The following is a 57,360-nucleotide window of genomic DNA, read 5'->3' on the forward strand; positions in this document are numbered from 1 at the left end:
AGGCATTGGAAATGCCATGGCGGCCCGGCCCGCGTTCGATATGATCGACATAGCCTGTGGTTGCCATCAGATCGAGCAGATCAATGATATTCAGCGGCGTCGGCACCCAGAAGGCCACATGATGCAGGCGCGGACCTGTGCCATTGGTGAAGGCCATATCATGCACGCCGCCCTTGCGATGCAGCCATGCCGCCCAGAGTTTCCCGCTCTCTTCATCTTCGGTATATTCCGTCACGCGGAAGCCGAAGTCAGAGTAGAAAGCAACGGACGCGTCGACATCATGACTAAAGCAATTGAAGTGATCGATCCGCAGCGGTTTGACCCCGCGATAGAGCGCATATTTCTGATGGATTGGCGCGAGGCGATCCATCTTGTGGTAGAATTCCAGCGGGATGCCCATGTTGTCTGACGTCAGCAGCGTCCGGCCCTGATAGGGCCGTTCGACCCATTGAGTGGGGCGTCCCTTGGCCCGGAAATAATTCTCTGCGCGGTCCAGATCTTCTTCGTCAAACGTCTTGAATCCGAGCACCTCAACGCTGGCCGGATGGTCGGATTTTTGCAGGATCAGGCAATGATGCCCGCGCTCTTCCATCGCGCGCAGGTAGATATGGCTGTCGCTTTCATCGGCGATCTGCAGGCCCAGGATTTCGGTGTAGAACTTCCGCGAGGCCGCGAGGTCTGTCACGTTAAGGCACACGTGGCTGAGGCGGATCGTGTTGAAATCGGGGTAGAGGTTTGGCGCAGGCACGGGCATCAGGATGCTCCCAGTTTTGGTATCTTGTGCTGGCCAGTCGCAAAACCGATGTGCTTTTGCTCCATGTAAAACTCGAAGGACCAGTCCCCCCCATCGCGGCCGATGCCGCTGGCTTTGACGCCGCCAAAGGGCGTGGGCAGGTGGCGCACGTTTTCCGAGTTTACCCAGATCATGCCGGCCTCCAGCCTGTCGGTAAAACGCAAAGCCCGGGTCAGATCGTTGGTCCAGACATACCCCGTGAGGCCGTAGTCCGTGTCATTGGCGATTTCCAACGCCTCTTCCTCCGACGAGAAGGGGATGGATGTCAGGACCGGGCCAAAGATTTCCTCCCGCGCGATGCGCATCTTGTTGTGGGCCTGCGTGAAAAGCGTCGGGCGCACGAAATAGCCCGAACGCTCCAGCGCCTCGCCGCCTGCAGCGATCACCGCCCCATCCTGTTTGGCGATGTCAAAATAGCCGGTGACCTTATCGAAATGTTCCTGCGACACCAGCGGGCCCACTTCGGTCTCAGGATCCAGCGGATGGCCCACGCGAATGTTGTTGACGCGCGCCACGAGCTTGGCCTCAAATGCCTCCCGGATCGTGTCTTGCACCAACAGACGAGACGAGGACGTGCAGCGCTCTCCGTTGATCGAGTAGATCATGAAGATCGCCGCATCGAGGGCGCGTTCCAGATCGGCATCCTCAAAGACGATGACGGGGTTCTTGCCACCAAGTTCCAGATGGTTCCGCTTGAGCGTGTCGGCGCCTTGCTTGGTGATCAAACTGCCCGTGCGGCTTTCGCCAACAAAGGCAATCGCCTTGATTTTCGGATGCTCGCAAAGTGCCTTGCCTGCGCCTTCGCCAAAACCGTTGACCGTATTGAGAACGCCGGGCGGCAGGCCTGCTTCCTCGGCGATCTCAACAAGGAGGCGGGCCGTGAGCGGTGAGGCCTCCGCGGGTTTGTGGACCACCGTGCAGCCCGCGGCGAGCGCCGGTGCGATCTTCCATGTCGAGAGCATGAAGGGCGTGTTCCACGGTGTGATCACCCCGACCGGGCCAATCGGAACCCGCGTCGTGATGTTCATCAAGGTGGGCGACTTCAAATGCTGCCCGTCGCGCGCCTGGACGACCTGATCCGCGAAGTAGCGGAAGTTTTCCGCTCCGCGCAGGGCTGCCTTGGACATGAACCGATAGGCCTGACCGGTATCCCAGCATTCGCACAGCGCGATTTCTTCCGCGCGCGCTTCAATCCCCTCCGCAATGCGGAGGATGATTTTCTTGCGCTCCATGGCGGGCATATCGCGCCATGCGGGAAAGGCCTCATGGGCGGCTGTGGCGGCGGCGTCAATATCAGTGGCAGCGCCATGGGCCACATCGCAAATCACCGAGGCATCAACCGGCGAAAGCGTTTGAAACACGCCCTCTGAGCCCGCAACATCCTTGCCCGCGATCCGGTTTTGAATGCCCGTTTCGCGGAAGCGTTTCAGGAAACCGCCAAGCTTGGCGATATTGTCGTCCAGTATGCTCATGGGCTGCTCTCCAGATGATCACGGACATTGCCAAATTTGGGAGACAGAGCCGCATCAATGTCGCGCATCTCAGCCGAAAGGGCGACGGAATGCGTCTCCATCACGGGCGCCATCGCCTCCTTCAAAGCGGCAAAGATTTTTGTGATGGCGTCTTTCTTCACGTCCTCGGGCCGGCCTTCACGTAGCCGCACAGAGAGATCGATGAACCCATGCTTTGGATCACCATCCGCCATCGCAACATGATCGACGCGGATCGCACGGACACGGATGCCGGGCGTTGGAAATGTCTCGATGCTTGCCGCCGCCGCGCGAATGGCCTCACACAGCGCCTGCATATCCACAACCTCTTCGAGATTGGCAGAATACTCGATATGGAAATGCGGCATGTGATTTCCTTAACATGTTAATTGTTGTCAAGTTAAGTAACCTGTGAGAGACTTGTCAATAGCGCATCCCGCGGGCCATTGAGGTTTCATGTCCAAATCGCTTCCCACGACTGCCAGATCTCTGCCCATCGCCCTGATCCGCGCGCGAGAGGGTGTCATGGCGCCGATCCGCGAAATGCTGTCGGAGACCGGGATCACGGAGCAACAATGGCGTGTTCTGCGAGTGCTTGCGGAGTTTGGCCCCATGGACACAAAGACGCTTGCCGACCGATCGAGCCTGCTGTTCCCCAGCCTCACCCGCATTGCCGCCACACTGCGCGACAAGGGGCTCGTCACGCAAACCCGCGACGAAAATGATCGCCGCCGTCAATTCGTCGAGATCACGCAGGCGGGGCAGCGGATCATTGAGGATTATGGCCCGCAGGCAGCCCTCATTGTCGCAAGCTTCAAGGACACGCTGGGCGCGGAGGACTACGAAACCCTCCTCGATCTGCTCGCCCGGCTGGACCCCGGCGCCCACGACTAGACTGTGATCGTGCCATCGGCCCGCCAGGTGTCAAAAATCTCCAACGCCTTTTCGGCAAAGGCGGCATCATTGATGTGGCACGGCAGGCGATAGCCCGCGACGTTGTCGGGCATATGCGCATCGACCTCTGAGAGAAACGCCGCGAGGCCATCGGGATTGTGCAAATCCGCACCTTCCCGATCCCATTCTCCGAGGCCCCGCTCGGGCAGGATCAAGGCGGTCGGGCTTTTGGCCATGGCCAGTTGCTGACAATGCGCGCGCGCGACCTGCTTGGTTTCTTCCGCTTCGAGCACGATGGAGGTGATCAGCCGGTTATGCGCATGTTTCAGATGTGCGTCCCATTTGGGATCAATGTCCTGCCAACCGACGACATCCACCAGATCATAGCAGCCCGGCGCCACGATCTGCGGCGTCCCTGCAGCCCCGGCGTTGGTCAAGCGGTCCGCTCCTGCGGAGACGTTTGAGCCATGCACATGGTTGCCGAGCTCTTGCGTGCAAAAATCGAACACGCAGGCAAAGGCCCCCTGCCCGGCAAGGCTTTCAAAGGCGCGCCCGCCCATGCCCGTTGCGTGAAACACCGCCACCTCAAAGCCCCGCGCCTCCAGCGCAGGCTTGAGCGGCACGACATATTTCAACGCAGAGGTGCCCAGCGAGGTCATCCCGATCAAAGGCTTGTCGGGATTGGGGGCCTGCACGGCCCGCGCCGCCCCCAAGACCGCGCCCGCCGCCTGAGACAGTGAGGCCTTGCAGACGGAGTTCAGGCCATAGAGCCCGCCCGCCCACAGGATCATCTGCGTATCCGCCGCCAGCCGCTCCGCCGGGATCAGCGGCGAGAATGACACCGTCGAGACGATGTATTTCGGCACGCCCAAAGGCAGCGCGGCGGCGACATCCAGCGCAAGATCGGTGCCCATGGAGCCCCCGAGCGCGATCATCCCATCAAAAGCGCCCTCTTTGTACAAACGCGCGGCCAAAAGGCTCGCACCATTGGCCATGATCTGCATGGCATGGTTTTCATCGCCCGCGTCGATGGCCGCCTGAATGCTGCTGCCTCCCGCCTCAGCAACATCATGTTTGGAGTAATCTGTAGGATTTGAGGGATCGCCCAGAACGGACACATCCATCGTGACCACACAGCCCCCCTGCTCGCGGATGACATCCGTCAGAAAGCCCAGCTCATCATCCTTGGTGTCATATGTGCCGATAACCAGAATGGTTTTTTCAGGTGTCATAGCTTGATCCACGCGGTTTTGAGGTTCACGTATTTGTCGATGGCGTGCAGCGATTTGTCGGACCCGTTGCCAGACTGGCCAACGCCGCCCAAAGGCACGGTGCCGTCGGCGCCGCCATAGGTGTTGATATGCATGACACCGGTACGCACGGCGCGCACCATGCGATGCGCGCGGCTGAGGTTGGCGGTCCATGCCGCGCCCGCGAGACCATAAACGGTCGCATTGGCGAGGGAGATTGCCTCTTCTTCGCTCTCAAAAGGTGTCACGGCAAGGACCGGCCCGAAAACCTCCTTTTGCGCCAGCGTCGCATCGCGGGTCACACCCGTGACGATCGTCGGCTCCATGTAATAGCCGCCGGTGTCCTCAAAGATGCGCCCGCCGCCTGTCACAAGCCCGCCACCTTCGGAAATGGCCGTCTCGACAAAGCCAAGGTTCGCGTTGAGCTGGGCCTCAGAATTGACCGCGCCTATCTGCGTCTCAAGCTGCAAGGGATCGCCCACGCGCATGGCCTCCGCTGCTTGTGCGACGGCGGCCACGAAATCATCGTGGATGGACGCCTCCACCAAGAGCCGTGAGCCTGCGACGCAGACTTGCCCCGCATTGCGGAAGATACCGCTGGCCGCGACCTTTGCGGCCTCACCCAGATCGGGCGCGTCTGCAAAGACAATGTTGGGAGATTTGCCGCCCAGTTCGAGATAGACACGCTTCATGTTGGAGCGCGCCGCATATTCCATCAGGCGCCGCCCTGTCGCACCTGACCCCGTGAAAGCCAGAACATCGACATCCATCGAGAGGCCCATGGCTTCGCCCACGACGCGGCCCTCTCCGGTCACGGCATTCAAGACCCCCGGCGGCAGGCCCGCCTCAAGCGCCAGCTCAGCCATGCGCATGAGCGCAAGAGAGCCTGTCTCTGAAGGTTTCAGCACAACCGAATTGCCCATCGCCAAAGCGGGCCCCAGCTTCCAGGCGCCGATCATCAGCGGGAAATTCCAGGGGATGATCGCCCCCACAACGCCCACAGGCTCTTTGTGGATCATCCCCAGGATGTTGCCCGGTGTCGGAGCGATCTCACCGTAGATCTTGTCCAGCGCTTCGGCGTAATATCGGATGGTGCCTGCTGCAGAGCCTGGTTCCGCTTTGAACGCCATGCCGATCTCGGTGCCATTGTCGCGGACACCCAGAACAGCCAGTTCCAGCGCATGGCTCTCAATCAAATCCGCCCATTTCAAAAGCACTTTCTTGCGCGCGGCGGGCGGTTGGCCCGACCAGCGCCCATCCTCGAAAGCGCCACGGGCCGAGGCAATCGCCGCGTTCATATCCGCCACGGTTCCCTTTGCCGTGGTCGTCAGAACCCGGCCATCAATGGGTGAGATGATCTCCATGCGCCCGCCATCCGAGGCTGGCACAGGCTGGCCCTCTATCAGATGATCAAAACCCGGCACGGGCAAGGCGCGCAGCACATCGATTTTCGTTTGATCCATTGCGCTACCTCATCTGACTGTCGTGCATGTCATGGTCTTCTTCCGGCTCATGCGCCCGCCATTCCTTGATCAAAGCGCGCAGATGCAGCGCGAGAACGATTACGATCATGGCAAAAATGATAGCGGCGATTGGCCGGTCGATCATGTCGAGCGGCGTTTTCAAACGCGGCATCGCCGAGCGCAGTTTGACCTCCATGATCCCGCCCAGGACCATACCCAGAATGATCGGCACGATGGGCAGGTTCAGCCGTTTGAGGATCAAACCCAGCACGCCAAAGCCCGCAGCAATCATGCAATCCGTCAGCGAGTTCCGGAGGCTGTAGACCCCCACGAAGGACAACAACAGGATCAAGACGCCAAGAAACCGCGTCGGAACACGGATGATTTTCGTCAGCAGGTTCGTCGAGAACATCAGAAACACAACCACGATGACATTCAACGCAATGAGCGCGAAATAGAGGCCGTAGACGAGATCGATGTTGTTCTGGAACAGTTGCGGGCCGGGAATGACATTGTGCACGTAAAAGACCGAGAGCATCATGGCCGTGAGCGCCTCGCCCGGGATGCCCAGCGCCAGAAGCGGGATCATCGCCGCAGCGGGCACGGCGTTATTGGCGGCCTCCGATGCGATCAAACCCTCGGGTGAGCCTTTGCCGAAGGCGTCGGGATCTTTCGAGGTTTTCTGGGCGTAGGTATAGGACATGAATTGCGCGGTGAACTCGCCCGTGCCCGGGATCATGCCGAGGATCACACCAAATCCCGAGGCCACGGTGGCCACCCGTTTGTGTCCCAGCAATTCCTTGATACCCACACCCATCCGACCGCGGATCGGCTTGGCGTCAGGGCTGTTGTCCGGCGCAGTGAGCAGGACGAAAGCCTGACTGAGCGCGAAGAGCCCCAGCACGACGACGATCAAGTTCACCCCTGAGGAGAGGAACGCGTACCCGAAGGTGTAGCGCTGCGTGTAGGTCACCGCGTCAAGGCCCACTGTTTGCAGGAATATCCCGAACATGGCGAGCATGCCTGCGGCGAAGATTTGCCCACGATGCGCAAGGATCACGAGGATGATCCCCAGAAGCGCGGCGAGGAAAATCTCCCGGCTGCCAAACATCGGCGCGATCCAGGCCAGCAAGGGCGAGAGCAGGATCAGACACAGGATGCCAAATATGCCGCCCCAGAAGGAGGCTGAATAGGCCAGCGAGACCGCGCGGTGCGCCTCGCCCTTCTGGGTCATGGGGTAGCCGTCATAAGAGGTCAGCGCGTTTACCGCCGTTCCCGGCGTATTGATCAAAACTGCGGGGATCGCACCGCCGTACATGGACGACCCGTAAATCCCCAGAAGCATGGTCAGCCCCACGATTGGGTCGAGGGAGAATGTCGCAGGCAGTAGAATTGCAATGGCCACCGCAGGTCCGACGCCCGGGATCGCGCCGATGATCACGCCGCCCACCGAGCCCACCAACAGCGCCAGCATGACGTCCCAACGGGCCAGCAACTCCAGTCCGGCGATCAGGTTCTCCATCAAACGCGGCCTTTCAGAAGTAGGTCAGCATGATCTGGCGCAGCCCATCGGGCAAGCGCTCATAGATCAGACCAGAGGGGAGATTTACTTTCAAAAACGTCTTGAAGAGCAAGACGATGACAAACGCCGATACGGCTGCTGCGACCAGCGACGTCACTCTGCGGTAGCCTGTGCGCAGCGTCAGAGCGACCGCAAAGACAACCGTCGTCGGCAGATAGCCTGCATATGGCACGGCAATCGCATAGACGATGAACCACCCCGCATATTCAAGCGACGCAATCCAGAGCCAGACTTCTTGCCAGCGCCCGCTGATCCGCTCCGACACAGCCGATCCAATCAGATGGAAGGCGGCAAAGCAGGACATGGCACCCAAGGAGACTGCGGGCCAGAAACGGGGCTGCGCAAAAAGCTTGCCGCCATTGCGCCACGCTGTTTGATCGGCCAGTTGCGACAACAGAAACAGCGATACCGCAAGAGCCATCCAAGCGAAGACAATGTCGCCGGGACGCCGGTAGCGCTTGAACAGAGTTTGAAGCGTCTTCACGCGCGACATGTGAGCAAACCGCCTATGGAAAAAGGGCGACCGGGCGCAGCTGTGGCGCCCGGTTGCACGACGTCAGGCGTTATTCGGCCAACATCTTTTCGATGGCAGACAATGTCTCAATGTCTTTCGCGATCTGGTCGACCACGTCTGCGGCGGGCTGCCAGTAGACCAGCGCCCCTGTGTCGGCGGCCAGCTGCTGCGCACGTTCGGACATCACGGTCTTTTCCGCGACAGCGATGATCTTGTCCCGCACGTCCTGCGGCGTATCCTTATGCACAAACAGGCCATTCCACAGCGCCACATCCAGCGCAGGCGCCAGTTCAGCAACCGTCGGCGTATCCGGCGTCAAGGAGATCCGCTCAGATCCGATGGAGGCGAGTACGTTCACGTCATCAAGACAGGGCAAGATCAACTGAAGCGTCGTGTTGATCACATCGACATCGCCTGAGGCGAGTGTGTTGCAATCCAGCGCATCAAATGCCGCGTCGGAGGCATAGGAGAAGCCCAGTTCCTTGGCCAACCCGAACGTCACCTGCGTTGGCACCAACGGCGCCCCGAAATGACCCAGCACGACATCGTTATCCTGCGCATGCGCGGCCAGCTCCTGCATGGTGCTGTAGGGCGCATTGCCGCCTGCCGCGATCACAAAGGGATACGTCAGGAAATTGCCAAGGGGCACGAAGGGATCGGGGTTGAGATCCGGGATACCGATCTGCGGCCCGACAACGGGAATGGCGATGATGAACGAGCCAATGGTGTAGCCATCCGCCGGAGCGTTAGCGACCTCGATTGCGCCGGGGAACGGACCACCGCCACCGCCCGGCTTGTTCACGACAGCCGTCGGCACGCCGTAGGCTTCCGAGAAATCCTCTGCAATCATCCGCGTCAGGACATCCTCCAGATCGCCCGGAGGCCATGGGACGACAAATTCAACCGGCTTTTCCGGATACTCGGCCTGCGCGGCCCCTGCGACAGCCGTCAAAGCCAAGGCCATCGCCGTCACTGTTTTTGTGAACATGGACATTTTATTCTCCCTGAAATTGGTTCGCATATTGAACCAATGTTGCAGAAAAAAGGTTGCCTTGTTAAATATCTTCTGTCAAACTTTTTTTGAAACGCGCACAGGGAAGGCTCCGAATGTCGTCGACTGCGAAGGCTCTGACATTGCTGTCCCACTTTTCGGCCACGCGGCCGGAGATCGGGCTCTCGCAGCTGTGTCGGATCGCGGGGCGCGACAAGGCAACGACCTACCGGCACCTGCAAGCGCTTGAAGCGGCAGGATTTGTCGAGCAGAATCCAGCTACAAAACACTATCGCATTGGCCCGGTTGTGATGCAGCTTGCGCAAGTGCGAGAGGCGACAGTGCCGCGCAAGGAAGGCGCAATTCCCGTTCTGACGGCACTTGCAGACGCGACAGGAGAAACCGCGCATGTCACGGTCCTGTCCGGCGCGACGCTCTACGGCCTGTGCGAACGCGAATCTCCCTTGCATGGGATACGGGCGGTTGTTGACCTGAACGTCTTTCCCCTGCATGCCACGGCATCGGGTCTGTGCGCCCTGGCGTTTGGCCCTCCGAACCTGTTGGAAGAGGCCATGGGCAATCCGGTGCGATTTACCGAGCAGACCCCGACAACCCGATCCGATCTGGCCACACGCGTCGAGCATATCCGCAAGACGGGGTTCGGATGTGCCAGTGGGACTTACGAAGATGAAATTCACGGGCTGGCCACACCTGTCTTTGACCACAGCGGGCAGCTGGCCGGAGCAGTGGCCGTCGCTTGTGTGGCATCGCGCCTGAGCGCTGATCTCGAACAGCTGATAAAATCAGAACTGATACGCGCCGCGCGCGACATCACGCGCAATTGGGGCGGCGCAATCCCGGCAGCGCTCGAAGCGACCTGGGCCCGCACCATGACATCCCCGAACGCAATGGAACCCGCATCATGAAAGATTCGAACTTCCTGAAAGAAAACAACGCACGCCTGATGTGGCACCCAATGACATCGCCACAAGACAGCGCCGCCCATCCCCCCAAGATCATCACCGGCGCCGATGGCGTATCCATCACAGACATCGACGGGCACCGCGTCGTGGACGGTGTGGGCGGTCTGTGGAATGTGAACCTTGGGTATTCCTGCCAACCTGTGAAAGACGCCATTGCGCAACAGCTGGAGACATTGCCCTACTACTCGACCTTCCGCGGCACGACGAATGACGTTTCCATCGAACTGTCCTACGAGTTGAGTGAGTTTTTCGCCCCCGACGGCCTGAGCCGCGCTTTCTTCACATCCGGGGGGTCGGACAGTGTCGAGACATCGCTGAGGCTTGCGCGGCAATACCACAAGCTGCGCGGCGAGGCCGGGCGGACCAAGTTTCTGAGCCTCAAGAAAGGCTATCACGGCACGCATATCGGCGGCGCATCTGTCAACGGCAATGCCAATTTCCGCAACGCCTACGAGCCGCTCCTGCCGGGCTGTTACCACATCCCCGCGCCCTACACCTATCGCAACCCGTTCAACGAGACCGATCCGGAAACGCTGGCGCAGCTATGCTTGCAGGCGTTGGAAGATGAGATTGCGTTTCAGGGCGCGAACACCATTGCCGCGATGATCATGGAGCCGATCCTCGGCGCGGGCGGGGTGATCCCGCCGCATCACTCTTTCGTGCCTGCTGTGCAGGAGATCTGCAATCGGCACGGAATTTTGCTCATAACCGATGAGGTCATCACGGCCTATGGGCGCACGGGGGCGTGGTCGGGCGCGCGGCTCTGGGGCATCCAGCCTGATATGATGGCCACGGCCAAAGCGATCACCAATGGCTATTTCCCCTTCGGCGCGGTCATGATTGGCGAGCGGATGATCGAGGTTTTTGAGAACAACCCGGATGCCAAGATCGGCCACGGCTACACTTATTCCGGCCACCCAGTTGGCGCGGCAGCGGCAATTGCCTGCCTTGCGGAGACGCGGCGGCTCAACGTCATCGACAATGCCGCGGCCCGAGGCACGCAGCTTTACGAAGGCTGCAAGGCGCTCATGGAGAAATATGAGATTATTGGCGACGTGCGGGGAGGCCATGGTCTGATGACGGCCATCGAAATGGTCAGCGACCGCGCGACCAAGGCCCCCATTGATGCGGCGAGGGCCACAAAAGTTCAGGAGGTCGCGTATCAAAACGGGGCCATGGTGCGGGTGTCTGGTCCAAACCTGATCCTGTCTCCCGCGCTGATCCTGTCCGAGGCGGATGCCACTGCCATTCTGACTGCGCTTGACGCCGGTTTCGCCGCTGCCTGAAAGGTCTCGCCATGACACAAGACCATGTTGTGCTTCTCGGCACGAAAGGCGGGCCTGCCATCCGGCCGGGTTCTTCTCTGCCCACCTCAAGCCTCTATTGCCTGAACGGCCATCAGATCGTCGTGGATTGCGGGCTCGGCGTCACCAAGGGATTGGTGGATCAGGGCATGCAGCTGCGGGATCTCTCGCTGATCTTCATCACCCATCTGCATTCCGACCACTATCTCGAACTCGGCCCCCTGCTGCACACCGCCTGGACGGCAGGGCTGAAAACCAAAGTCGACATCTATGGGCCGCAAGGCCTTGATGCCTATTGGGACGCCTTCCTCGCCTCGATGAAGGCCGATATTGACTTGCGGATTGACGACGAAGGCCGCCCGGACCTGCGCGATCTCGTGACCATCCATGTCATCGACGCCGGTCCCGTCATGGAACGTAACGGCATGTCAGTTGAGGCGATCCGGACCGAGCACCCGCCCCTCATTGATACCTTCGCGCTGTCTTTCAGGACCGCGGACACGCATGTCGTCTTCTCAGGCGATACGGCACGGCTGGAGGCCCTGGAAGACTTCGCGCGGGGCGCGGAACTGTTGATCCATGAGGCGATGCTCAAAGCTGCCTTGCCCGCGCTGATGGCCCGGATCGGAAATGGCTCTGACAAGCTCATGGAGCATTGGTTGCGCGCGCATACTTTTGCCCATGATGCAGCGATCACAGCGGCCAATGCCGGGGTCAAACGCCTCGCACTGTCGCACCTGATCCCGTCGGACGATCCCGACTATGGGCCAAAGGATTGGCAAGACGCCTGTGCCGGGCACTTCGGGGGCGAACTGATCATTGGCCATGATGGCATCAGGATTGACCTGTGAGCCGCACGACGGATCAGCTTCTCGCGGATCGCGCGCGCCTGCTCGGGCCGAATGTCTCCACCTTCTATGACGCGCCGGTCCATTTTGTCCGCGGTGAAGGTGTCTGGCTTTGGGATGCGGATGGTCGCAGATATCTAGATTGCTACAACAACGTGCCTCATGTCGGCCATTGCAACCCTCGCGTGGTTCAAGCGATCTACGCACAGGCCAGCACGCTGAACACTCACTCGCGGTATCTTCACGATGGGATTCTCGACTACGTTGAAAAACTGACGGGGACCATGGCTCCGCCCCTCGATACCGCAATCATGACCTGCACGGGATCAGAGGCGAACGACATAGCACTGCGCATGGCCGAAGGTGTAACAGGCAAGCGCGGCATTATCGCGACCGACGCCACCTATCACGGCAACACCGCGTTGGTCAGCCAGCTGAGCGTCTCCAATCGTCCCCAAGAGGGCTTTGGTCTGGATCAATATGTGCGCTTTGTGCAGGCTCCCGACAGCTATCGCGCGCCCGATCCGCAAGGGGCGCGGTTTGCCACCGCCGTTGCAGATCAGATTGCCGCGCATGAAGAAGACGGCACCGGCTTTGCCGCGCTGATCATCTGCCCGTCTTTTCTGAATGAGGGGTTTCCCGATCACGCCGATGGCTGGCTCAAAGCCACCGCCGAGGTGGTGCGTAAAGCAGGCGGCCTTTTGATCTGCGATGAGGTGCAGTCGGGATTTGGGCGCGCTGGCACGCATATGTGGGCCCACGACAAGATGGGCGTCGTGCCTGACATCGTCGTTCTCGGCAAACCCATGGCCAATGGCCATCCTGTGGGCTGCGTTGTGGCAAACGGGGATGTGCTCAGAACGTTCCGTGAAGGCTATCGGTACTTCAATACCTTCGGGGGAAATCCTGTCTCCTGTGCTGCGGCGATGGCGGTGCTGCAAGAGATCGAAGAGCGGGATTTGATCGCAAACGCGCACCATGTCGGCGCATATGCCCTCGCCCGCATGCGCAAGCTCCAGCAGAAACACGATGTCATCGGGGATGTGCGTGGCTCCGGGCTGATCTTTGGCGCGGAATTCGTGCTGGACCGGTCCAAAAAGACGCCGGCCAGCGCCTTCGCGGACCGTGTCGTCAACGAGATGCGCCAGCGCGGGGTTATCCTGTCCAAGCTTGGGCGACACAAGAACACGCTGAAGATCCGCCCCCCGATGCCATTTTCCCAAGAGAATGCAGATCAGCTCTTTGACACTTTGGATGACGTCTTGACCAGCCTCGCGCCGTGCCCATGAAGATTGTTCGAAAGGCGCTTGCGCTTTGGGGCATGGCGGAGGCCTCCGCGAGGCTTGTGGCTGCCCGGGAAAACGCGGTTTACCGCATCGCACATGCCTCTGGGCTTTTCGCCTTGCGGCTGCACCGCCAGGGCTATCGCACAGACGCGCAGCTGACGGCTGAGCTTGACTGGATGGCGATGTTGACCAGGGCGGGCCTGTCCGTGCCCGCGCCGATCCGCAGCCTTGCGGGGCCGCATTTGCAATCGGTGGAGGGCATCCAGGTGGATGTTTTGACGTGGATGGATGGCGAAACGCTGGATCGCGCTCTTCCCAAGCAGGATGCATGCATCCGCCGCGCGGTGTTTGAGCGTCTCGGCCAGACCATGGCTCGGATGCATGAAGCCTGCGACACATGGCCGGATGCCGCGACCTGCGATCGCCCCGCCTGGGACAGTACGGGGCTGCTCGGCGAGGCACCGCTTTGGGACAGGTTCTGGGACAATCCCGCGTTGTCCGCACCGCAAAAAACACTGATGCAGACCTTCCGCGCCCGCGCGCTTGAAACCCTGTCACGTCTCGGTCCATCGCTTGACTATGGTTTGATCCACGCAGATCTCGTGCCCGCCAATGTCATGTGGACGGGAGCGGACCTGCACCTGATCGACTTTGACGATGGCGGCTTTGGCTTTCGCCTCTTCGATATCGCAACGGCCCTGTTCAAACACCGGAATGCGCCGGATTACGACGATTTGCACAGCGCCCTGCTGCGCGGCTACGCAAGTGTTCGGCCCATCGATCTGGATCTTTTGCCATTGTTTCTTGCGCTCAGGGCCGTGACCTACGTGGGCTGGAACATCACGCGCGAGCCCGACGCTGAACACAGCGGGCGAAACGCGCGGTTCATTGCACAGGCAGAAGAGGTCGTGAGCGCCTATCTTGACGCGTAGGCGCACAGAGCCGTGCGCGCCAGCTATTCCGCGGCTGCGCGCAAACTCGCCATCAAATGGTGAAACTTCTCACCCTGCACGGCCACATGGGCGCGGATGGCTGCCGCTGCACCCTCGCCATCGCCTTTCTCCAAAGCCGCCACGATAGCTTTGTGCTCCGACATGGATTGGCGCAATCGTCCGCGCACGCGCAATTGCACCCGACGGAAAGGTTGCAGCCGTCGTTGCAGGCGCAAGCATTCCTGCTCGAGAAATCCGTTCCCGGATTGACGGTAGAGGATCCCGTGGAACAACTCGTTCTCCCGGTAATAGCCATCGGTATCCGCCGCTTCGACCGCCGCATCACATCTTGCATTGGCTTCATGCAGGTCGCTGAGCGCGGTATCGGTGATCCTTGAGGCCGCGAGGCGCGCGCAAACCGCTTCCATCTCGGCCATGACTTCAAACATCTCAATAAGCTCGACCGGGCCGGGCTGGCGGACAAACACACCTCGGCGCGGGATTTGATCGACCAGACCGGATTGCGCCAGCCGCAAAAGCGCCTCGCGCACCGGTGTCCGCGAGACGGAAAAGCGCTTTGACAGCTGAACTTCGTCCAGACGCTCGCCATCTTTGAAACTGCCCTCAAAGATCAGTCCTTCGAGCTGGTCAGCAATAATATCAGAGCGCTTGCGATCCATGCCATGTATGTAGGACGGCCGCCTACAGAACGCAAGAGAGTGCATCTTGTATACAAAAATATTGACTCAGAACACAACCGGGATACGTTGCCATCCAGCCCGACTTGGAATCGGGGTTGTATTGGGAGGAAAACATGACACTGAAATTCTCGGCCGCCGTGGCCGCAGCAGCACTTTTCGCCGGGACACTCGGCGCGCAGGCCACAGAGCTGCGCCTGTCCCATCAATGGTCCGACAAGGATGTGCGCCATCAGGTGGCTCAGATCATCGCAGACGATGTAGCGGCAGCAAATGTCGACCTCGACATCAAGATTTTCCCCACACAATCGCTCTTCAAAGCGCGCGAGCAGTATAAGCCGCTGTCGCGGGGGCAGCTGGACATGACCGTTCTGCCTTTGAGCTATGCAGGCGGTCAGCAACCGGCCTTTAACCTGACGCTAATGCCGGGCCTTGTGAAAAATCATGACCACGCAGCGCGTCTCTCGGAAAGCCCCTTCATGGCTGCGCTGGAAGAGAAGATGGCCGATGATGATGTGATGGTGATTGTGCACGGCTACCTGGCTGGTGGATTTGCCGGTAAGGACAAGTGCATCACCAAACCGGAGGACATTGCCGGTCTCCAGACACGCGCCGCCGGCAAGGCGTTTGAGCAGATGCTGGCGGGTGCGGGCGCATCCATCGCGTCGATGTCTTCCTCGGAAATCTACAACGCCATGCAAACAGGCGTTCTGGACGCGGCCAATACGTCCTCGTCTTCGTTCGTTTCCTTCCGGATCTACGAGCAGGTTGCATGTTACACGCCTGCTTCCGATGTGGCGCTGTGGTTCATGTATCAGCCGCTCCTGATGAACAAATCAGCCTTCGATGGCTTGAACGAAGCGCAGCAGACAGCGCTGCTCGCGGCGGCCGAGAAGGCTGAGGCGCATTACCTGGCGGAAGCGAAAAAGCAGGACGCGGCTTCCGTCGAAGTCTTCCGTGAGGCTGGTGTGGAAATCGCCGAGATGACGCCGGAGGATTTTGAAGCCTGGCGCGCCATTGCGCAGGAAACGGCCTACAAAGCCTTTGTCGAAGACGTCTCTGACGGGCAGGAACTGCTCGATATGGCCCTTGCCGTAGAGTGATCAGAGCGGGGGGCGGTGCTCAGCCGCCCCTCCACGCAGTCCCACGCAAACGATGATGGAGGGCCCCATGGCGGTCCAGAGCTCCGGGGCAGTGGCCCAAACCGGAAACAACCCCTTCTTGCGCGTCGTCGCGGCCATCTCGACCGTCGCGGGGTGGTTCTCGGCGGGAATGATCCTCTCTGCCGTGCTGATCACCTGCCAGATGATCTACATCCGCTTCGTGCTCAATGGCTCGACCGTGTGGCAGACAGAAGCGGTGGTCTACCTCGTTATCGGCGCCACGCTCATCGGTCTGCCTTATGTCCAGAGGTTGCGCGGGCATGTGAATGTCGATCTGATCCCGCTCGCCCTGCCGCCGCGGGCGCGCTTCGTGATGTGTCTCGTGACCTTGAGCCTGTCGATCCTGATCGTCGGTGTGATGCTCCTTTATGGCTACGAATACTGGCATTTTGCCTGGGATCGCGGTTGGCGGTCAGACACGGTCTGGGGCGTCAAGCTCTGGATCCCCTATCTCGCGCTGCCCGTAGGGTTTGGTTTGCTGTTGCTGCAACTTGTGGCTGATCTCGTGGCGGTGTTGACCGGCGTCGACAAGCCCTTTGGCCTGGAGGATTCCTGATGGACCCGCTGCTGCTTGGTGCTTTCGTCGCGATTGGCACGATCCTCGTGCTCTTCTCGGGCGTCTCGGTTGCCCTTGGCCTGCTCATTGTCTCGGCCGGATTTTTGATTGTCTTTGACGGGATGCGCTCACTTGAGCTGTTGCCCGAAATCATGTTCGGCAAGCTCGACAATTTCGCGCTGCTCTCCATTCCGATGTTCATCATTATGGGGGCCGCCATTGCCTCAACACGAGCGGGCGCGGATCTGTATGAAGCTCTGGAGCGGTGGCTCACCCGTGTGCCCGGCGGGCTTGTGGTCTCAAACCTGGGGGCCTGTGCGCTCTTCTCTGCCATGTCCGGATCATCGCCCGCGACATGCGCCGCGATTGGCAAAATGGGTATTCCGGAGATGCGCAAGCGGGGCTACCCCGACGCGGTGGCCGCAGGCTCCATCGCCGCAGGCGGCACGTTGGGCATTCTGATCCCCCCATCGGTGACCATGATCGTTTACGGCATTGCAACCGAGACATCGATCGGGCGGCTCTTTCTTGCGGGCGTGATCCCCGGGCTGCTGCTCGTAGGCCTCTTCATGGCGTGGTCACTCTACTCGACCTGGCGCTCGGGCGATGCGGCTGTGCTGTCAGCGGGCAGCTACACATGGCGCGAGAAGTTCGAGATCTTGCCCCGCGTCCTGCCCTTTATCGGCATCATCATCGGCGTGCTCTACGCCATGTATGGCGGTATCGCGACACCGTCGGAAACAGCGGCGGTCGGCGCGTTGCTTTGCCTGCTCATTGCGATGATCATCTATCGGCTGTGGAACCCCAAGGACCTTTGGGTTGTCCTGCGCGACAGCACCAAGGAATCCGTGATGATCCTGTTCATCATCGGTGCGGCAGGCGTGTTCAGCTACATGTTGTCATCGCTCTTCATCACGCAATCCATTGCGGAATGGATCGGGACGCTCGACGTAAACCGCTGGGTGCTCATGGGCGCGATCAACGTCTTCCTGCTCGTCGCAGGCTTCTTTCTGCCCCCCGTCGCCGTGATCCTGATGGCAGCGCCGATCTTGCTGCCGATCATTGTGGCCGCGGACTTCGATCCGATCTGGTTTGCCGTTATCTTGACGATCAACATGGAAATCGGCCTGATCTCACCGCCTGTGGGCCTCAACCTCTATGTCATCAACGGCATCGCACCGGAGATTTCGCTCAAGACAATTCTCAAGGGCTCGCTGCCCTTTGTCGCCTGCATGGTGATTGCGATTGTCCTGCTGTGCTTCTTCCCGGGGCTTGCGACATGGCTGCCTGATACCGTCATGGGCCCCTCGCTATGACAATGTTTGGCGATCTTCTGTCGACCGTCTTTGATCGGCGGGTCATCTTCATGGGCCCTTCGGGAGAGGACGCGCGCTCGACAGAAGAACTGGCCGATGCGCTGGTGAGCGCGGCGGACGAGGTTTCCGGTCAAGCCCTGGCGGGTCGCATTCTGGATCGCTTCGATGCGATGGATGATGCTGCAAAGCTCACCTTCTTCCAGCATCTTGCCGAGGCCATGGACATCCAGCCCGCAGCCGTGCGCCAATGGTTGGAGGCCTATGAGGCCGACCCGTCAAAGAAGACCTACCGGGCTTTCATGGCGGTGGCGGAACCGCGCCGTCAGGAGTTGATCCGACGTCTGAACGGCGTGCCCGGTGCGACAGGGCGATTGGTGCAGATGCGCGCGGATCTCCTGCGCCTGACCCGCAAAGATCCGCGCCTCGAAGCGCTTGATCTGGATTTTCGCCATCTCTTTGCATCATGGTTCAACCGGGGATTTCTGGTCTTGCGCCCGATCAGCTGGGAGAGCCCGGCCCATATTCTCGAGAAGATCATCGCCTATGAGGCTGTCCATGCCATCGACAGCTGGGACGATCTGAGGCGGCGGCTGGAACCAACGGACCGGCGGTGTTTCGCGTTCTTTCATCCCGCGATGCCCGATGAGCCGCTGATCTTTGTCGAGGTGGCGTTGACCATCGGTGGCGCGGGATCCGTTCAGGCGCTGCTTTTGGAAAGCCGTGAGACCCTGCAAGCCCATGACGCGGACACGGCGGTCTTCTATTCGATCTCGAATTGCCAAGCCGGGCTTGCGGGGATTTCCTTTGGCAATTCTCTCATCAAACAGGTGGCCGCAGATCTCTCCGCAGAACTGCCCGATCTCAAAACCTTCATTACACTCTCGCCGCTTCCGGGCTTTGCCGCTTGGCTCAAAACGCAAGCGCCCGCTGGCTTGGTGGAGAACGATACAGCCTACCGCGCATTGGCGGCTCACTACCTGACAGAAGCCAAACGCGCCGACGGGATGCCGCTCGATCCTGTGGCACGGTTTCATCTGGGCAACGGCGCACAGGTCCATGATGTGCATGAGAATGCAGATACATCTGCCAAAGGGCAGGCCCAATCCCTTGGCGTCATGGTCAACTACCACTACGATCTTGCGAAAGTCTCCGAGAACCATGAGCGCTTCTCAAATACCCGAAGTGTTGCCATGTCCTCCACGATCCGTACGCTCTCGAACAACGCAGCGAAACTCTTGTCCGAGGAGGTGGAGAGATGACAAACCCGCTCTTTGATACGCTTTTTGGTGTGCACGCCGGGAAAGAAACGCCTTTCCTGCACTTGTACGATGGGACGGTCATCACCCATGCAGGCTTTATCGCAATGGCCGCCCGGATGGCCCATGTTCTCACCGATGCAGGTTTGGCCCCCGGGGATCGTTTGGCGGCCCAGGTTCAGAAGTCGCCGGAAGCGCTCGCGCTATACGCGGCCTGCGTGCAGGCGGGGCTTGTCTTTTTGCCGCTGAACACCGGCTACACGACCGACGAGCTCACGTATTTCATTGAAAACAGCGGTGCGTCCTGTGTGGTTTGCGATGCCAAGGCGAAGAATGCGCTTGCACCAATCGCGGAGCGGCTGGGCGCGCGCCTCGAGACGCTGAACGCCGACGGCAGCGGCACGCTCAGCGATCAGGCTGCCGACAGGCCCGACAGCATCCCCACAGTGGCGCGCAGTGAAGACGATCTGGCGGCCTTTCTGTATACCTCGGGCACGACGGGCCGCTCAAAAGGGGCCATGCTGACGCAGGCCAATCTGCTCTCCAACGCGCTGACCTTGCGGGAATACTGGCGCTTCACAGCGGATGACGTGCTCCTGCATGCGCTCCCCATTTTTCATACCCATGGCCTCTTTGTGGCCACGAATGTGACCCTCGTGGCTGGCGGTTCGATGATCTTTCTGCCGAAATTCGAACTCGATCAAATGATCGATCTCATGCCCAAGGCCACGACGATGATGGGCGTGCCGACCTTCTACACAAGGCTTCTGGATGATCCCCGGCTCACCAAGGCGCGCGCTGCTCATATGCGCCTGTTCATCTCGGGCAGCGCCCCGCTTTTGGCGGAGACCCATATGCAATTCGAGCGGCGCACGGGCCACCGGATCCTTGAGCGCTACGGCATGACCGAAACAAACATGAACACATCCAACCCCTGTGACGGCGACAGGCGCGCGGGCACGGTCGGCTTCCCGCTGCCCGGTGTGGAGCTCAAGATCACGGATCCCGCCAGCGGCGAGGAGCTTGCGCCGGGCGAGGTCGGCCAGATCGAGGTGCGCGGCGCCAATGTCTTCAAGGGCTATTGGCAGATGCCCAAAAAGACAGCCGAAGAACTGCGGTCGGACGGGTTTTTCATCACGGGGGATCTGGGCTGCGTTGATGAGGATGGCTATGTCCATATCGTGGGGCGAAACAAGGACCTGATCATCTCGGGCGGCTACAACATCTACCCCAAAGAAATTGAGCTGGTTCTGGATGACCAGCCGGGCGTGCTCGAAAGCGCGGTCATCGGCGTGCCGCATGCGGATTTTGGAGAGACCGTCCTTGGATTGATCGTCCCCGAACCCGGCGCGCACCCTGACCTGGATGTCATTGCCGAGGCGGCCAAGGGCTCCCTTGCGCGGTTCAAGCATCCCCGGAAGCTCATCGTGATCGACGCGCTACCACGAAACACCATGGGCAAGGTTCAGAAAAACGCATTGCGTGAGGCATACCGCGACATCTTCTCGCCTGCCGAGGGCTGATCCGCACCACGCCAATGCCTCCTGTCTGCGCGTGCTGCGGGAGAGGGTTGGTTTTTGGCCCGCCGCTTTCGGGCGGGGTTGGCCCACCTTCGAGGGCGCCGTACACTACTCAGGCAGGCAGCAGGACAGCTCCGGTCGGCGATAGACCAAAGGCTACAGGATTTGCCCGAGGAATTCCTGCGTGCGCGGATCACTGGCCTCGTCGAAGAAGGTCGTCGGAGGGCCATGCTCCACGATGACACCACGATCCGTAAAGTAGATATGATCCGCCACTTCGCGCGCGAAGCCCATCTCATGGGTCACCAGAATACAGGTCATGCCTTCTGCCGCGAGATCCTTGATCGTCACAAGCACCTCTTTGACCGTTTCGGGATCCAGCGCCGCCGTAACTTCATCAAACAGCATGACATCGGGGTTCATCGCGAGCGATCTTGCAATGGCCACGCGCTGTTGCTGGCCGCCTGAGAGCTCTCCGGGATAGCTGTCTTCCTTGCCTTGCAAACGCACCTTGGCCATCAGGCGGCGCGCGCGTTCTTCAACGCCTGCCTTGTCCTGCTTGAGCACTTTGACCGGCGCCATCATGACGTTTTCCAAGGCCGTCTTGTGCGGAAACAGGTTGTATTGCTGAAAGACCATCCCGACCTTCTTGCGCAGCTCGAGCTTGTCCAGATCGGGATCATGGACCTGTTGTCCCTCGACGGTGATGGAGCCACCCTGAATGTCGTTGAGCGCATTGATGCAACGGATCAACGTCGACTTCCCTGAACCGGACGGGCCAATGATGCAAATCACCTCGCCCTTCATGACATCGAAGGACACGCCCTTGAGCACTTCCAGCGCGCCAAAACTCTTTCGCACGTCCTTGAGAGAAACGATGGGTTGATCAGGCGTCCAGGTCATAGTTTCACCGCGAATTTACGCTCGAGCCGCATGGTGAGGCGAGCAATGGGGTAGCAATAGATAAAGAACATCACCAAGGCGAAGCCGAAGAAGGGCACCAGCAGTTCGGGGTGATTGTCCTCGGCTTCCATGGCCTGACGGCTCAGCGTGATGATCTCTTCAATGCCCAGCAAACTGCACAGGGGCGTTGCCATTGTCAGTATCGCATACCAATTCATCCAGGGCGGCAGCATGCGCTTGTAGCATTGCGGCAAGATGATCTGCCAAAGGATCTGACGGCGGTTGAAGGCGAGGCTCTCCGCTGCCTCCCATTGCGCGGTAGGGACCGATTGCACCGCGCCGCGCACCACTTCCGAAATATTGGCCATGACCGGGAGCGACAGCCCAAAGACACCTTTCATCCAGTCGGGTATGCGGATTGTCGTGCCGAAGATGGTGACTTCGAAGGGCAAGGCCAGCAACACGATAAAGAGCAGGACAAGCCAGGGCGAGTTACGAAAGAGCTGCGTGATGAACCACGCGGCATACCGCAGCGGCTTGAGCGGCGAGATTTGTGCGAGCCCCAGCGCCGCGCCTGCAACAGTGCCGATCGCCATGGCGAGCACCGATATCAGCACGTTGAACAAAAATCCTGACCACAACAGGAAGGGCATCCAGCGCCACAGCGCGCCGAAGGCCTCGCCGGTCGAGTAATTGGATTGCGCATAAGCCAGCGTCGGCCAGATCACCATCAGCGCCATGAGCGCAAACGGGCTCCACCATGGCAAACTCGCGAGCCAACGGGTGGCGAGATAGCTGTCGGGGGAATGCGCCGCAACATTGAACGGTTTGAGAACCGCCATGCCTTGCGCGGGCGCATTGAGACCGGGAATGCGCTTCATGTGCCGTACCCCGGGATCCGCATGGCTTTTTCCCACTTGTGCATGCCAAAGACCAAAATCGCCACGAGCCCCACGTAGGAGACAAAGACGAGCAGCATCGTGGGATATTGCGCCGATGGATAATCGTTCCAGATCGTGACTGAATGGTAGAGCAACTCGGGCACCGCGATGGCGAAGGCCTGCGTTGTCGTTTTGACCAGATTGACGAGGTTGTTGTTCAGCGCGGGCAAACAAACCCGGAAGGCCAGAGGCAGCGTCACATAGATGTAGGTTTGCAAGCGGCTGAAGCCTAAGGATTCCGAGGCTTCAATTGTGCTGTTGGGCACGGCTTCTATGCCAGCGCGGAAAATCTCGACATTGAAGGCGCCTGCAAAAAAGCTCAGCGATATGATCGCCCATCCAACATTTGAGATGATGGGCTCCACGGTCCAGCCATCTTCGCCGGGCACCACCGGTGTGAACTGGCCCAGCGCGAAGTAGAAAAACAACAGCTGCACCATGGGCGGCGTATTGCGAAAAAACTGGATGTAGCCCTGCACCACAGCGCGCGTAATGACCGAGCGCGCGCCTTGCATCCACGCCCCGACCAACCCGATCACAACCGAAAAGATAAGGCACATGACGCTGAGCTTTATGGTCATCCAGAGGCCGGCCAGAATCTTGTTCTGTTGGCGCTCTTCATACATCCAGATGAAATTCCAGCGCGGGGCATCCGCCGCCAGCTCTCGGAAGAACTCTTCCATTCAAGACCTGTTTTCGTAAAAGGGGGCCTCCCCCGAACGCATATGGCTCGGGGAAGGCTTATACTATGGAAAGCGCAGCGGGCTTATTCCGCCAGCCAATCGCTGTAGCGCTCGGCTTTGTCGGCAAGATAGGCCGTGGGCTTGATGCCCCATTTTTCTTCCAGCGCAATCAAGGTACCGCTCTGGTGCCAGTTGAACTGCATCCCGGACATGAAATTGCCAAAGACGCAGTTTTTCTCCTCGAGAGGAACGGCGAGGGCCCATGGGTTGTCGTCTTCTGAGGCCAGAGGCATTTCGAACTCATCCCAATTGCCGGACGCCAGATCGGAGCCGATGGAGCTGTCATCATAGACCCAGGCCACGCACTTGCGATCCCGCAGGGCCTGCTTGGCTTCTGCGTTGCCGGTAAAAGCCATAACCTCTACGTCATAGCGCTCTTCAACGATTTGATTGTAAAACGCGCCCTGCTTGCCGCAGACGGTTTTGCCCGTCAGGTCTGTCCACTCGGTGAACCCGAGCGCTTTTGGTGACATGACGTTTGTGCCCGAGGTGTAGTAATTCGGGCCGACAATACCCACGATCTCGCGGCGGTCTGCCCGGTCGGACATGGTGGCGATCATCAGGTCGATCTTGCCTTGCTCGAGAAACTGCATCCGGTTGGACGATTGCACGGCGACCAATTCAAGCTCGACACCCATGGCGCGCGCCACATCGGCGGCCATATCGACCTCCATACCAACAATGTTGCCGCTCTCATCGCGGAAACCCCATGGCTTGTAATCGGCCTTGACCCCCACCACGATCTTGCCGCGCTCCATGACCGCATTCCAGCGATCGTTCGTGCATGCAGCCGCAAGTGAGCTGGCGGTGACGGCCGTCATGGCCAGCGCGCTGACCGCCGTTGTCAGTGTCTTTTTCATCTTTGTTCTCCCATGTTGTTGGCCGGTTATCCCCGGTCCAATGTACCGAATATCGGATGTCGCCCTTCATGCGTGGCGCTTCTTGTCTGAGCCTTTGGCCCGTTGATGAGACCCACCATACCGACAATCGCCTCAAAACAAATACTCACGTCGGCATGTGAGGAAAAAAACTCCACCTCATGCGCAATTCAGCGGAAAAATTGGCGTCAATTCAGACACTTCCTTTGGGATGGCTTGCGCGCACAACGACGGCCCGCTGCACAAACTCAATGCGATCTGAGGCCTGCATCAGCCATCTCACAGGCTGCAATGGCCCCTTGCAACTTGTCTCTCGGCGCGGAAACATCGTCTGATTATCCGCGTTTTGCATTGGGGTCATCATATGTGCGCTCTTCCAAATCATGCCTCCGTTGTTGTGATTGGTGGCGGCATCATGGGCTGTTCGACCCTGTATCATCTGGCCAAGATGGGTGTCGCAGATGCCATCCTTCTCGAGCACAACCGACTAACCTCCGGGACAACCTGGCACTCTGCCGCGCAAGTCAGGGCCCTGCGCCATTCACGCAATCTGACCCGGATGATCCAGTATTCCGTCGATCTCTACAGCCAGCTGGAGAAGGAGACCGGGCAATCCGTGGGGTGGATCCAGAAAGGATCGCTGTCCATTGCCACGACGCCCGACCGGCTCACACACATCAAGCGGCAAGAAGCGTTGGCCCATGCCTATGGCATTGACGCGCGCTCCATCAGCGCAGGCGAGGCCCAGGAGCGCTGGCCCTTGATGAATGCTGCTGATGTCCTGGGCGCGGTCTGGTCGCCGGATGACGGGCGCGTGTCTCCGTCTGACGTGTGTGCGGCTTTGGTCAAATCCGCCAGGGGCCTTGGCGCGCGGATTTTCGAGCATACAGGTGTGACAGGCATTTTGACGAAGAACGGCCGTGTCACCGGCGTCGAGACTAATCAGGGCACGGTCATGTGCGACGCGATTGCGCTTTGTGCCGGCCTATGGTCGCGCGCGCTGGGAGCAATGGCCGGCGCTCGGGTTCCTGCGCTGGCCTGTGAACATTTCTACCTGTTGACCAAACCCATCGATGGCATTTCCGGCAATATGCCCACGCTCAGCGACCACGACAGCCATCTCTACATCCGCGATGACAGTGGCGGGCTATTGGTGGGTTGTTTTGAGCCCATGGGCAAACCCATTGCTCCGGAGGTTTTGGGCGAGAATTTCGAGTTTGGTCTGTTGCCGGAGGATTGGGATCATTTCGAGCCCATGATGCGCCTCGCCCTGCACCGCTTGCCCGCGCTGGAGACCGCCGAGGTCAAGATGCTGTTGAACGGGCCCGAGAGTTTTACGCCCGATGGCAGCTTCATGTTGGGCGAAACGGCAGAAACGCGCGGACTTTTTCTTGGGTGCGGGATGAACTCGGTTGGCATGGCCTCGGGCGGCGGCGCGGGAATGAACCTGGCGCATTGTATTGTGCACGGGCACACAGCCTATGACCTGACCGAGGCTGACGCCAAGAGATTTGCCCCGATCTACAATTCACTTGAGCACCTGATGGCCCGGGCGCCTGAAATCCTCGGCACACACTACGACATTGCCTACCCCGGCAAACAACTGCGCACTGCACGTCATCTGCGGCAGCTGCCGCTGCACGCGGAACATGAAAACGCAGGCGCGCATTTCGGACCGACATATGGTTGGGAGCGCCCCCTTTATTTTGGCAAGGCCGCAGAACCAAAGCTGAGGTTTGATCGCCCGGACTGGTTTGAAAACGTCGCAAGCGAAGTGCGCGCTGCACATGAACGGGCCGCGATCTTTGACGCGTCCAGCTTTGGAAAAATCGAGGTGTCAGGCCCCGATGCGGAGGCCTTCCTGCTGCAGAGCTGTGCGGGCCATATGGGCCGCAAACCGGGCTCTGTGATCTACAGCGCGGTATTGAATGACCGCGGCACTTACGAGAGCGACATCACCGCGCAGCGCATCGCGCAAGACCATTACCGCCTCTTTGTCGGCACCAATGCCATCGCCCGCGATCTGGCGTGGTTCGCCCGTGCCTCCGAAGGGTTTGACGTCGCTTTGGAAGACAGTACCGAGAAATATGCCGTCTTGGCGCTGATGGGCCCGCACGCCGCGCACATTGTTGCGGAATGTGGTGCGCCGGAGCTGAGTGAGCTGCGGTATTTCGAAGTAGGTCCCGCCCATATCGCGGGAAAACATGTGCGCGCTGCGCGGATGTCCTACGTGGGCGAAGCCGGGTGGGAAATCACTTGCTTGAGTGAGAACGCTCCCGCGATCTACGCCGCCTTGAGCACGGCGGGCGCTCAGCCTGCAGGTCTTTTTGCACAAACCTCCATGCGGATCGAAAAGGGCTTTTGCGCCATGGGCCATGAGCTCGATGGCGATGTCAGCCCCATTGAGGCAGGCCTCGACTTTGCCACGCGCAAGACCGGCGCGTTCACAGGCTATGAGGCCCTAAAAGAACGGTATGCGGCGGGCGCGCGCTGTCAGGTCCTCTCATTGATATTGGACGACGAAAGCGCCAACCCTTTGGGCCATGAGCCGATCTATCAAGGCTCACACCTGATCGGGCAGACATCGTCCTGCGCCTTTGGTCACCGCATTGGCAAACCAATCGCCCTTGGTCATTGCACCGTTCCCCTTGAGACAGGCGCACGCGTCCAGATTGATATCGCGCGGCAACTCCATGAAGCGACGGTAACGCGTGGCCCGGTGTTTGACCCAGCCGGCCTGCGCATGCGCGAACGCTGACAAATGTCGTCTCGCAGGGTCTTGGGGCTCAGGTTTCGGACACTGTCGCGATCGACGTCTCGGACAGTTTTTGAACGAGGCTCTCCTCGATCTCCTCCAGAACATGGGCTACACGTCGTTGCAACGCAAGTTCGACAGAACACGAGGGAGGATCCGTTTCCTCAGACGTGGCGATCATGCGTTCATCCAGCGCGAGGTAAACATCCGCCAACGTGATGTCCCTTGCATCGCGCGCCAACCGCCAACCACCGGCATGCCCTTTTTCCGAGCTGAGCATCCCCGCCTCACGCAAACGGCCCAGAACCCTGCGCACCACGACAGGGTTGGTCCCCGCGTGTTCGGCGATTTCGGCGGAGGTGCGCATGCGATCGGGGTCGCTTGCCATGTGGCTGAGCGTATGCAGGGCGAGGAACAGGCGACTATTGCGCTTCATCTGCGACATTTCTCCGCGAGGCCATCATATGTAACAATTTGTGTTGCATTCATCTAGTAACTGCGCAAGTTGCGTGACATATAGACTACCTTCGGACATTACCCATGCCAGATATACGCCTCCCCGTCACGGCCCTTTCCGGGCTGCTCGGGCCCGGAACCACGACAGGACGACACCACACAACGCCCTCACATATTCCTCTGCCCTATTCGTCTGCAAAACGCCGCAGCATCAGGCCTGCGACAACGAAACCCAGCACATCGGTTGCCCCGACATGGGCCACGTGAACCGGAACCTCGGGCAATCCACTCTGCGCCGCACCCGTCGCGCAGGCGATCCAATGGCCACCTATGATCGGCTACCCCGCCCCCTGCGCGTTTGGCTGTCACACGCCGCCCTGCCCTGGTCTCCCGCATCTGCGCAGCGCATCTGGACGAAGTCCCGCGCCAAAGGCTTGTCACCCGAAGAGGCTCTTGCCTCGCTTAACAAAGCCGAAACCCGCATGCTTTCGCGGGATCAGCACGCCACCTGTTTCAAACTCAACGCGTCGACCTGAAGGAAACCCCATGTCGTTCATTTCACGGCTTGCCCTGACCGCTACATTTTCCGCTGCTCTGAGCCTGAGCACTGCACTTCCCGCTGCGGCACAGGAGGGCAGTTTGACCATCGCCGTTGGCTTTGGTCCAACCGCCGAAATCCCCGACCCGTGGGCGGGCTATAACGGCTGGATGTCGAACCAGACCGGCGTCACAGAGACATTGATGGGCATCGATTATGATCTCAATCTCTACCCACGTCTGGCCGAGAGCATCGATCAAACCGCGCCCATGACATGGCGCGTGACCTTGCGCTCTGGCCTGACCTTTCACGATGGCTCACCTGTCACTGCACAGGCCGTGATCAATGCGATCTCGGCCATCTCCGATGAGGCGCATCCGGGCCACAATACGCGCATCGCAAAGCTTCTGGATCTCGCCGGCATGTCCGCCGACGGGGAGCAGGCAGTGATCTTTGAGACGAATACGCCAAACGCGGCCTTCCCATGGTCCCTGTCTGAGCCCGGCATCGCGATCCTTGGGCAACCGTCTGAGGCCTATCCCATCAATGCCACCGGGCCTTATGTCTTCAAGGAAGCCGTGCCCGAGCAATTGTACCGCGCAGAAGCCAACCCCGACTATCGCCTTGGAACACCTGGGCTCGAGGAAGTTCGCGTTGTTGTCGCTGGCGACCCCGCCACGGCCGCGCTGGCCTTTGAGGCTGGTGAAGTCGATATGGTAATCAATTACCCCGAGACGGACTTCGCCCGCATACAGGAAACCGGCGCACAGGGCTTTGTCGCCCCCACGGCGCGGCTCTATTTCTTCACGGTGAATGCAGCCAGCGGTCCGATGGCCAATCCGCTCATCCGCAAGGCTGTATCCATGGCGATTGACCGTCAGGGCGTGGTGGACGCTGTCCTCTCGGGCGTGGGCGGCGTTCCGGCCGAGACGATCTTTCCCGAAGGCAAAGGCTGGGCCGCAGATATCTCCATCCCCTACGATCCCGCACAGGCTGAGGCCTTGCTCACAGAGGCAGGCGCGGTCAAGCAAAGCGGGCGTTGGATGCTCGACGGAGAACCGCTGGAGATCAATATCGTGAGCTATTCCTCGCGCGCCGCGCTCCCGCCCACAGCCGAGCTGACGCAGGCCTTTCTGTCGGCCATCGGGATCACGGCCAATGTGCGGCTAGGTGAATGGGGCGCCAGCAATGATGCCATCGCCGCAGGCGAAGCCGATATGTTTCTGCAAGCCTGGGTGACGACTCCTCAAGGGGACCCGGGCGCTGTTCTGGAAACGTTGCTGAAGTCCGATGGCAGCTCAAATTCCGGTCGCTATGCAAATCCTGAACTGGATGCACTGCTGGATCAAGGGCGGTTGACCTTCGAGCAATCCAAGCGCGAAGCAATCTATGATGAGGTGCAAGCACTTATCGCAGAGGATGCCGCTTTGATCCCGGTGTTCCATGTCGCGCAGACCAACGTCGCAAAAGCAGGATTGACAGGCTACGCAGTCCATCCGACGGAAACCTACTGGATCACACACGAGACGAAATTCACTGAATGACACTGAAACTTTCCGGCTTGAGCGCTGTGCGCGCGGGCCGGACCATCCTTCACCCCACGTCTCTTGAAATCGAGCCAGGTGCACGCATCGGGCTCGTTGGGTGTTCCGGATCCGGCAAGTCGACCTTGAGCCACGCATTGGTCGACGCCCTTCGCGATCAGGGGCGCAAAGTGGCGCTGGTCCCGCAGAGCCCGGACGAAGCCCTGGACTCATTGCGCAGCATGGCGTTTCACTGGCGCGAAGCCGAACGCGGGCTGGGCCTGCAACCCGGCGCCGCGGATCAGGGCGCGCTCTTTGAAGCACTGAAAATACGCGGCGGCGATCTGCGCAGCCGCCCCTGGGGCTGGAGCCGCGGGATGCAGCAGCGCTTTGTCATCGCCATGGCATTGATCGGCAAGCCTGATCTGATTGTCCTCGATGAACCCACATCCGCGCTGGATCCCATTGTGGCTGCCGCCACGATGGATTTGCTCGACGCGCATCTCGCGGCAACCCGTGTTGCCATGGTGCTGGTCACCCATGATCTGGGCCTCGCGGCCCGGCGGGTCTCGCGGCTCATGGTGATGCACGAGGGCCGCATCGTGGAAGACGCCGCGACCTTAGACATCCTTGAACGTCCGCAAACCGAGGCCGCCCAAGCCCTGTCGGCCCATCGCAACTGGATGTCCTTGCCATGTTGAGGTTGGACAAGGTGGCCGTCAATCGGGGCGCGTCGCGCGCGCTGGAGGACATCTCGCTGACGCTGGAGCGCCCGCAGACTCTGGCCGTCGTGGGCGAAAGCGGTGCCGGCAAATCAACGCTCATTGTCACGATCCTCGGTCTGTTGCGCCCTGCCGCGGGCACCATAACCTGGAATGATAGCCCGGTGCGCGCCTGCCGTCCCGCCCTTGTCATGCAAGAGCCCCGTGCGGCCTTCAATCCTTACCTCTCTTTGCGGCGCTCCGTTCTGGAGCCCATCCTGGCGCAAAAGCAACCCGTCCCCGAGGCGCGGATCAAACGCCTGTGCGACGGGCTTGAGCTTTCTCAAGGCCTGCTGGACCGACGGCCCGGCGAAGTGTCCATCGGGCAAGCGCAACGGGCCGGAATTCTCAGAGCCCTCATCGCAGCGCCGCCGCTGGTTTTATTTGACGAACCGCTCTCGGCCCTCGATGCCGTCACACAAAAACACACCGCTCGGCTGATTGCTCAGCTGCAAAGAGAAGAGCGCTTTGCCGCCCTCATTGTGACCCATGATCTGGGCTATGCCATGGCCTACGCCGATGAAATCGCCGTCCTCAAGGCCGGCCGGATCGAACAGATCGCTGACCCACAGAGTTTCCTGAGCGCGCCGCGCACGCCCTATTGCGCGGCGCTACGGGATGCCGCGATTGCTCTGGGCGCTTTGGAGGTCGGGCCATGATTGCGGATGTGCTTGGTCTTGTGTCGCGCGCCCTTGTGGTCCTGACGGGAACCGCGCTCGTGACCTTTGCGCTTTTGTGGCACGCGCCCGGCGATCCAGCGCAAGCGATTGCCATGGCGCGCTTTGATGCCCTTCTGACCGAAGAGGTTATTGAGCAAGTGCGTGCAGAGGCCGGGCTGGATCAGAGCTTCTGGGCCGCTTTCCTGCATTGGGTCGGACCTTTGCTCGTGTTGGACTTCGGCAATTCAGCCGTGACGGGGCGGCCCGTTTGGCCTGATCTCCGGGCTGCAATGGGTTATACGGTTCCGCTGGCGCTGGCGGGCCTTGCGATTGGTCTGGCCATCGCACTGCCACTGGCCATCCTCGCGACCCGGAAACCCGGCGGGCTGCTGGACCGTCTTGCCGTCGGGGCCGCATCGCTGGGGGCGGCCATTCCCGCCTATTGGCTGGGGTTGCTCCTGATCTTGCTCTTCGCGGTTCAGCTGGCCTGGCTGCCCGCGATGGGCGCGCGCACGCCGGCCCATGCGATCCTGCCCGCTTTGACCCTTGGCCTGGGTGTCGCAGCCTCGCTGACGCGGATTATCCGCTCCGGCATTCTGGAAGCACGGGGGCAGGCGTTCCTGCCAGCGCTGAGGCGGCGCGGTGTCTCCCCCCGCGCCATGGGGCGTGACCACGTCGCCCCCCATGCGGCCATTCCGGTCGTAACCGTTTTTGGGCTGGAACTGGCCTTCCTGCTGGAAGGCGCCGTGATTGTGGAGATCATCTTCGGGCGGCCCGGTTTGGGGACCTTCCTCGTGACCGCCATCGAAGCGCGGGACTTCCCGCATGTTCAAGCCGTTGTCGTGCTGACCGCATTGTTGTTTGTCATCGTCAACATGTTGCTTGATCTCATCTACAGACTGATCGACCCACGGATTGGAACGCGCGATGCGTAGCGTTGCTGTGTTGGCCTGTGTGCTCCTGCTGCTCGCCGCCTTCGGGCCGATGCTGGCGCCTTATGATCCCACGGCGATCAATATCTCCAACAGGCTCTCTGCACCAAGCGATGCACATCTGCTGGGCACAGATGCGTTTGGGCGCGATATCCTCTCGCGTTTGCTGCACGGGGCGCGATGGTCGCTTGGCCTGGCGTTTCTTGTGTCGATCATTGGCCTGTGTCTTGGTACGCTTGTTGGCCTCCTTGCGGCGCTCGGGGGTAAGGCTGCGGATTGGGCACTGATGCGGATCACGGACACTTTTCTGGCCTTCCCGGACCTCGTGGCTGCGGTGGTCATTGCCGGGCTGCTCGGTGCCGGAACCGGGAGCCTTATCTTCGCACTCAGCGTCACGGGGTGGATGCGATATGCCCGCGTCGCACGCGGGGTTGGCCTGTCCGTGCAATCGCGCGGCTACGTGGTGCAGGCGCATCTAGCCGGGCTTTCGCGATTGTCCATCGCGCGGTGGCACTATCTGCCCGCGATCCTGCCCTCTCTGACCGTCGTCTGGACCGGGATGTTTGCCCGCGCGATCCTTGGAATATCGGCTTTGGGATTCTTGGGATTTGGCGTCCAACCCCCGATGCCCGAATGGGGCACGATGCTGCTTGATGCGCGCATTCACATGCGCTCGACCCCATTGCAAATGATCTGGCCCGGAATGGCCGTTGTGATCAGCGTATTGGCTATCAACCTGACGGGAGATGCATTGCGCGATGCACTGGCACGAGACAGCGCGCGCGGCGAGGCTGCATGACGCAAGGGGACCGTGCGAGTTGGGGGATCGGCCTGCGTATTCTCTCCGGCGTTTTGGGCGCGGGCATGTTCATCTGCGTGAAAGCCGTCAGCGATGAAGTGCCTTTGGGAGAAATCGTTTTCTTCCGCTCGTTCTTCGCCTTTATCCCGCTGATCGTCTTTTTATGGCTCCGCAACGAATTCCCTGGCGGTTTGCGCACCAAGCGGCCCTGGGCCCATGTGACGCGCTCTGCGTTTGGCGCACTCGCGCTTTTTACTTCCTTCGCGGCCATCGCGCGGCTCAATGTGGCTGAGGCCATTCTGATCGCCCAGCTCTCACCGGTGCTCATGGCTATCGCGGCAGTCTTTTTGCTCTCTGAGCGCCTGACGATCTGGCGGGTGCTGGGCCTTGCGCTGGGGTTTGCGGGAGTTGTTGTTTTGGTCTGGCCGGAACTTGGCGGCACCTCCGGAAGCCCGGAGCGGTTGATCGGGTATCTCATTGGATTGGTCTCTGCCGTTTTGTCTGCCTTGGCGCTGATCATGGTCCGAAATCTCAACCAGACGGAAAGCCCCGGGGCTATTGCGTTCTACTTCGTGCTCGCCTCCCTGATCGGCGCTCTGCTCACTTTGCCTTTGGGTTGGGTGATCCCTGATCCACAGACACTTGTCTTGCTCATGGCCTCCGGTCTTTTCGGCGGTTTTGCCCATATCACAATGACGTTGGCCTTCCGATACGCGCAGGCCTCGCGCCTTGCGCCATTTGAATACCTCGCGCTATTCTGGCCGCTGCTGGCAGATCTGTTTATCTTCCAGCTGCCGCTCAGCTCGGCTTTCCTGCTGGCCGCACCGCTTATCCTGGCGGGGGCAATCGTTGCAGCTGCGGAAGGAGGACGGCGCGCGGGGCAAAGGAGGACAACGGGATGAGCGACAAGATCCCTCCATTGATTTCCACTGTCTCCAGCGCCTTCATCGCGGATTGGCTGGTGGCTCTGCGGGCGCTGTGTGCGCCGGATCACTACGCCTCCCTCCTGAAGAGATCGCATCTCGAGTATGATGCGACGACCCCTCAAAGCCGGGTCAACCTCGATCAGATCGTATCGCTGTACCAACTGGCGGCGGTAGAAACCGGAGACGAAATGATGGGGCTCTGGTCGCGCCCGATCCGCCCGCGCGCGTTGCAACATCTGCTGACGTCGGTGCGCGAGGCGACCTCCCTCACATCCGCGCTCTACCGGTTTTCGACGTTCTGGAACCTTTTGCTCGATGATTATCAATTCGAGCTCGTGGAGCTTGCGGCCGAGCGCAGGTTTGCTTTGCGATTGGTGGCGCAGGGCGACGATCCGGTTCAGCGCTTCGGACACATGCTGATCCTGAAGCTGGCGCATGGCCTGCTGTCCTGGCTTGCGCGCGCGGAGGTCGCTGTTGCGGGGGTGGAGTTTGCCTTTGCCAGACCGGACTTCGACGACGACTACGCGCTGATTTTCCCCGCGCCCCTGACATTCGATTGCCCCCAAACAGCGATCCTGTTCGATGCGGATGTTCTGGGCCCGGTACAAGTGCGCAGCTCTGCTGATCTGGACCGGTTTCTGGAAAATGCACCCCGCGACTGGATATTCACGAAATCCCAGCAGCATACGCAATCGCTTCGGGTGCGCGCCTATCTCGCACAGGTTGGTTGGGAAGAGGCCCATCTGCGCCATGCGGCGGACGCGCTGCACATGACACCGCGCACGCTGATCCGGAAACTGGAAGCGCAGGGAACATCCTTTCAAGCCATCAAAGACGGCCTGCGACGCGACATTGCCATCCGGCAGTTGCAAGTGGGCGAAGTCAGTATCGAGGCCATCGCACAGGATGTAGGCTTTGCCTCTGCTGCGAGTTTTCACAAGGCCTTTCTCAGATGGACAGGCACGACACCGAGCACCTATCGCAGATCCAACCAGATTGCGAGATAACGCGCCCGCTCAATTTGTCACTTTTGGACAATTTCCTGTCACCACACGCAATGGCGCTCTTCACTTGCGGTGCCTAGGTACGTTTTCAAACAAGAAACACAACATAGCCGCCATCTGCGCTCACGCATTGCCGAGCAACGCTTGGCGTTTTTGGACAAGCCGCGCTCTCACGAAGGATTTGACCATGTCTGACAAACTGACCCGCATTCTCGCCTCTGCCCATGCCCATGCGACCGATGTGATCACCCCCAATGTCGATACCTGGAACACCGCCAAAGTCTGGCCGCGTAACGCGTCCGATGCGGCGGGGGCCGCCGGGCTGACAGGGCTCTATGCTCCCGAGGAATTTGGCGGTCAGGGTCTGTCTCTGGCAGAAGGTATTCAGGTATATGAGCAATTGGGGCTTGGGGACGGCGCCTATGCGTTTGCGCTCTCGATGCATAATATCTGCACGTTTGCGGGCTGCGGATATGGGACTGATGCCTTCAAAGAAACATGGGCCCGGGATCTGACATCAGGGCGCAAGCTCGCGAATTTTGCCCTGACAGAACCGCAATCCGGCTCTGATCCGATGAAAATGTATACCCGCGCGACCATCAATGACGATGGCACCTGGACGATCAATGGCGCCAAGGCCTGGGTCAGCCTTGCAGGCGAGGCGGATATCTATTTCACCGTCGTCAAGACAAGCGATACTCCGGGGCACAAGGACATGGCGATGATCGCCATTCCGGCCGACACACCCGGGATCAGCTTCGGTGCAAAATACGACACGCCCTCCTACTCGTTCCTGCCAATGTCCGAGATGTATCTCGACAATGTCGTGGTCAGTGAAGACAACATCATCCTGCCTATTGGTCAGGGTCTGCAAGGTTCGCTCATGGCCATCGATATCGCGCGCGTCTCCATCGCGTCGGGCTGTTGCGGGCTGATGCAGGCGGCGCTGGATACGGCGCTGTCCTATTCCAAGAACCGCAAGATGTTTGGCGGCAAAAACCTCGATCTGGATGGGATCCAATGGATGCTGGGTGAAGTCGCGACCGATCTGGAGGTGTCCAAGCTGCTCTACCGCAAGGCCGCTGAGGCACTCGGGACGCCGGAAGGCCCCTTGATGGCGGCCCATGCCAAACGCTTTGTCCCGGATGCGGCGGTTAAGGCCGCCAATACCTGCACACAGGTCCTCGGGGGTATGGGGTTGTTGCAGCCTTACGGACTGGATCGCCTGTCACGGCTGGCGCAGATGCTTCGGATCGTCGACGGGACAACCGAGATCAGCCGCGTTGTCATTGGACGGGCGCTCCAGAAACGGGCGGCAACCTTGCCAGATCTCGCAGTGCCCAAGGGATATGGCGAGGCGAAGGACGATGCGCCCCTGGCCGCTGAATAATAAAGACAAGGCCAGCCAGTTTCCCCGGCTGGCCTCGCTGGCCATTGGCCACGACGTGGCTCAATAGCGGTAACTGACAAAATTCAGCAGCCCCGCACCGCCGTAGCCCGGGTAGGCTTCGGATAGAGCCGCAACAGCTGTTTCCGCATCCCCGCTCGAGGTGATGACCTCGTTTTGGAAGATCAGATACGCGATGGCATCGTCCAGAGCGCCGGGGCTCGCAGGTAGACCATGCCCGGCCCCCACAAGCCTCAGATCATCCGTCGCGCGGATACCCTCCAGTGCGGCAATCCAATTGGGTGTATTGCCCAGCGGGAAGGCGTGCGCATTGGCGTAGAGCAGGTCCTGAGCGATCACGAGGCCCGCTTCTGGGATATGGAACGTCAGGGTGTTGGCGGCTTCTGCATCCTTGATCTCGGCAATCTCAACGGCAACGCCGCCCCAACTTGTCGCGCCGAGACCCAGCCCACCTTCAGGCATGTAGAGCGGCGTATCATCGCCGAATTGCGCTTTGCGATCTTCGAACATGTCCGTGCTGGCCTCGGCATCCGCGCGCACGGCATCGGATGTCACAAACGGCACATCAGCAAACTGCGCCGCACCCAACAGATGGTCCGGATGGGCATGAGACAGGTAAAGCTGTTTGATCGGTTTGCCGAGACTGTCGGCATAGGCCCGGACTTCGCTTGCGAAACTCTGCAGGAACTGCGCGTCGATGATATGCAGCTCGTTTGCTGTCTCGATGATATGCGTATTAACCAACGCCGACGCCTCTGGCGCTGTATAGCTGTGCAAGGTCACGGCCCCGAGCTTATGGATCGTGATCATACCTGCCATCGGCGTCGCCGCGTGGCTGGCGGCCTGCGCCACTTTCCCGGTTGTGGCGAAAGCCGTGCTGATCACGCCTGCACTTGCGGCTGCCGTTATCAGTTGACGTCGGTTGAGAATGGGTTTGGTCATGGAAGAAACCTCTTTGGTTCTGGTTGATTTCCACCAGCATTACCCGCGTGCTGTTTCAAACTTAACAGCCTCGCAAAAATAGGCGATATTCACGCCATGAATATAAATGAGCTTGATCTGAACCTGCTGCGCATCTTCCAGACTGTTGCCGAAGAGCGCAGCGTGAGCCGCGCGGCAATCCGGTTGGACATGAGCCAGCCCGCCGTGAGCAATGCCTTGAAGCGCTTTAGAATTATCATGGAAGATCAGCTCCTTGTCCGTGGCGCAGGCGGCATGCACCTGACCCCCAGAGGCGCTGATCTGGCGCAGCATTTATCAGGCGTCTTGCAGGGCATAGAAGTCGCCATGTCCGGCGGTTCAGAGATCGACCCCACGCGCATCACCGAGCCCATTATTATCATCTGTGCTGATGAAGAAATTCTGCTGCATGGCGCCGATATCTTGCTTGCACTCAAGACATGCGGCTGCCCAGCACCGGTGCAATTCCTGCCGCTCAATATGGAATACCGCTCGGATGTGCTCTGGCGCAAAAGGCTCGCCGTGACGATGACAACCATGCTCTATGCGCCAGATGGCCTGAAACAGCGCAAGCTCTATGACGAGGAACTGGCCTGTTTGCTGCGATCAGACCATCCGGCCGCAGCCCATCTCGATCTGGAGGCTTACCTCGCATCAGAGCACCTTCTGGTGGCCCCTTTGGGCGGCGCGCCGACAGGCTATCTCGACACATGGTTTCGAGAGCAAGGCAAGTCGCGCCACGTGAGCCTCATCACGCATACATTCGGCTCTGCCCCCACGCTCGTGCAACAGGCGGGGCTGATTGCGACGCTGCCGAGCCGGCAAGCCAATCTGCATCGCCAAAACCCCGCCTTTACGGTCGCGCCTTTCCCGACCGACGTCCCGGCATTCAGCCTGCATCTCTTCTGGTCCGAGCGCTATGACAGGGACCCGGTCAATAAATGGCTACGCGATCTCCTGCATGATGCGATTACCGCGCCGCAGCGCGACACTCACCGGCAAAACCAAACCGCCGCGCTAGAGGATGATGTCATCCGCCGTTAGATTGGGCGCGCCTTCAAGGTTGATGGACATGTCAGACGCGCCGCCATCGATGTTGATGTAGAGCCTGCCGATATCGGCATTGTAGCGCACTTCATTGTCCGCACCGGTATAGCTGCTGACGAAGCTGAAAGTGCCCGCAAAGCCTGACAGGTCGATCAGATCGACGCCGACTTCGAAATCAGCAATCGTATCGCGCGCGGACCCTTGCGGGCTATCGGTCTCACTTGTGAAGACAAAGAGATCCGCGCCAGAGCCACCCTCGAGCGTATCACGCCCGCTTCCGCCGATCATTCGGTCCGCACCGTTTCCGCCGCGCAGAAGATCATTACCGCTGCTGCCACTCAGGGTGTCATCGCCATTCCCGCCCGATAGCTCATCATCACCGGACTCACCGCGCAGGATGTCCGCGCCATCATTGCCAAAGAGACGATCCTCATCATCGCCCCCGCGTATATCATCAGCCCCATCGCCGCCTGCCATCGTGTCATCGCCGGCAGAACCTTCCATCCGATCATCATCTGCATCACCGAGCAGCCTGTCATCCCCACCTCCGCCAAACAAACGGTCGGCACCGGCGCCGCCGCGCAATTCATCTGCGTCGCTGTTCCCGCTCAGGAGATCGTCGCCATCACCGCCGAGGAGTGTGTCCTCCCCATCGTTGCCGCGTAGAGAATCCGCGCCATCATCTCCCGACAATTCATCAGCACCGGCCCCGCCAAACAGACGGTCGTTGCCGGTGCCCCCGCCGAGCGTGTCATTGCCAGTGCTGCCGCTCAGAAGATCATTGGATTGCCCGCCAAACAGACGATCATCGCCTGCTTCACCACGCAGCGTGTCATTGTCGTTATTGCCGAACAACAGATCACCGCCTTCGCCGCCGCGCAGATCATCGCGACCGGCCCCGCCGACAAGCGAATCCGTGCCATCGTCTCCGCGCAGCGTGTCGTCACCGTCCTGACCGCGCACCAGATCATCCCCGGCGCCGCCATCGGCCAGGTCATTTCCGCCATCTGCATTGATCTCATCATCGTCATTGCCGCCGAAGACGCGATCCTGACCGTCGCCTGCGTTGAGCGTGTCATCGCCGTTGTTGCCTGCAATCACATCATTGCCCTGCCCGCCTGAGGCACTATCCGCGCCGTCGCCGCCGCGCAGATCGTCATCGCCAAGTTCACCGGCCATGACATCGTCGTCATCGCCGCCAAACATACGGTCGTTGCCATTGCCGCCTTCCAGCGTGTCGCGGCCAGCATTGCCGCTCAGAAGATCGTTGTCATTGCCACCTGAAAGCCGGTCGTTCCCGGCTTCGCCGCGCAGGGTGTCGGCGCCGTCGTTCCCGTTCAGCAGGTCGTTATTGGCCCCGCCGCGCATGTCTTCATTGCCGTCGCGTCCCGCGAGCGTGTCATTGCCCGCGCCGCCATCGAGCGTGTCATTGCCATTGCCGCCAAGGATCGTGTCGCGGCCGTCCTCGCCATTCAGCCGCATGCCCCGCTCGGCCAGCAGGAACCCTGCCGCTGTCCCGCCAAGGTAATTGTTGTAACTCAGCGCACCGCCCGAAATGACATCGCGCACCTCTTCAGCCGCGCCATCGACCCGCCAATTCACCGCAAGGTTGGGATTGCCTGTGGGGTTGGGTATGTCGCGGAACGCATCCTGAGTGATGTCGCTCTGCGAGCGGGCTGTGTTCCAGATGCGGATATCAGCCACCGCACCGCGCCCCAGATTGCTGACCGAAAATCCACCCAGCAGCGCATCCTGCTCTTGCCCGAAGACAATGGAGCCATTGCTCGTCAGACCGCCCGCGGCGCTGAGGCCCGAGGCAATGACATCGCCGTTCATATAAAGCGTCACCTGCCCTGTAGCGCTTTCATAAGAGACTGAAATTCTGTGCAATTCTCCATTGAGAAGCTCGGACGTCGCCACGCCGCTGAGATGGTTCGTACCGTTCACGCGCACGCCGATATCGCCCGAGAACCGACCTTCGGGGTATGCAAAGATGAGCAATTCCTCGAAATCGCCAGGGACGGCATAAGACAAAAGCGGTATCAAGGACGTGCTTGGATCCTGCGCATCGGTGCCCTGAAAGAGCATCTCGACCGTGACATCGCCCGTGGGCATTGCGATCTGGCTGGCAAAGGCCGCCTGCCCGGTTTCGCTGCCCGGATTGAGGTTGAGCATGTCGCGCTGGATATCCTGTAGCGCGACCAGCCTGTCGCCACCGGCGCTGCCTGTGATTTCTTCGATGCCGGACATCTCACCTTCAAAGCTGCGCATCTCGGCTACAGTCACAATGTCAAAACGCTCCTCATCGGGCACGACGCGCGTGAGATCATCGGCGGAATTGGCAAAGACGATATCTGCCTCAAGGACCATCTGCGGTGTCAGGCTACCGCGGACCTCCGTCGTTTCGGTGTCAAACCAGACAGGTGTTTCGACGGCGGCCTGGATGGTGACACCCGTGCCGCCAGACATGACCACCGTGCCATCGACGCCGCTGAAATCGACGGTATCCTCGCCACTTTCGCCGTAGACAATGAAATCGCCCTGATTGACGAAGAAATTGTCATTGCCATTGCCGCCCGCAGCGGTATCCGCCCCCTCGATCAGGATCGTGTCATCACCATCAAAGCCAAAGACCGTATCGGCTCCACCGCCACCGGAAATGACATTGCCTGCGAAATTACCCAGCAATCTATCAGCCGCGATGGTGCCAAACAGGTTTTCGATGTCGATCAGCACATCAACACCTTGCGCCCCGGAGGAGCGGGCGATAGCGAGATTGGCCGTGATGCCAATGAAGCTGGGCGCGATCAGCTCGCCGTCCAACCCGCCCAGATGGGCCGTGGCGTAAGAGGCCGTGTCGCGGCCATTGCCGCCGCGGATCGTGTCATTGCCGCGCCCGCCATGCAGGATATCGTCGCCGTCGCCGCCCTCGATCACGTCATTGCCGTCATTGCCAAAGAGGCTGTCGGCTTCAGCACCGCCCCGGATCGTGTCATTGCCGTTGCGCCCGGCAATGCGGTCGGTCTGATCGCTTCCCGTCAGCGTGTCGCTGCCGCGCCCGCCGAGCACTTGCTCGAAGCGCTCGATCGTGCCGCCGTTGCGCGTATCACCGGCATAGCGGAACGTGCCCGCCGCGAGATCGACGTTGACGCCATCTACCCGATCAAAAGCCAGAACATCAAAGCCCGCGCCGCCGTCGGCCTCGCCGCGGAACCGATCAAGGCGCATGTAATCATCACCCTGATTGCCGTTTGCCTTTGACAGATCACCCGATGTCGCGCCGTCCCAGATGACATAGTCATTGCCGGTACCGCCAAAGAATTGACCTTCGCGGCCGAATTCGGCGGTGTCATCCCCGCTGCCGGCATCAAAAATTGCAAAGCCATTTCGCGAGACCATAATATCGTCACCAGCGCGCGCATCAAACCGGCCCACGTTGGTTGATCCGCCGGGATCAAAATCAATCTGGTCATCGTTATCGCCCAGAACGTATTCTTCGATTGAGCTGGTGTTGGAGCGCAGCGAGAAGGGCGAGTCGTTGTCGCCGGTGCGGGCTGAAAACCCGGAGACAACAAGATTCGTGGCCGACGTGCCCGAATCCAGACGCCAACGCACATCGCCCAAGGGCCGCAGATCCAGCGTATCGAACCCGCCGCCGCCGTTGAAGCCGGACTCTATCCTGTCCAGCCCGTCCACCCGTGTCACGATGATCAAATCATCGCCGCCGCCACCATTCGACGCGGTCGCGCCCTGGGAATGGATCGTGTCATCACCGCCGCCGCCATGCAGATAGACCTCGTCGCGGAACACGCCCAAGCGCCCGAAGATCACGTCATCGGTGTCAGAGCCCACGAAGGCCTCAATCCCGACGGCATTGTCCGTGGCAATCACATCGCCATCCGGCGCGTCGAGATGCTCGATGATGCCGGTTTCGGCAAAAATGCGCAGCGGGCCCGTGGCCCCTGTGTTGCTGAGCGCATTGCCCAGATCGCCGCTGTTGAAGGGCAGACGTGTGTTGTTGATATATCCCAGATCGGAATAGGAGCTGGAAAACCGCGAATAACCCAGAACGTCGCTGCCGTCGCCGCCGATATAGGTCTCGGACTTACCCGCGACAGAGACGCCGCCGTCAATCAGGATATCGCTGCCCTTCCCGCCCAACAGCAGGTCAACCCCGTCGCCGCCGATCAGAATATCACGCTCATCGCCCGCATCGAGCAGGTCATCACCGCCGCGCCCGATCAGCACATCATTGGCACCGGATGTCAGGATCGAATTGGCGCCGCTCGTGCCATAGACGACATCCTGACCACCATCTTGCAGGATGATGTTCTCGATGGAGCTGATCGTGTCGAACCCTTCGCCGGAATTGGTCTGGCGATGAAAGACCGTGCCCGCGGCGAGATCGGCATCAACGTTTACCGAATTGCCGTTGTCGAGGGTCTGATAGGTGTCGATCCCCGCCTGACCGTTGACCTGATCATTGCCCTTTCCGGGCAGGAAGACATCATTGCCCCGCCCGCCAAACAGACGATCCCCCTCGGCAGAGCCGAAGATGTAATCATCCCCGTCGCGCCCATCGGCTTCATGCAGGAAGGGGCCGTTGCCCACGGGGTTGGTATCGGCGTCAAAGGGATTGCCATCGTTATCGACCGGCGTGCCGCGACTGTTGAGGAACATCAGGTCATCGGTATTCGTGCCGGTGAGCCCCGAGCCGCCCGTGAGCGCGGCCTCCAGCGTGGCCCCTTCAAAGGCGATGTTATTGAAGACGATAAATTCAAAGTTCGTGAACGTCTCGGCGCCCTGATTGGCCGCCCCCGCGTCGGGTTTGACATGGGTAATCACGATGCCAGTTACGTCAATCTGGTCTTCTTCGCCCTCTTCCTCACTCTCCTCACCGAGCACCACAAGCTCATATTCGTTGAAATTCCCCTCAAAGAAGAGCAGGTCGATGCCATCGCCGCCATCGAGGACATCATCGCCAAGGCTCGCCAGAACAATGTCATTGCCCGCGCTGCCGGTGATCGTGTCGTCGCCCGCGCCGCCATCCATGAGCGCGCCTTCGCTGCGATTGCCCAGGGAGATGCTGTCGTTGCCTGTCTCACCATACCATGTGGGCCCGGTGCCAGGCGTGGCGCTGGCCTCCCCGAAGCCACCGCCGAAAAAGGCATCCTCCAGATCCGGAATATAGCCCTCTGTCCCGGCGATTATCCCAAAACCATCGCTGACAAAGTCATCTATCTGGTCGGACAGATCCTCGATCTGCTGTCCCAGCCCATCGAGAAATCCACCGAAGGGAATGCCGCCCGGGAGCTCCAGCAGGCCATTGATCTCCGCCCGCACGGAGTCGAGGAGCGCATTGATGCCAAGCTTGTCGAGCAGAAAGTCGAGAACAGGCTGAACCACCAGATCATAGATAAAGCCCGTCGCATTAAGCAACGGCTTGATCGGCTCCAGCGCAGCAGCCGCCGCATTGAGCGGGCCGGAGATGACATCAATGGCAGACTTTATCTGTTCCAACTGGCCAGCGGCGGCCAGCGCGGGATCAAGCTGGGCATCGGCCAGTGTCGTCTGGATCTGCGTGACACGCCCGGTAATCGCCTCATAGACCGAGATGAGATTGGTGATTTGTACGTTGCGCAGCGCCAGTTGGTCATCAATGTCGTCCGCAAGAGAGGTAAAGTTGGATACCCAAACCTCATCGCTGATAAAGGTCATGCGCGTGGCGTCGGTGGCGGCATTCAGGGCCGCAATCGTCTTGTCCATGGTGCGCGTGTGATCAATGTAATCCTGCTCGGCCTCCGCCACTGCGGCAGAGACGAGCTCCAGCGTCGTTGCCGACGCTTTCAAAGCCGTTTTGAGATTGGAGAGGAATTTGCCCTTCTCCGTGCCCTCGCTTTTGCCAATGTCGTTGAGTTCCTGAACCTTGTCCTCGATGCGTTTGACCGCAGGGCGCACGGAATCCGTCAGCACATCGGCAAAGCGGATCGAAAGATCGATGAGCGGGCCTGCTTTCTTGGTGTTCTCCAGAACCGAATTGAGCTTGTCGATGCCTTTGCGAATACCGCCGGCTGCTGTACCCGCGTTGTTGACGTAGCCCACGACATCGGCGGCTTTACGCAAGACTGTCGAAAAGTCATCCAGACTGGCGCGAAGGTCTCTCAGTTCGGTCGGAATTCGGGAGGCATGATTACGATAGTCAATCGTCTCGGAACCGGCAGGCATAACAATAACCTCTTAACAAAAAGGGCTGATCGGAAATTAAGTATCCGTTAACCCTAGGCTGCAACGGCATCCAAAGCACGCTTTTTCTGGCAGCCGCTTTGCGGCCAATCGCGATGGCTCAGTCCGGCGTGCAGCAACGCATCTTGAGAATCGCCACCGAGTGATCGAACGCGGCGGGATCAGACGTCACACGTGCTGCCAAATGCGCGCCTTCCAACATCGCAAGCGTCGCATGGGCCTCCTGCGAGACATCTGACGCATCGCGGATTGATCCGTCTTCAAGCGCCAGCGCATAGGTTTTGCGCAGCCATGCGAGCACCATCTCGCGAAAGGCCACGATACTATCGAGGACAGCTGTGGACAGGCTCGCGGGACTTGCGGACAAAGACACGCACAAGCAAACCAGCCCGCCTGTGCTCAGTGCGTCGCGGTAATGTGCGATGAGCGATAGCAACCTGTCAGACGCCCGGTTTTCATGCGCATCGATTGTGGCGCATGTGGCCTCCATGCCAGCGTGATACCGCTCCATCAGAGCAAGGGACAACGCCGCCTTGGTCGGGAAGTGATAGTGGATCGAGGCCTTGCGAATGCCGATGGCCGCCGCCAGATCCGCATAGCTGAAGCCATCAAAGCCACGCTGGCGCACCAATATCTCGGCATTATCCAAAAGAGCGGTCCGGGTGTTCTGTGTCATCGGTCAGGCGGCCCTATCTCGCTCAAGAACCGCGAGCGCGGCTTCTGCGGCTTCCAATGCGCCTTCCAGATATCCGCCGAAAACAGGTGCGACCTCTGTGCCCGCGAATACCAAACGGTTGTCCCAGAGATTTTCCATCGTCTCTGGCAGACCGTAGCGGGGATGCGCGAAGAGCGGCTGGCGGTCTTGCGGGGTGGCCGTGAACGGATCGGCGGCCCAGTCCTTTGCATAGACAGCCGTCGGATGTGCGGCTTGCGCGCCAAAGAGCGAGACCAATTGCGCGATACAGAGCTCCTCCAGCGTGTCTATCGCGCCGCGGCTTTGCGGTGGCAGGCCCACAAATCCGAACAAGGCCGCGTATGACTCGTCATGCGCCGATGCGTCATGGATCTCAACCATCGGGCCACGGCGGCTCATCGCATCACCCGACAGGCCAGCGACTCGCCAGAAGGCCCGCGGGTAGACCGCGACGACTTTGGCCTGACCGGCCATCCAAGTAGGGACAGCGCGCATGCTGTGGTCCGTCTCGTCCGGCAATGCCGGTGTATAGCTTATCTCCGCCGCCAGTCTGGGAGGCATCGCAAGAACCACCTGCTCCGCTTCCACCACCAGACCAGACGACGTTTCCGCGCGAATGCCGTGCGCATGCCGTGCAATCGACGTCACATGTGCAGAGAGCGTCAAAGCGCCTGCGGGAAGGCGCGCGGCCAGCGCCTCCGTGAGCCGCGCCGCACCTCCCTCGATCCGCAAGGCGCCCTCCATCGACGACATCCCCCCAACGCGCTCGACATGGCCATGCTCGTCTTCAAAACTCAGCGCGCCTGAGGCATATTGCTCAAACTGGCGCAAGTTTAGCCGCTCCAACCTCGCAGCCAAGCGCGGTTGCCCGCCCCAAAACCACGCTGGCCCCATGTCGAAAGCGCCATCCCCCGCCCCCGTCGTCAGGATACGCCCACCAATCCTGTCTCGCGCCTCAAGGACATGACAGGCGCGCCCCCGTTCCGAGAGATCCACCGCAAGCGAAAGGCCAGAGAGACCGGCGCCGAGGATCAGGGTTTCCGTGCGCATGCTCACCCCTCGCTCACTCGCGATCCAAACCGCTCAAACGGCGCATAGTCTGGCCGCTCATCCTGCGGCAGGCGCAGTGGCGAAAGGCAAATGGCCAGTTTTCATCCAGACGCGCGCACCGCCCGGGCCCGCGACCGCCGCCAACGGCATGGCGTCGGGCAAACGCAGCCACGCGCCTGTTGCGAGAACATCCTCGCCTTCTTCAAGCGTGCCTCCCATGACCAACAGCTCCGTCCCGCCAAGGCCCGGGTTTGTCAGCCTGGCGCCTGCTTCCAGCTCGGAATACGTCACTGTTTCGCGCGCATCCTCATGCAGAATCTCCGTGGCGCATCCGTCCACGCGTGCGCCCAAGGCGCCGCCCATGGTTTTGCGGAATTGTGTCCTGTCGTTCAGATCAAATTGCCAGAGCTTCACGAAAATCGTGCACCCCGGCTCAGAACCAGGCGTGTGCTGGCTCGTGGGCGGATTGCGCACATAGGTGCCTTCCGGGTAATCGCCATGCTCATCCTGAAACACACCCTCAAGGACGATGAATTCTTCCCCTCCGGTATGAGTATGCGCGGAAAACTGAGAGCCGAGCGCATAGCGCACAATGGTCGTGGCCCGCGCCACCTCGCCGCCAATCCGATCCAGCATGCGCCGCTCGACCCCCGGCATGGGAGAGGCTTGCCATTCCAGGTCCTCAGAATGAATGACCACCCGCTGGGAGAAGTCCGCGTTGAGTTCCATAGGCGTTCCTTCCCGTTTCGAGGGCCAAGTGCAGGGCCCAGCACCTGCCTGAATAGCCAAGCGCGCGCAGCGTTTGAATTTCAACTACCTACTAGTAGGCAGTCTTGTCAATGAGAGTCGGCACGTTTGACTACGACAAAGCTCCTAGGTCACGGACAGCGCTTCAAGGCTGAGCTGCCGGAGCCAAAGATGGAACCGGTCGCCATAGGACTTGCGCAATATGAGCGACAGAGGCGCCGGGTCGATTTCGAACGGCGGCGGGCATGCCACAAGGCCTAACTGCTCCGCCAGACCTGCAAATGGTTCCCTGAGTGTCGTGAAAAGGGCATTGCTGCTCGCGGCAAGGACCAGCGCTGCGCTGAAGTTCGGAGCGTGGCATCTGACATCGCGATGCAATCCCTGCGCGCGACTTGCCCGTGCAACAGGGCCTTCATCTGCCCCTGTGGTGCCAACAATCACATGCGCCGCACCTGCCCAGGTGGATCCCGAAGGATGCTTGGCAAAAGGATGGGCTGCCGGAGCGAAACTACACCATGCCAGCGGCGTTAACGGGACGATCTCAAGATTGGCGTCAGGCTTTGGATGGCCAAACGCCAGCCCGACATCCGCCTGAGACGTCACCACCGCCTGACGCACTGATGCAACGTCAACAAACTCAACCGCCGCCGAAGGCGCTTTGCGGGCAACCGCACCAATCCAGCCCGACAAAAGCGGCGCGCACAGATCTGGAGCGGCGATCTTGATCTTGCGCTGGCTTGCAGCTGGATCAAACCTGTCTTCCTGCGCGAAAACGGCGCGCATCGCCGCCGCCGCCTCGAGAACCAAGGGCTGCAATCGCTCCGCCCGGGGCGTCAGACGCATGATGCGACCATCAAGCACGAGGATCGGATCGCCAAAGTGATCCCGCAACCGCGCCAGAGAATGAGACATAGCCGACTGCGTCCGCCCGACCGACGCCGCAGCCTGTGACACGGACGCATGCGTCAGCAAAGCTTCAAGCGCTGTGAGCAAGTTCAGATCGAGGTTGGACAGGCTAACATCATTCATGTGCATGGATGTATCATAATCATCAATTTGATGCATATGCAGCCTGCGGGCAGTCTGGCTTCACGTATCATTTGGAGGAACCAGCATGACACATCACAGCAAAAGCCTGCTTGTCGCAGCTTTCACTGCAGCCACATCTCCCGCTGTCGCTCAAGACGCTGACATCGATCTGACCGGAACATGGCGCAGCATCGCCTGTGAACTGCGTCCCCAAGCCGGTCAGGATGGTGTCGCGCCGTGGTATCTGACGCGCATGATCCAGTTTGCGCAAGGCCGGATTGACGCGCATTTCACGACCTTTGCAGATGCCGCCTGCACCACGCCTCTGGTTGAGCTCAAGTTCGGTGGCGCAGTGGTCGATCAGGGGCCCTCCACAGTTGCGGCAGGTGCGCGCCAGATCGACCTCATCATTGATGACTACCTGCGCGTGACGCCCCGCTTGCCTGGTTTTGCCGAGTTTCTGGCAAGCGCAGAGACCGGCACCTGCGGCGCTGAGAACTGGGCTGTTGGCGTCGAGCAGGACATATTTCAAACGGGATGCAGCGTCATGGGTGTTGCGCCGAATGCGCCCACGACCGAGTTTGAAGTGCTGCATGTCTCTGCCGGTCATCTCTACTTTGGTGCGCGTCCGGTCGATGGCCAGCCTCTTGCGCAGCCGGGCAACAGGCCCACGGCGTTGCAGATGCCTCTCAAACGCGCCTCAGGCGGTATGACGCAAAAAGTTGGGGCTGACGATCTACGCGTGCCCCGCCATGTTGAAATTGTCCTGTTTGAGCAAGCGGAGGGCGCTGATCCCGGCGAGGTAAGGGCCTTCTTTGAGACCGTCACAGAGAAGATGAATCAAAATGACACATTGCTTTACCGCACCGTTGGCCAGGGCGCTGATGGGACATGGCTGTGCGTGAACTACTGGACCACGCGCCCGGATATGGAAACGCTGAACAGCCAAGCACAGAACTGGAACGATGTGTTCGCGGCCATGGCGGGATTGGCGAAGCCTGAAAGCTTCCGTTTGAGCAGCTATGACACGGGTTTGTGAGCCTGTCACAACCGCAGCGCCGCTTTGCCTAGGCGTCTTCTACGACAAACTGCAAAATACCGGGCGCCACGCCGTCTCCGTTGACCTCCGTCATATCTTGGGGACACGCGGACATCACCGCAATCGCATCGCTCAACGTGCGCATACGGATGACATCCCCGGGCCTGGATACAGGCGGCGCGAAGCGAGTCCCGCCATCCGGCGCGATAGGCACGTTCATCCAGATGTTAAACGGCGCAGGCACGCGCGGCGCGCGCAATCCAATGACGGACATGGCCATGCGCAGATTGTCCGCGCAATTGTCGTGATATCCCTCGCATCCCAATTCGCGGTACCGCGCATGGTCGCAGCAGGCCACGATGGTATCATGCACCCCCGGAGAGGTATCTTCGATGATCTCCAGCAGTGGTTTACGCAGATTGGTCACGAGCGCATCGCCCACCTTCGGGAAGATCGAGCCCAAAGAGGTGTGCACATGGGCCATGGAAAGGTGCTCGCCCAGATTCTCCGCGCAAAACGCCCAGAAATCACAGACCTGATGGCCGCTTGGATTGATCACCCGGAGCACCTGCCCTTTTCGCAGGCGCACGGCGATGCCGCAGCGCGCATCGATTGTGTAGACCCGGTCTGGCTCGGGCGTGCCATCTGCGGAGATCGCCAGTTCAAGGCTGCGGTTTGTGCCGTCTGGCACTGCACTATCTGGCGATTGCACGTGTGGCTCTCCTTGTTCAAACGCCGCTGGTGCGCGAATTTCAAGACGCGTCGCCTAAGCCTATAGCACGTCGCGGGACACCTGAATCACGACAGCACGGTCACATCCGGCGCGCTGCAGTCACCGGACAGTGCACAGCATCAGCACAGCTTGCACACCGCGCCGTCATCTAAAGTAAGCGATGTTGCAGATGGCTCGATCAACTCTTCCTGCTACGCCGCCTGCGATGCGCCCAAGGTTGTCCAGAGATCCCGGGCGGTCTGCATGCTGTCGGGGTCGCCCAATGTCTCCAGCGCGAGCGCGAGGGTTCCCAGAATGACATCACGCTCGAACTCGGAGGGATCCTGCAGGGAGCCCAGTTCGGCTGCAGGCTCCGACAATCGCCGCGTGTCATCGCGCAAGGGCGCAAACTGGTCCTCCCAGGTCTGACCATTGCGCAGACCAAAGGCCGCGATTTTCTTGGCTGGATGACGTTCGAACTCCCCACCGCCCCCTTTGATGACGCTGAGACTGCGCCAGCCGAGGATGGCACCGGCATCCGCCTGCAACAATCTGTACGAGGGATGAAAAACACCCTGCACACTGGCGGACGCAGCGCCGGGGTTCAACATGCGGCACACCGTGTTCACACAGGAGCGCAGGTGCAGCACATCGCGCAGACACAGCAGCCGAAAGAGCTCGGGATGCATGTTCTCCAAGGGTAGGTAGACGATGTTGTCACGTGCCAGATATGTCTCGGCCATCTGCGGCGTCTGGGCGACGCCAATCCCCACTTGCGTCAATCCGGCTCGGACTTTGGGGTCCGCGCCATTCCAGCCATGCAGCATCACCCTGTGACCCGCCTGCGCGACGAGTTTGGCGGCCCGCAGGAACCAAGGCGCCCCCCGCGTCCGCCCGGCAGCGTAGCTGGGCCAATCGAGATCCACCTGCGGCAGCTGCAACATGTCCTGTTGCGCAGCTTCCGCAAATCCGGCGATTTCATCGGCCGTCTCGCCTTTCATGCGCAACAACATCAAGAGCGCCCCTGTCGCCTCTGGCGCTGTCTCTCGGCGCAGCATGAGGTGCATCGCATCCGCGGCCTCTTCCCGTGTCAGTGAACGGGATCGCCCGGGCCCGCGCCCCAATGTGCGCACGTGTTCTCCCAGGCTCATTGCGCGGCCCCTTTTGCGCGCGTCGCAGAAATCTGCCCCGCGATGTCCAACTGACAACCGCCGCTAGCCATGCCCGCGCGCGGTTCTTCACCTATGTTTTCCACGGTTGTAGCCCTCCCGCTATTCACCGTTTTCAGGATTGAACCTAGCCCAACCTCAATATGCGCGCAAAGAATGGAACCCCAATCGGGTTCATCAGCCGCAGGCTGGCATGCTGTGGATCAAGTGGCGTCACGCCCCGACGACCCTTCGGACAGCCCTGTCCAGCTTGTCAGCCACCTCCGAGATTTGAGCCTCATTGATGATGAACGGCGGGGCCAGCAACACGTGATCGCCGCGCTGGCCGTCCAGAGTACCGCCCATGGGATAACAGATCAGACCCTCTTCAAAAGCAGCAGCCTTGAGTTTGGCGTGCACCTTTTCCGAAGGCGCAAACGGCGTTTTGTGGGCACGGTCCTGCACGATCTCCACGGCGCGGAATAATCCGACGCCGCGAATATCGCCAACATGGGGATGCTGGGACAGACGCGCAGACAAGGCGTCATGCAGCTTTTTGCCCGCAGGCGTGACATTGCTCAGCACATCTTGGTCCACCAGCCGCTCCAGCACGGCCAAAGCCGCCGCACAGGCCACGGGGTGGCCAAGATAGGTATGGCCATGTTGGAAGAACCCGGAGCCTTGGGCAATGGTATCATGGATATGCGCGCTGCACATCATGGCCCCGATCGGCTGATAACCTGCGCCCAGCCCCTTGGCGATTGCGCAAATATCGGGCGAAACTCCGTCTTGCGTGCACGCAAAGAGCGTCCCCGTGCGGCCCATGCCGCACATGACCTCATCGAGGATCAACAGGATACCATGGGCGTCACAGATCTCGCGCACACGGCGGAAATAATCGCCCACAGCAGGGACCGCGCCCAATGTCGCACCGACGACCGGCTCAGCCACAAACGCCATGATCGTCTCAGCCCCAAGGCGCTGGATTTCATCCTCAAGCTCGGCAATCAGGCGCGCAACGTAATCTGCATCGCTCTCCCCGTCCTGCTTGCCGCGATAGGCGTAGCAGGGCGAGACATGGCTCACATCCATCAACAAGGGCGAGAAAGGCGCGCGGCGCCAGGCGTTTCCACCTGTGGCCAAAGCGCCAAGGGTATTGCCGTGATAACTCTGTTTGCGCGCAATGATCCTGTGTCGCTCGGGCTGACCGATTTCCACGAAATACTGCCGCGCCAGTTTGAGCGCGGCTTCCATCGCCTCGGACCCGCCGGAGACGAAGTAGACCCGCTCCAACCCATCTGGCCCTAGCGCAACCAGTTTGTCCGCCAGCGCTTCGGCGGGCTCGGATGTGAAGAAGCCGGTATGGGCGAAGGCCACATCCTGCAATTGCCTTGTGATCGCCTCCGTCACATGCGGATCGCCATGGCCGAGACAGGACACCGCCGCATCTCCGCAATTCAGATAGGCCTTGCCCGCTTTATCAAAGAGATGAACGCCCTCCCCGCGCGAGACAAGCGGCGGTGGCGCTTTGGAGTTGCGTGGAAAGACATGGCTCATCGGACGGCTCCCTCATGGCGTGACGACCTGATGCGCCGCAAACGCCTTGCGCCATGACAATGCGATGGGACGACGGCCTTGGCAATCGGCAGATGCAGCGCCCCCTTGCACCCGGGGGATAACCCATTATCGTGTTGCACAGAGTAAAGCGCAGGGCCGGGGCCGCATCACCAATGCCGCTCTGACAACGTGCTTGCCTGATACGTAGCGGACAATGTCCGGCGTATCGCTCCGCGCCCCTGAAACGGGGAGGAAGACGACCAAGCACCCGGAGTTCACCGGGGCTCTAACATGCTGTAATCAGGGAGATACATTCATGTTTTCTAAACTCAAAATTGGCGGCGCCGCGCTTATCGGCGTACTCAGCCTCGGCACAATGGCCTCCGCACAGGAGTTCATCTCCATCGGGACCGGCGGCGTCACAGGCGTTTACTATCCCACGGGTGGCGCGATTTGCCGCCTCGTGAACAAGTCGCGCAAGGAGCACGGCATCCGCTGCGCTGTCGAGTCGACAGGTGGATCCGTTTACAACATCAACACAATCAAAGCGGGCGAGCTCGAATTTGGTGTGGCCCAGTCCGACTGGCAATATCACGCCTACAACGGTACGTCGAAATTTGAAGGCGATGCCGCGTTTCCGGATATCCGCGCGGTCATGTCCGTCCACCCCGAGCCGTTCACGCTCATCGTGCGCGGTGACAGCGGCATCGAAGGCTTCGCGGACATCAAAGGCAAGCGCGTCAATGTCGGCAACCCCGGTTCCGGTCAGCGCGCGACGATGGAAGTCGTGATGGATGCCTTTGGCATTGGCATGAACGATCTGGCGCTGGCCACGGAATACAAAGGTTCCGAAATGGCCAAGCAACTCTGCGATGGCAATATTGACGCGATGATCTACACCATCGGTCACCCCGCCGCTGCGATCAAGGAAGCAACCACAACATGTGACGCGCGTCTTGTCTCCGTGACGGGTGAGCCGATTGAGAAACTTGTGGCGGACAATCCGTTCTACCGCGTCGCGACCATTCCGGGCGGCATGTACAAAGGCACAGACGGCGACACCACGACATTCGGTGTGGGCGCGACCTTCGTGACATCCGCAAGTGTGCCGGAAGAGGTTGTCTATGTTGTCGCGAAATCCGTGATGGAAAACATCGACGATTTCCGCGCGCTGCACCCGGCGTTTGCCAATCTTGATCCCGCACAGATGGTCAAGGACGGTCTCTCCGCGCCGCTGCATGACGGCGCCATGAAAGCCTATAAAGAGCTGGGCCTGATGAACTAAGATCCAAGGATCTTCGCCATTTGGAAAGAGCGCCGGTTTCCGGCGCTCTTTTTTTGGGAGGGCTTTGGTCTCAGTTTTGGGACGACGGGCCCCCCGCCTCCATCGTCACGATGCATTGCGCCTCACCAGACGCAGCGAAATGCGCCCGGCACGCCTCGACAAAGACCCGCACCAGCCTGCGGGGCGCGTGCTTGTCATATCCGATGGCCAGTGTGAGCGCGGGCACGTCATCCGAAATCGGACGCGCGACGACATCCGCCCCGCTATAGCTCTGTGCTGTCAGGGGTTTCATGTTGAGGATCGCACAGCCCCGACCAGCGGCCACAAGGCTGCGCACCATCTCGGTTGAATTGGCATAGGCCACGACCCGGCCTTGCTCGGCATCCTCGGAGATCAGCGCCTCGTAATAGCTGGTGGCCACGGGGCGGTTCAAAACGATCAAAGGCTCGGATGCGATCTGCGCCATGGACACGGATGCCTTCTCCGCCAGCGGATGATCCGCGGGCATCAGGCAGTAGGGCGGCGCGGTTATCAGAACATCATATGCAATGGCAGGGCGGACGTCCTTAGCCACAAAGAGGACCACGTCGAACGTCCCCCCAAGCAGCCCATCCTGCGCCTGATCATTATCGCATTCCTCCAGATGCAGCGTCACACCCGCATCCGAGGGGAGACAAGCCTCAAGGACAGAAGGCAGGAACGCCGGCGCAATCGGCGCATAATATCCAATCCGCAGCGTTCCAGAGAGGGAGCTGCCCAAGGCCGCGCCTTCTGCCAGAAGGGATCGGTACTCCTCGAGCAGAGCCGTGCATTTCCGCGCGATTTCACGACCACTGGCATTGGCCTGTATGCCGCGGGCCCGCTGGCGCGTGACCAGCTTGAGCCCAAATTCCACTTCAACCTGATCGATGGCGATGGCCACAGCAGAGGCCGCAATATTGAGCTCACTGGCGGCTTTGGTGATGCTGCCGTGGCGCAGCGCGGTTGTGAAATATTCCATGGCCTTGAGCGTGATCGCCATGCCTTACCTCGGAAAATCAGCGTTTACTTCGCCAATAATACTCTTTTTCCTTTGAAGCTGGCTATGCGAAATTGCAGTCCTGTCGCATCACCGGGAGGCGCCCATGTCCAATACTCCGCTCAAAGGCTGGCACCATACGCCGGACGTGCCGCTGCAAGTCTCGCCGTTTTTTCAATGGCCGCCTCGCCCCCTGAAGATGCTGGGCTGGTTGTGGGGATCGTGGTTTTTCATCACTGAGCGGCTGATTATCGCAGGCATCGCCTGCCTCACGTTTTACTGGTTCCAGCCGCCGCTTGAGGAAACCAAAACGCTCGCTTTCGGTTGGATCGCCGAGATGTTCCTGCGCAATGTCATTTTGATGAGCGTCGTCGCGGGCGGGCTGCATCTTTATTTCTACACCTTCACCAAGCAGGGCCAGACCCTGAAATACGACCCGCGCCCGCTCATGAAAAACGGGCGTCAGTTTACCCTGGGTGGCCAGATCCGGGACAATATTTTCTGGACCATCGCCAGCGGTGTCACGGTCTGGACCGGGTTCGAGGTGTTGATGTTCTGGGCGATGGCCAATGGATATGCGCCGATGCTGACCTGGGCGGCCAATCCGATCTGGTTCATCGCGCTCTTCGTGCTCATCCCAATTTGGGAAAGCTTCTATTTCTATTGGATACACCGCCTTCTCCACGTCCCGTTTCTCTACAAACACGTGCATGCGCTGCATCACCGCAACATCAATGTGGGCCCCTGGTCCGGCCTCGCAATGCATCCTGTAGAACATGTGATCTTTCTGGGCTCCGTCCTCGTGCATTTCATCGTCGCGGCCCATCCGATCCATATCCTCTTCCACCTGCAATATTACGCGCTGACCGCCGCCACGACCCATACCGGCTTTGAAGGCCTCGTCGTCAAAGACAAGAACCGCCTCAAACTGGGGACGTTTCACCACCAGATGCACCATCGCTATTTTGAGTGTAACTATGGCTCGCTGGAATTGCCCTGGGACAAGTGGTTCGGCTCTTTCCATGACGGGACGGCCGCATCCGACGCCAAGATCAGGGAACGGCGCAAACGGTTCACCAACGGAAGCTGAGCACAAAGAACACCCCGGGGAGCCACGGCGCAGGGATGGACGGCAGGGGCACGGCCTACTAGATTGAGGCTCAGCCGTTTCGAGCCCAAGGAATCTTCATGTCCGATACCCCCGCCTATCGCGTTCTGGCCCGAAAATACCGGCCCGAAACCTTCGCCGATCTCGTCGGTCAGGATGCGATGGTCCGCACGCTCAAAAACGCCTTCGAGACCTCCCGCATCGCCCAGGCCTTCATGATGACAGGCATCCGCGGCACCGGCAAAACCACCACCGCGCGGATCATTGCCAAGGGGATGAACTGCATCGGACCCGATGGGACCAGCGGGCCCACGACCGATCCCTGCGGGCAATGCGAGCATTGCACGGCCATTATGGAAGGCCGTCATGTGGACGTGCTGGAGATGGACGGCGCGAGCCAGACCAAGATCGACGATATTCGCACCAATGTGCTCGACAGCGTCATGTATGCGCCGGCTTCCGCGCGCTACAAGATCTATATCATCGACGAGGTGCACATGCTCTCCAACTCCGCGTTCAACGCGTTGTTGAAGACTTTGGAAGAGCCGCCCGCCCATGTGAAATTCATCTTTGCCACAACCGAGATCCGCAAAGTGCCGGTGACGGTGCTTTCCCGCTGCCAGCGGTTTGATCTGCGCCGGATTGAGCCCGAGGACATGATCGGCATGCTGCGCAGGATCGCAACGGCCGAAGGCGCACAGATTACAGACGAAGCTCTGGCTTTGATCACACGTGCGGCTGAGGGCTCCGCCCGGGATGCCCAATCGCTTCTCGATCAGGCCATTTCGCACGGTGCCGGCGAAACAACGGCGGATCAGGTCCGCGCCATGCTCGGGCTCGCCGATCGCGGGCGCGTGCTTGATCTGTTTGATCTGATCATGAAGGGCGATGCGGCAGGCGCGCTCGCCGAGCTTTCGGCGCAATATGCCTCCGGGGCCGACCCTATGGCCGTTCTGCGCGATCTGGCGGAGATCACTCATTGGGTCTCGGTTGTAAAGATCACACCTGAGGCTGCGGAAGACCCGACAATTGCGCCAGATGAACGCGCGCGCGGTCAGAGCATGGCCGCCACGCTGCCCATGCGCGCCATGAGCCGGATGTGGCAGATGTTGCTGAAAGCGATTGAAGAAGTGAGCGCTGCGCCCAATGCGATGATGGCCGCCGAGATGGCCATCATCCGGTTGACCCATGTGGCCGAACTGCCCTCGCCTGAAGAACTCATTCGCAAACTGGGGGATGCACCCGTGCCGCCGCCACCCTCGGGCGGTGGCGCACCGTCACCGCACGCCCAAGGCAGCATGACACAGGCCCGCGGGGCGCCTGCGCCAACCCATCCAGCCCCCTCCGGCCCAACCTCTCAGTCCGGCACGACGGCGCTGGCCGTGGCGCAAGATCAAGCGCTCGCGCGGTTTCCAAGTTTTGAGCATGTCATCGAACTGATCCGCGCGCGGCGCGATATCAAGTTGCTTGTGGAGGTCGAAGCCGGTGTCCGTCTGGCGGCCTACCAGCCCGGTCGCATCGAGTTTACCCCAACCGATACAGCGCCCCGCGATCTGGCGCAGCGCCTTGGTGGCGCCTTGCAGAACTGGACCGGTAATCGCTGGGCCGTCACGCTGGTCAATGAGTGCACAGCGCCCACGATCGTCGAGCTACGCGAC

50 protein-coding genes (2 of these 50 running past the window's edge) are annotated in these 57,360 nt (G+C 60.2%); 26 read left to right on the forward strand and 24 right to left on the reverse strand.

Annotation, left to right across the window (positions count from 1 at the left end; all coding sequences use genetic code 11):
- The 3 genes in view from hpaD to ACP15S_RS11290 are tightly spaced (each overlapping or abutting the next) and all read right to left on the reverse strand, a layout consistent with a single transcriptional unit that may run on beyond the window.
- A protein-coding gene (gene hpaD, locus ACP15S_RS11280; RefSeq protein WP_425039739.1) for a 3,4-dihydroxyphenylacetate 2,3-dioxygenase crosses the window boundary here: on the reverse strand, positions 1-754 show its 5' portion. The gene continues 230 nt to the left of window position 1, outside the view; 754 of the gene's 984 nt are visible here — the first part of the coding sequence; the start codon lies at positions 752-754; its stop codon lies beyond the left edge, outside the window.
- A complete protein-coding gene (gene hpaE / locus ACP15S_RS11285) occupies positions 754-2,265 on the reverse strand; it encodes a 5-carboxymethyl-2-hydroxymuconate semialdehyde dehydrogenase (protein WP_425039740.1) in 1,512 nt (503 codons plus the stop codon). Before hpaE ends, hpaD begins: the two co-directional genes overlap by 1 nt.
- Positions 2,262-2,651 (reverse strand): 5-carboxymethyl-2-hydroxymuconate Delta-isomerase, encoded by a 390-nt coding sequence (locus ACP15S_RS11290; protein WP_425039741.1) that lies wholly within the window; start codon positions 2,649-2,651, stop codon positions 2,262-2,264. Before ACP15S_RS11290 ends, hpaE begins: the two co-directional genes overlap by 4 nt.
- Before the next feature lie 88 nt (positions 2,652-2,739).
- On the opposite strand from ACP15S_RS11290, the gene hpaR reads away from it, so the two are divergent.
- Positions 2,740-3,177, forward strand: a complete 438-nt coding sequence (gene hpaR / locus ACP15S_RS11295) for a homoprotocatechuate degradation operon regulator HpaR (RefSeq protein WP_425039742.1) — start codon at positions 2,740-2,742, stop codon at positions 3,175-3,177.
- On the opposite strand, the gene ACP15S_RS11300 is transcribed toward hpaR, so the two are convergent.
- The 5 genes from ACP15S_RS11300 to ACP15S_RS11320 form a co-directional block, all read right to left on the reverse strand.
- Positions 3,174-4,409: a Tm-1-like ATP-binding domain-containing protein gene (locus ACP15S_RS11300; RefSeq protein ID WP_425039743.1), complete on the reverse strand. Its 1,236-nt coding sequence runs from the start codon at positions 4,407-4,409 to the stop codon at positions 3,174-3,176. The genes hpaR and ACP15S_RS11300 overlap by 4 nt on opposite strands.
- Positions 4,406-5,890: an aldehyde dehydrogenase gene (locus tag ACP15S_RS11305; RefSeq protein WP_425039744.1), complete on the reverse strand. Its 1,485-nt coding sequence runs from the start codon at positions 5,888-5,890 to the stop codon at positions 4,406-4,408. Before ACP15S_RS11305 ends, ACP15S_RS11300 begins: the two co-directional genes overlap by 4 nt.
- Positions 5,891-5,894: 4 nt before the next feature.
- Positions 5,895-7,412 (reverse strand): tripartite tricarboxylate transporter permease, encoded by a 1,518-nt coding sequence (locus ACP15S_RS11310; RefSeq protein WP_425039745.1) that lies wholly within the window; start codon positions 7,410-7,412, stop codon positions 5,895-5,897.
- A gap of 13 nt (positions 7,413-7,425) precedes the next feature.
- Positions 7,426-7,965: a tripartite tricarboxylate transporter TctB family protein gene (locus ACP15S_RS11315; protein ID WP_425039746.1), complete on the reverse strand. Its 540-nt coding sequence runs from the start codon at positions 7,963-7,965 to the stop codon at positions 7,426-7,428.
- A gap of 70 nt (positions 7,966-8,035) precedes the next feature.
- Positions 8,036-8,980, reverse strand: a complete 945-nt coding sequence (locus ACP15S_RS11320) for a tripartite tricarboxylate transporter substrate-binding protein (protein WP_425039747.1) — start codon at positions 8,978-8,980, stop codon at positions 8,036-8,038.
- 113 nt (positions 8,981-9,093) lie between these two features.
- Here ACP15S_RS11320 and ACP15S_RS11325 point away from each other — a divergent pair, with 113 nt between their 5' ends.
- The 5 genes from ACP15S_RS11325 to ACP15S_RS11345 are packed head-to-tail and all read left to right on the forward strand — an operon-like array spanning position 9,094 to position 14,330.
- Positions 9,094-9,903: an IclR family transcriptional regulator gene (locus tag ACP15S_RS11325; RefSeq protein ID WP_425039748.1), complete on the forward strand. Its 810-nt coding sequence runs from the start codon at positions 9,094-9,096 to the stop codon at positions 9,901-9,903.
- Positions 9,900-11,246, forward strand: a complete 1,347-nt coding sequence (locus ACP15S_RS11330; protein ID WP_425039749.1) for an aminotransferase class III-fold pyridoxal phosphate-dependent enzyme — start codon at positions 9,900-9,902, stop codon at positions 11,244-11,246. Before ACP15S_RS11325 ends, ACP15S_RS11330 begins: the two co-directional genes overlap by 4 nt.
- Positions 11,247-11,257: 11 nt before the next feature.
- Complete coding sequence (locus ACP15S_RS11335) at positions 11,258-12,115, forward strand: MBL fold metallo-hydrolase (RefSeq protein ID WP_425039750.1); 858 nt, start codon at positions 11,258-11,260, stop codon at positions 12,113-12,115.
- Positions 12,112-13,401, forward strand: a complete 1,290-nt coding sequence (locus ACP15S_RS11340) for an aspartate aminotransferase family protein (protein WP_425039751.1) — start codon at positions 12,112-12,114, stop codon at positions 13,399-13,401. The genes ACP15S_RS11335 and ACP15S_RS11340 overlap by 4 nt, the downstream gene beginning before the upstream one ends.
- Positions 13,398-14,330 (forward strand): phosphotransferase enzyme family protein, encoded by a 933-nt coding sequence (locus ACP15S_RS11345; RefSeq protein WP_425039752.1) that lies wholly within the window; start codon positions 13,398-13,400, stop codon positions 14,328-14,330. Before ACP15S_RS11340 ends, ACP15S_RS11345 begins: the two co-directional genes overlap by 4 nt.
- Positions 14,331-14,353: 23 nt before the next feature.
- Here the strand turns inward: ACP15S_RS11345 and ACP15S_RS11350 are convergent, their stop codons facing one another.
- Positions 14,354-15,010 (reverse strand): GntR family transcriptional regulator, encoded by a 657-nt coding sequence (locus ACP15S_RS11350; protein ID WP_425039753.1) that lies wholly within the window; start codon positions 15,008-15,010, stop codon positions 14,354-14,356.
- Between the two features lie 134 nt (positions 15,011-15,144).
- On the opposite strand from ACP15S_RS11350, the gene dctP reads away from it, so the two are divergent.
- The 5 genes from dctP to ACP15S_RS11375 all read left to right on the forward strand — a co-directional run bounded on the left by dctP (position 15,145) and on the right by ACP15S_RS11375 (position 20,842).
- A complete protein-coding gene (dctP, locus tag ACP15S_RS11355) occupies positions 15,145-16,131 on the forward strand; it encodes a TRAP transporter substrate-binding protein DctP (RefSeq protein ID WP_425039754.1) in 987 nt (328 codons plus the stop codon).
- 67 nt (positions 16,132-16,198) lie between these two features.
- Positions 16,199-16,747 (forward strand): TRAP transporter small permease, encoded by a 549-nt coding sequence (locus ACP15S_RS11360; RefSeq protein WP_425039755.1) that lies wholly within the window; start codon positions 16,199-16,201, stop codon positions 16,745-16,747.
- Positions 16,747-18,063, forward strand: coding sequence for a TRAP transporter large permease (locus ACP15S_RS11365; protein ID WP_425039756.1), 1,317 nt, complete (start codon positions 16,747-16,749; stop codon positions 18,061-18,063). Before ACP15S_RS11360 ends, ACP15S_RS11365 begins: the two co-directional genes overlap by 1 nt.
- Positions 18,060-19,322, forward strand: a complete 1,263-nt coding sequence (locus ACP15S_RS11370; RefSeq protein WP_425039757.1) for a malonyl-CoA decarboxylase — start codon at positions 18,060-18,062, stop codon at positions 19,320-19,322. The genes ACP15S_RS11365 and ACP15S_RS11370 overlap by 4 nt, the downstream gene beginning before the upstream one ends.
- Positions 19,319-20,842 carry a malonate--CoA ligase gene (locus ACP15S_RS11375; RefSeq protein ID WP_425039758.1) on the forward strand — a complete coding sequence of 508 codons (1,524 nt, stop codon included), beginning with the start codon at positions 19,319-19,321 and terminating at the stop codon, positions 20,840-20,842. Before ACP15S_RS11370 ends, ACP15S_RS11375 begins: the two co-directional genes overlap by 4 nt.
- A gap of 153 nt (positions 20,843-20,995) precedes the next feature.
- On the opposite strand, the gene ACP15S_RS11380 is transcribed toward ACP15S_RS11375, so the two are convergent.
- From ACP15S_RS11380 to ACP15S_RS11395, 4 genes are all read right to left on the reverse strand, one after another.
- Positions 20,996-21,742: an amino acid ABC transporter ATP-binding protein gene (locus ACP15S_RS11380; RefSeq protein ID WP_425039759.1), complete on the reverse strand. Its 747-nt coding sequence runs from the start codon at positions 21,740-21,742 to the stop codon at positions 20,996-20,998.
- Positions 21,739-22,623 carry an amino acid ABC transporter permease gene (locus ACP15S_RS11385; RefSeq protein WP_425039760.1) on the reverse strand — a complete coding sequence of 295 codons (885 nt, stop codon included), beginning with the start codon at positions 22,621-22,623 and terminating at the stop codon, positions 21,739-21,741. The genes ACP15S_RS11380 and ACP15S_RS11385 overlap by 4 nt, the downstream gene beginning before the upstream one ends.
- The gene (locus tag ACP15S_RS11390; RefSeq protein ID WP_425039761.1) at positions 22,620-23,366 is read right to left on the reverse strand and encodes an amino acid ABC transporter permease; all 747 of its coding nucleotides are present in this window, start codon (positions 23,364-23,366) and stop codon (positions 22,620-22,622) included. Before ACP15S_RS11390 ends, ACP15S_RS11385 begins: the two co-directional genes overlap by 4 nt.
- A gap of 83 nt (positions 23,367-23,449) precedes the next feature.
- Entirely contained in the window at positions 23,450-24,286 is an 837-nt protein-coding gene (locus tag ACP15S_RS11395) for a transporter substrate-binding domain-containing protein (protein WP_425039762.1), read from the reverse strand.
- A gap of 382 nt (positions 24,287-24,668) precedes the next feature.
- Between ACP15S_RS11395 and ACP15S_RS11400 the strand changes: the two genes are divergently transcribed.
- Entirely contained in the window at positions 24,669-27,062 is a 2,394-nt protein-coding gene (locus ACP15S_RS11400) for a GcvT family protein (RefSeq protein ID WP_425039763.1), read from the forward strand.
- Between the two features lie 28 nt (positions 27,063-27,090).
- Here the strand turns inward: ACP15S_RS11400 and ACP15S_RS11405 are convergent, their stop codons facing one another.
- Positions 27,091-27,495, reverse strand: a complete 405-nt coding sequence (locus ACP15S_RS11405) for an RrF2 family transcriptional regulator (protein ID WP_425039764.1) — start codon at positions 27,493-27,495, stop codon at positions 27,091-27,093.
- Between the two features lie 274 nt (positions 27,496-27,769).
- On the opposite strand from ACP15S_RS11405, the gene ACP15S_RS11410 reads away from it, so the two are divergent.
- The 9 genes from ACP15S_RS11410 (at position 27,770) to ACP15S_RS11450 (ending at position 36,047) form a co-directional block, all read left to right on the forward strand.
- Positions 27,770-28,051, forward strand: coding sequence for a DUF6525 family protein (locus ACP15S_RS11410; RefSeq protein ID WP_425039765.1), 282 nt, complete (start codon positions 27,770-27,772; stop codon positions 28,049-28,051).
- Positions 28,052-28,061: 10 nt separating this feature from the next.
- Positions 28,062-29,597 (forward strand): ABC transporter substrate-binding protein, encoded by a 1,536-nt coding sequence (locus ACP15S_RS11415; protein WP_425039766.1) that lies wholly within the window; start codon positions 28,062-28,064, stop codon positions 29,595-29,597.
- Positions 29,594-30,277 (forward strand): ATP-binding cassette domain-containing protein, encoded by a 684-nt coding sequence (locus ACP15S_RS11420; RefSeq protein ID WP_425039767.1) that lies wholly within the window; start codon positions 29,594-29,596, stop codon positions 30,275-30,277. The genes ACP15S_RS11415 and ACP15S_RS11420 overlap by 4 nt, the downstream gene beginning before the upstream one ends.
- A complete protein-coding gene (locus ACP15S_RS11425; protein ID WP_425039768.1) occupies positions 30,271-30,996 on the forward strand; it encodes an ABC transporter ATP-binding protein in 726 nt (241 codons plus the stop codon). The genes ACP15S_RS11420 and ACP15S_RS11425 overlap by 7 nt, the downstream gene beginning before the upstream one ends.
- Positions 30,993-31,931 (forward strand): ABC transporter permease, encoded by a 939-nt coding sequence (locus tag ACP15S_RS11430; protein ID WP_425039769.1) that lies wholly within the window; start codon positions 30,993-30,995, stop codon positions 31,929-31,931. Before ACP15S_RS11425 ends, ACP15S_RS11430 begins: the two co-directional genes overlap by 4 nt.
- On the forward strand, positions 31,924-32,727 hold the full coding sequence (locus ACP15S_RS11435; protein WP_425039770.1) for an ABC transporter permease: 804 nt from the start codon (positions 31,924-31,926) through the stop codon (positions 32,725-32,727). The genes ACP15S_RS11430 and ACP15S_RS11435 overlap by 8 nt, the downstream gene beginning before the upstream one ends.
- On the forward strand, positions 32,724-33,629 hold the full coding sequence (locus tag ACP15S_RS11440) for a DMT family transporter (RefSeq protein WP_425039771.1): 906 nt from the start codon (positions 32,724-32,726) through the stop codon (positions 33,627-33,629). Before ACP15S_RS11435 ends, ACP15S_RS11440 begins: the two co-directional genes overlap by 4 nt.
- Positions 33,626-34,660 carry an AraC family transcriptional regulator ligand-binding domain-containing protein gene (locus ACP15S_RS11445; RefSeq protein WP_425039772.1) on the forward strand — a complete coding sequence of 345 codons (1,035 nt, stop codon included), beginning with the start codon at positions 33,626-33,628 and terminating at the stop codon, positions 34,658-34,660. Before ACP15S_RS11440 ends, ACP15S_RS11445 begins: the two co-directional genes overlap by 4 nt.
- Before the next feature lie 184 nt (positions 34,661-34,844).
- Positions 34,845-36,047 carry an acyl-CoA dehydrogenase family protein gene (locus tag ACP15S_RS11450; protein WP_425039773.1) on the forward strand — a complete coding sequence of 401 codons (1,203 nt, stop codon included), beginning with the start codon at positions 34,845-34,847 and terminating at the stop codon, positions 36,045-36,047.
- A 60-nt stretch (positions 36,048-36,107) separates the two neighbouring features.
- Here ACP15S_RS11450 and ACP15S_RS11455 read toward each other — a convergent pair whose 3' ends face one another.
- Positions 36,108-37,007 (reverse strand): MBL fold metallo-hydrolase, encoded by a 900-nt coding sequence (locus tag ACP15S_RS11455; RefSeq protein WP_425039774.1) that lies wholly within the window; start codon positions 37,005-37,007, stop codon positions 36,108-36,110.
- A gap of 96 nt (positions 37,008-37,103) precedes the next feature.
- Between ACP15S_RS11455 and ACP15S_RS11460 the strand changes: the two genes are divergently transcribed.
- On the forward strand, positions 37,104-38,069 hold the full coding sequence (locus ACP15S_RS11460; RefSeq protein WP_425039775.1) for a LysR family transcriptional regulator: 966 nt from the start codon (positions 37,104-37,106) through the stop codon (positions 38,067-38,069).
- Here the strand turns inward: ACP15S_RS11460 and ACP15S_RS11465 are convergent.
- The 5 genes from ACP15S_RS11465 to ACP15S_RS11485 form a co-directional block, all read right to left on the reverse strand.
- On the reverse strand, positions 38,043-44,297 hold the full coding sequence (locus tag ACP15S_RS11465; protein WP_425039776.1) for a LamG-like jellyroll fold domain-containing protein: 6,255 nt from the start codon (positions 44,295-44,297) through the stop codon (positions 38,043-38,045). The two genes, ACP15S_RS11460 and ACP15S_RS11465, sit on opposite strands and share 27 nt — an antisense overlap.
- Before the next feature lie 118 nt (positions 44,298-44,415).
- Positions 44,416-44,991 (reverse strand): TetR/AcrR family transcriptional regulator, encoded by a 576-nt coding sequence (locus ACP15S_RS11470; protein WP_425039777.1) that lies wholly within the window; start codon positions 44,989-44,991, stop codon positions 44,416-44,418.
- Positions 44,992-44,994: 3 nt separating this feature from the next.
- On the reverse strand, positions 44,995-46,059 hold the full coding sequence (locus tag ACP15S_RS11475; RefSeq protein WP_425039778.1) for a flavin monoamine oxidase family protein: 1,065 nt from the start codon (positions 46,057-46,059) through the stop codon (positions 44,995-44,997).
- 57 nt (positions 46,060-46,116) lie between these two features.
- On the reverse strand, positions 46,117-46,788 hold the full coding sequence (locus ACP15S_RS11480; RefSeq protein ID WP_425039779.1) for a cupin domain-containing protein: 672 nt from the start codon (positions 46,786-46,788) through the stop codon (positions 46,117-46,119).
- A 144-nt stretch (positions 46,789-46,932) separates the two neighbouring features.
- A complete protein-coding gene (locus ACP15S_RS11485; RefSeq protein ID WP_425039780.1) occupies positions 46,933-47,835 on the reverse strand; it encodes a LysR family transcriptional regulator in 903 nt (300 codons plus the stop codon).
- Between the two features lie 85 nt (positions 47,836-47,920).
- On the opposite strand from ACP15S_RS11485, the gene ACP15S_RS11490 reads away from it, so the two are divergent.
- Positions 47,921-48,874 (forward strand): hypothetical protein, encoded by a 954-nt coding sequence (locus tag ACP15S_RS11490; protein ID WP_425039781.1) that lies wholly within the window; start codon positions 47,921-47,923, stop codon positions 48,872-48,874.
- 28 nt (positions 48,875-48,902) lie between these two features.
- On the opposite strand, the gene ACP15S_RS11495 is transcribed toward ACP15S_RS11490, so the two are convergent.
- The 3 genes from ACP15S_RS11495 to ACP15S_RS11505 form a co-directional block, all read right to left on the reverse strand.
- Positions 48,903-49,586, reverse strand: a complete 684-nt coding sequence (locus ACP15S_RS11495; RefSeq protein WP_425039782.1) for a DUF1989 domain-containing protein — start codon at positions 49,584-49,586, stop codon at positions 48,903-48,905.
- A 212-nt stretch (positions 49,587-49,798) separates the two neighbouring features.
- Positions 49,799-50,737, reverse strand: coding sequence for a glycosyl transferase family protein (locus tag ACP15S_RS11500; protein WP_425039783.1), 939 nt, complete (start codon positions 50,735-50,737; stop codon positions 49,799-49,801).
- Positions 50,738-50,968: 231 nt separating this feature from the next.
- The gene (locus ACP15S_RS11505; RefSeq protein ID WP_425039784.1) at positions 50,969-52,291 is read right to left on the reverse strand and encodes an aspartate aminotransferase family protein; all 1,323 of its coding nucleotides are present in this window, start codon (positions 52,289-52,291) and stop codon (positions 50,969-50,971) included.
- Positions 52,292-52,607: 316 nt separating this feature from the next.
- Here ACP15S_RS11505 and ACP15S_RS11510 point away from each other — a divergent pair, with 316 nt between their 5' ends.
- Positions 52,608-53,576, forward strand: a complete 969-nt coding sequence (locus ACP15S_RS11510) for a TAXI family TRAP transporter solute-binding subunit (protein WP_425039785.1) — start codon at positions 52,608-52,610, stop codon at positions 53,574-53,576.
- A 70-nt stretch (positions 53,577-53,646) separates the two neighbouring features.
- Here the strand turns inward: ACP15S_RS11510 and ACP15S_RS11515 are convergent, their stop codons facing one another.
- Positions 53,647-54,597 carry a LysR family transcriptional regulator gene (locus ACP15S_RS11515; protein WP_425039786.1) on the reverse strand — a complete coding sequence of 317 codons (951 nt, stop codon included), beginning with the start codon at positions 54,595-54,597 and terminating at the stop codon, positions 53,647-53,649.
- 103 nt (positions 54,598-54,700) lie between these two features.
- On the opposite strand from ACP15S_RS11515, the gene ACP15S_RS11520 reads away from it, so the two are divergent.
- Positions 54,701-55,684: a sterol desaturase family protein gene (locus ACP15S_RS11520; protein WP_425039787.1), complete on the forward strand. Its 984-nt coding sequence runs from the start codon at positions 54,701-54,703 to the stop codon at positions 55,682-55,684.
- 98 nt (positions 55,685-55,782) lie between these two features.
- Positions 55,783-57,360, forward strand: the 5' portion of a protein-coding gene (locus ACP15S_RS11525) for a DNA polymerase III subunit gamma/tau (RefSeq protein WP_425039788.1). 177 nt of this gene lie beyond the right edge of the window; 1,578 of the gene's 1,755 nt are visible here — the first part of the coding sequence; the start codon lies at positions 55,783-55,785; the stop codon falls past the right edge of the window.

Source organism: Primorskyibacter sp. S187A, assembly GCF_049800955.1.
GTDB lineage: Bacteria > Pseudomonadota > Alphaproteobacteria > Rhodobacterales > Rhodobacteraceae > JAKVBH01.

Excerpts from the sequence above, each read along its gene's own strand:
- ACP15S_RS11475 (WP_425039778.1), bottom strand. The coding sequence starts at position 46,059 with ATGCGCACGGAAACCCTGATCCTCGGCGCCGGTCTCTCTGGCCTTTCG.
- ACP15S_RS11320 (WP_425039747.1), bottom strand. The coding sequence starts at position 8,980 with ATGTCCATGTTCACAAAAACAGTGACGGCGATGGCCTTGGCTTTGACG.
- ACP15S_RS11325 (WP_425039748.1), top strand. The coding sequence starts at position 9,094 with ATGTCGTCGACTGCGAAGGCTCTGACATTGCTGTCCCACTTTTCGGCC.
- ACP15S_RS11505 (WP_425039784.1), bottom strand. The coding sequence starts at position 52,291 with ATGAGCCATGTCTTTCCACGCAACTCCAAAGCGCCACCGCCGCTTGTC.
- ACP15S_RS11445 (WP_425039772.1), top strand. The coding sequence starts at position 33,626 with ATGAGCGACAAGATCCCTCCATTGATTTCCACTGTCTCCAGCGCCTTC.
- hpaE (WP_425039740.1), bottom strand. The coding sequence starts at position 2,265 with ATGAGCATACTGGACGACAATATCGCCAAGCTTGGCGGTTTCCTGAAA.
- ACP15S_RS11365 (WP_425039756.1), top strand. The coding sequence starts at position 16,747 with ATGGACCCGCTGCTGCTTGGTGCTTTCGTCGCGATTGGCACGATCCTC.
- ACP15S_RS11380 (WP_425039759.1), bottom strand. The coding sequence starts at position 21,742 with ATGACCTGGACGCCTGATCAACCCATCGTTTCTCTCAAGGACGTGCGA.
- ACP15S_RS11470 (WP_425039777.1), bottom strand. The coding sequence starts at position 44,991 with ATGACACAGAACACCCGGACCGCTCTTTTGGATAATGCCGAGATATTG.
- ACP15S_RS11415 (WP_425039766.1), top strand. The coding sequence starts at position 28,062 with ATGTCGTTCATTTCACGGCTTGCCCTGACCGCTACATTTTCCGCTGCT.
- ACP15S_RS11370 (WP_425039757.1), top strand. The coding sequence starts at position 18,060 with ATGACAATGTTTGGCGATCTTCTGTCGACCGTCTTTGATCGGCGGGTC.
- ACP15S_RS11490 (WP_425039781.1), top strand. The coding sequence starts at position 47,921 with ATGACACATCACAGCAAAAGCCTGCTTGTCGCAGCTTTCACTGCAGCC.
- ACP15S_RS11410 (WP_425039765.1), top strand. The coding sequence starts at position 27,770 with ATGGGCCACGTGAACCGGAACCTCGGGCAATCCACTCTGCGCCGCACC.
- ACP15S_RS11360 (WP_425039755.1), top strand. The coding sequence starts at position 16,199 with ATGGCGGTCCAGAGCTCCGGGGCAGTGGCCCAAACCGGAAACAACCCC.
- ACP15S_RS11310 (WP_425039745.1), bottom strand. The coding sequence starts at position 7,412 with ATGGAGAACCTGATCGCCGGACTGGAGTTGCTGGCCCGTTGGGACGTC.
- ACP15S_RS11290 (WP_425039741.1), bottom strand. The coding sequence starts at position 2,651 with ATGCCGCATTTCCATATCGAGTATTCTGCCAATCTCGAAGAGGTTGTG.
- ACP15S_RS11440 (WP_425039771.1), top strand. The coding sequence starts at position 32,724 with ATGACGCAAGGGGACCGTGCGAGTTGGGGGATCGGCCTGCGTATTCTC.
- ACP15S_RS11510 (WP_425039785.1), top strand. The coding sequence starts at position 52,608 with ATGTTTTCTAAACTCAAAATTGGCGGCGCCGCGCTTATCGGCGTACTC.
- ACP15S_RS11405 (WP_425039764.1), bottom strand. The coding sequence starts at position 27,495 with ATGAAGCGCAATAGTCGCCTGTTCCTCGCCCTGCATACGCTCAGCCAC.
- ACP15S_RS11350 (WP_425039753.1), bottom strand. The coding sequence starts at position 15,010 with ATGGATCGCAAGCGCTCTGATATTATTGCTGACCAGCTCGAAGGACTG.
- ACP15S_RS11425 (WP_425039768.1), top strand. The coding sequence starts at position 30,271 with ATGTTGAGGTTGGACAAGGTGGCCGTCAATCGGGGCGCGTCGCGCGCG.
- ACP15S_RS11385 (WP_425039760.1), bottom strand. The coding sequence starts at position 22,623 with ATGAAGCGCATTCCCGGTCTCAATGCGCCCGCGCAAGGCATGGCGGTT.
- ACP15S_RS11450 (WP_425039773.1), top strand. The coding sequence starts at position 34,845 with ATGTCTGACAAACTGACCCGCATTCTCGCCTCTGCCCATGCCCATGCG.
- ACP15S_RS11455 (WP_425039774.1), bottom strand. The coding sequence starts at position 37,007 with ATGACCAAACCCATTCTCAACCGACGTCAACTGATAACGGCAGCCGCA.
- ACP15S_RS11315 (WP_425039746.1), bottom strand. The coding sequence starts at position 7,965 with ATGTCGCGCGTGAAGACGCTTCAAACTCTGTTCAAGCGCTACCGGCGT.
- ACP15S_RS11515 (WP_425039786.1), bottom strand. The coding sequence starts at position 54,597 with ATGGCGATCACGCTCAAGGCCATGGAATATTTCACAACCGCGCTGCGC.
- hpaR (WP_425039742.1), top strand. The coding sequence starts at position 2,740 with ATGTCCAAATCGCTTCCCACGACTGCCAGATCTCTGCCCATCGCCCTG.
- ACP15S_RS11480 (WP_425039779.1), bottom strand. The coding sequence starts at position 46,788 with ATGGAACTCAACGCGGACTTCTCCCAGCGGGTGGTCATTCATTCTGAG.
- ACP15S_RS11330 (WP_425039749.1), top strand. The coding sequence starts at position 9,900 with ATGAAAGATTCGAACTTCCTGAAAGAAAACAACGCACGCCTGATGTGG.
- ACP15S_RS11430 (WP_425039769.1), top strand. The coding sequence starts at position 30,993 with ATGATTGCGGATGTGCTTGGTCTTGTGTCGCGCGCCCTTGTGGTCCTG.
- ACP15S_RS11335 (WP_425039750.1), top strand. The coding sequence starts at position 11,258 with ATGACACAAGACCATGTTGTGCTTCTCGGCACGAAAGGCGGGCCTGCC.
- ACP15S_RS11460 (WP_425039775.1), top strand. The coding sequence starts at position 37,104 with ATGAATATAAATGAGCTTGATCTGAACCTGCTGCGCATCTTCCAGACT.
- ACP15S_RS11485 (WP_425039780.1), bottom strand. The coding sequence starts at position 47,835 with ATGAATGATGTTAGCCTGTCCAACCTCGATCTGAACTTGCTCACAGCG.
- ACP15S_RS11300 (WP_425039743.1), bottom strand. The coding sequence starts at position 4,409 with ATGACACCTGAAAAAACCATTCTGGTTATCGGCACATATGACACCAAG.
- ACP15S_RS11390 (WP_425039761.1), bottom strand. The coding sequence starts at position 23,366 with ATGGAAGAGTTCTTCCGAGAGCTGGCGGCGGATGCCCCGCGCTGGAAT.
- ACP15S_RS11465 (WP_425039776.1), bottom strand. The coding sequence starts at position 44,297 with ATGCCTGCCGGTTCCGAGACGATTGACTATCGTAATCATGCCTCCCGA.
- ACP15S_RS11305 (WP_425039744.1), bottom strand. The coding sequence starts at position 5,890 with ATGGATCAAACGAAAATCGATGTGCTGCGCGCCTTGCCCGTGCCGGGT.
- ACP15S_RS11500 (WP_425039783.1), bottom strand. The coding sequence starts at position 50,737 with ATGAGCCTGGGAGAACACGTGCGCACATTGGGGCGCGGGCCCGGGCGA.
- dctP (WP_425039754.1), top strand. The coding sequence starts at position 15,145 with ATGACACTGAAATTCTCGGCCGCCGTGGCCGCAGCAGCACTTTTCGCC.
- ACP15S_RS11345 (WP_425039752.1), top strand. The coding sequence starts at position 13,398 with ATGAAGATTGTTCGAAAGGCGCTTGCGCTTTGGGGCATGGCGGAGGCC.
- ACP15S_RS11375 (WP_425039758.1), top strand. The coding sequence starts at position 19,319 with ATGACAAACCCGCTCTTTGATACGCTTTTTGGTGTGCACGCCGGGAAA.
- ACP15S_RS11420 (WP_425039767.1), top strand. The coding sequence starts at position 29,594 with ATGACACTGAAACTTTCCGGCTTGAGCGCTGTGCGCGCGGGCCGGACC.
- ACP15S_RS11395 (WP_425039762.1), bottom strand. The coding sequence starts at position 24,286 with ATGAAAAAGACACTGACAACGGCGGTCAGCGCGCTGGCCATGACGGCC.
- ACP15S_RS11400 (WP_425039763.1), top strand. The coding sequence starts at position 24,669 with ATGTGCGCTCTTCCAAATCATGCCTCCGTTGTTGTGATTGGTGGCGGC.
- ACP15S_RS11520 (WP_425039787.1), top strand. The coding sequence starts at position 54,701 with ATGTCCAATACTCCGCTCAAAGGCTGGCACCATACGCCGGACGTGCCG.
- ACP15S_RS11435 (WP_425039770.1), top strand. The coding sequence starts at position 31,924 with ATGCGTAGCGTTGCTGTGTTGGCCTGTGTGCTCCTGCTGCTCGCCGCC.